Annotated in this window: 58 protein-coding genes, 1 tRNA gene, 1 other RNA gene and 1 pseudogene (1 of these 61 running past the window's edge); 4 read left to right on the top strand and 57 right to left on the bottom strand. The window is 41.7% G+C overall.

The genetic code is table 11. The features are described 5' to 3' along the window. The 14 genes from HMPREF8571_RS02325 to HMPREF8571_RS02255 form a co-directional block, all read right to left on the bottom strand. Nucleotides 1–121: the 5' end (the start) of a DUF3592 domain-containing protein gene (locus HMPREF8571_RS02325; protein WP_001031655.1), read on the bottom strand. The gene continues 422 nt to the left of window position 1, outside the view; 121 of the gene's 543 nt are visible here — the first part of the coding sequence; the start codon lies at nt 119–121; its stop codon lies beyond the left edge, outside the window. A gap of 76 nt (nt 122–197) precedes the next feature. Further along, on the bottom strand, nt 198–869 hold the full coding sequence (locus tag HMPREF8571_RS02320) for a hypothetical protein (RefSeq protein ID WP_025168419.1): 672 nt from the start codon (nt 867–869) through the stop codon (nt 198–200). A gap of 2 nt (nt 870–871) precedes the next feature. Continuing rightward, nucleotides 872–1,543 carry a hypothetical protein gene (locus HMPREF8571_RS02315; RefSeq protein WP_001226099.1) on the bottom strand — a complete coding sequence of 224 codons (672 nt, stop codon included), beginning with the start codon at nt 1,541–1,543 and terminating at the stop codon, nt 872–874. Nucleotides 1,544–1,664: 121 nt separating this feature from the next. Next, nucleotides 1,665–2,333: a hypothetical protein gene (locus HMPREF8571_RS02310; protein ID WP_001226453.1), complete on the bottom strand. Its 669-nt coding sequence runs from the start codon at nt 2,331–2,333 to the stop codon at nt 1,665–1,667. A 1-nt stretch (nt 2,334) separates the two neighbouring features. Next, nucleotides 2,335–2,907: a hypothetical protein gene (locus HMPREF8571_RS02305; RefSeq protein WP_000381576.1), complete on the bottom strand. Its 573-nt coding sequence runs from the start codon at nt 2,905–2,907 to the stop codon at nt 2,335–2,337. A 301-nt stretch (nt 2,908–3,208) separates the two neighbouring features. Beyond that, on the bottom strand, nt 3,209–4,063 hold the full coding sequence (locus HMPREF8571_RS02295; RefSeq protein WP_000220446.1) for a VOC family protein: 855 nt from the start codon (nt 4,061–4,063) through the stop codon (nt 3,209–3,211). A 110-nt stretch (nt 4,064–4,173) separates the two neighbouring features. Continuing rightward, entirely contained in the window at nt 4,174–5,211 is a 1,038-nt protein-coding gene (locus HMPREF8571_RS02290; RefSeq protein WP_000649403.1) for an aldose epimerase family protein, read from the bottom strand. 146 nt (nt 5,212–5,357) lie between these two features. Beyond that, nucleotides 5,358–6,353: a tagatose-bisphosphate aldolase gene (gene lacD, locus HMPREF8571_RS02285; protein WP_025168418.1), complete on the bottom strand. Its 996-nt coding sequence runs from the start codon at nt 6,351–6,353 to the stop codon at nt 5,358–5,360. Nucleotides 6,354–6,363: 10 nt separating this feature from the next. Continuing rightward, complete coding sequence (locus tag HMPREF8571_RS02280; RefSeq protein ID WP_000936017.1) at nt 6,364–7,530, bottom strand: SIS domain-containing protein; 1,167 nt, start codon at nt 7,528–7,530, stop codon at nt 6,364–6,366. Between the two features lie 104 nt (nt 7,531–7,634). After that, the gene (locus HMPREF8571_RS02275) at nt 7,635–8,039 is read right to left on the bottom strand and encodes a PTS sugar transporter subunit IIA (RefSeq protein ID WP_004239567.1); all 405 of its coding nucleotides are present in this window, start codon (nt 8,037–8,039) and stop codon (nt 7,635–7,637) included. 3 nt (nt 8,040–8,042) lie between these two features. Further along, nucleotides 8,043–8,864 carry a PTS system mannose/fructose/sorbose family transporter subunit IID gene (locus tag HMPREF8571_RS02270; RefSeq protein ID WP_000185283.1) on the bottom strand — a complete coding sequence of 274 codons (822 nt, stop codon included), beginning with the start codon at nt 8,862–8,864 and terminating at the stop codon, nt 8,043–8,045. After that, nucleotides 8,851–9,756 carry a PTS mannose/fructose/sorbose/N-acetylgalactosamine transporter subunit IIC gene (locus HMPREF8571_RS02265; protein ID WP_000616995.1) on the bottom strand — a complete coding sequence of 302 codons (906 nt, stop codon included), beginning with the start codon at nt 9,754–9,756 and terminating at the stop codon, nt 8,851–8,853. Before HMPREF8571_RS02265 ends, HMPREF8571_RS02270 begins: the two co-directional genes overlap by 14 nt. 26 nt (nt 9,757–9,782) lie before the next feature. Next, nucleotides 9,783–10,259, bottom strand: coding sequence for a PTS sugar transporter subunit IIB (locus tag HMPREF8571_RS02260; protein ID WP_000156956.1), 477 nt, complete (start codon nt 10,257–10,259; stop codon nt 9,783–9,785). Continuing rightward, nucleotides 10,256–12,043: a glycoside hydrolase family 35 protein gene (locus HMPREF8571_RS02255; protein WP_000196626.1), complete on the bottom strand. Its 1,788-nt coding sequence runs from the start codon at nt 12,041–12,043 to the stop codon at nt 10,256–10,258. The genes HMPREF8571_RS02260 and HMPREF8571_RS02255 overlap by 4 nt, the downstream gene beginning before the upstream one ends. A gap of 321 nt (nt 12,044–12,364) precedes the next feature. Here HMPREF8571_RS02255 and HMPREF8571_RS02250 point away from each other — a divergent pair, with 321 nt between their 5' ends. Both HMPREF8571_RS02250 and strH read left to right on the top strand, forming a co-directional pair. Then, on the top strand, nt 12,365–13,081 hold the full coding sequence (locus tag HMPREF8571_RS02250) for a GntR family transcriptional regulator (RefSeq protein WP_001007183.1): 717 nt from the start codon (nt 12,365–12,367) through the stop codon (nt 13,079–13,081). 305 nt (nt 13,082–13,386) lie between these two features. After that, a complete protein-coding gene (gene strH, locus HMPREF8571_RS02245) occupies nt 13,387–17,418 on the top strand; it encodes an LPXTG-anchored beta-N-acetylhexosaminidase StrH (RefSeq protein ID WP_000764170.1) in 4,032 nt (1,343 codons plus the stop codon). A 57-nt stretch (nt 17,419–17,475) separates the two neighbouring features. Here the strand turns inward: strH and purB are convergent, their stop codons facing one another. The 26 genes from purB to HMPREF8571_RS02115 all read right to left on the bottom strand — a co-directional run bounded on the left by purB (nt 17,476) and on the right by HMPREF8571_RS02115 (nt 44,347). Next, the gene (gene purB / locus HMPREF8571_RS02240) at nt 17,476–18,774 is read right to left on the bottom strand and encodes an adenylosuccinate lyase (protein WP_000610722.1); all 1,299 of its coding nucleotides are present in this window, start codon (nt 18,772–18,774) and stop codon (nt 17,476–17,478) included. 423 nt (nt 18,775–19,197) lie between these two features. After that, the gene (locus HMPREF8571_RS02235) at nt 19,198–20,148 is read right to left on the bottom strand and encodes a HEPN/Toprim-associated domain-containing protein (RefSeq protein WP_000536672.1); all 951 of its coding nucleotides are present in this window, start codon (nt 20,146–20,148) and stop codon (nt 19,198–19,200) included. 97 nt (nt 20,149–20,245) lie between these two features. After that, nucleotides 20,246–20,938: an aspartate/glutamate racemase family protein gene (locus HMPREF8571_RS02230; protein WP_000848593.1), complete on the bottom strand. Its 693-nt coding sequence runs from the start codon at nt 20,936–20,938 to the stop codon at nt 20,246–20,248. A 44-nt stretch (nt 20,939–20,982) separates the two neighbouring features. Beyond that, a complete protein-coding gene (gene purK, locus HMPREF8571_RS02225; RefSeq protein WP_000099068.1) occupies nt 20,983–22,074 on the bottom strand; it encodes a 5-(carboxyamino)imidazole ribonucleotide synthase in 1,092 nt (363 codons plus the stop codon). Then, nucleotides 22,061–22,549 carry a 5-(carboxyamino)imidazole ribonucleotide mutase gene (gene purE, locus HMPREF8571_RS02220; protein WP_000805607.1) on the bottom strand — a complete coding sequence of 163 codons (489 nt, stop codon included), beginning with the start codon at nt 22,547–22,549 and terminating at the stop codon, nt 22,061–22,063. The genes purK and purE overlap by 14 nt, the downstream gene beginning before the upstream one ends. Nucleotides 22,550–22,788: 239 nt before the next feature. Beyond that, a complete protein-coding gene (gene purD / locus HMPREF8571_RS02215; RefSeq protein WP_000772248.1) occupies nt 22,789–24,051 on the bottom strand; it encodes a phosphoribosylamine--glycine ligase in 1,263 nt (420 codons plus the stop codon). 266 nt (nt 24,052–24,317) lie between these two features. Then, entirely contained in the window at nt 24,318–24,800 is a 483-nt protein-coding gene (locus HMPREF8571_RS02210; RefSeq protein ID WP_000794233.1) for a Panacea domain-containing protein, read from the bottom strand. Nucleotides 24,801–24,802: 2 nt separating this feature from the next. Then, a complete protein-coding gene (locus HMPREF8571_RS02205) occupies nt 24,803–25,660 on the bottom strand; it encodes a hypothetical protein (protein ID WP_001115076.1) in 858 nt (285 codons plus the stop codon). 139 nt (nt 25,661–25,799) lie between these two features. After that, complete coding sequence (purH, locus tag HMPREF8571_RS02200) at nt 25,800–27,347, bottom strand: bifunctional phosphoribosylaminoimidazolecarboxamide formyltransferase/IMP cyclohydrolase (protein WP_000166546.1); 1,548 nt, start codon at nt 27,345–27,347, stop codon at nt 25,800–25,802. 11 nt (nt 27,348–27,358) lie between these two features. Continuing rightward, nucleotides 27,359–28,015 carry a hypothetical protein gene (locus HMPREF8571_RS02195; RefSeq protein ID WP_000608680.1) on the bottom strand — a complete coding sequence of 219 codons (657 nt, stop codon included), beginning with the start codon at nt 28,013–28,015 and terminating at the stop codon, nt 27,359–27,361. After that, complete coding sequence (gene purN / locus HMPREF8571_RS02190) at nt 28,012–28,569, bottom strand: phosphoribosylglycinamide formyltransferase (RefSeq protein ID WP_000717481.1); 558 nt, start codon at nt 28,567–28,569, stop codon at nt 28,012–28,014. The genes HMPREF8571_RS02195 and purN overlap by 4 nt, the downstream gene beginning before the upstream one ends. After that, a complete protein-coding gene (gene purM, locus HMPREF8571_RS02185) occupies nt 28,566–29,588 on the bottom strand; it encodes a phosphoribosylformylglycinamidine cyclo-ligase (RefSeq protein WP_001284581.1) in 1,023 nt (340 codons plus the stop codon). Before purM ends, purN begins: the two co-directional genes overlap by 4 nt. A 214-nt stretch (nt 29,589–29,802) precedes the next feature. Beyond that, the gene (gene purF / locus HMPREF8571_RS02180) at nt 29,803–31,245 is read right to left on the bottom strand and encodes an amidophosphoribosyltransferase (RefSeq protein WP_000220660.1); all 1,443 of its coding nucleotides are present in this window, start codon (nt 31,243–31,245) and stop codon (nt 29,803–29,805) included. Nucleotides 31,246–31,257: 12 nt separating this feature from the next. Then, nucleotides 31,258–34,983, bottom strand: coding sequence for a phosphoribosylformylglycinamidine synthase (locus tag HMPREF8571_RS02175; RefSeq protein WP_001042273.1), 3,726 nt, complete (start codon nt 34,981–34,983; stop codon nt 31,258–31,260). A 201-nt stretch (nt 34,984–35,184) separates the two neighbouring features. Continuing rightward, nucleotides 35,185–35,892: a phosphoribosylaminoimidazolesuccinocarboxamide synthase gene (purC, locus tag HMPREF8571_RS02170; protein ID WP_000038497.1), complete on the bottom strand. Its 708-nt coding sequence runs from the start codon at nt 35,890–35,892 to the stop codon at nt 35,185–35,187. A gap of 168 nt (nt 35,893–36,060) precedes the next feature. After that, nucleotides 36,061–37,410, bottom strand: coding sequence for a competence pheromone export protein ComB (gene comB / locus HMPREF8571_RS02165; RefSeq protein ID WP_000801574.1), 1,350 nt, complete (start codon nt 37,408–37,410; stop codon nt 36,061–36,063). Nucleotides 37,411–37,422: 12 nt separating this feature from the next. Continuing rightward, entirely contained in the window at nt 37,423–39,576 is a 2,154-nt protein-coding gene (comA, locus tag HMPREF8571_RS02160) for a peptide cleavage/export ABC transporter ComA (RefSeq protein ID WP_000668310.1), read from the bottom strand. Between the two features lie 164 nt (nt 39,577–39,740). Next, nucleotides 39,741–39,935 carry a hypothetical protein gene (locus HMPREF8571_RS02155; RefSeq protein ID WP_001080065.1) on the bottom strand — a complete coding sequence of 65 codons (195 nt, stop codon included), beginning with the start codon at nt 39,933–39,935 and terminating at the stop codon, nt 39,741–39,743. Then, nucleotides 39,928–40,146, bottom strand: coding sequence for a hypothetical protein (locus HMPREF8571_RS02150; RefSeq protein ID WP_000869798.1), 219 nt, complete (start codon nt 40,144–40,146; stop codon nt 39,928–39,930). Before HMPREF8571_RS02150 ends, HMPREF8571_RS02155 begins: the two co-directional genes overlap by 8 nt. A 24-nt stretch (nt 40,147–40,170) precedes the next feature. Next, on the bottom strand, nt 40,171–40,359 hold the full coding sequence (locus HMPREF8571_RS02145) for a hypothetical protein (protein ID WP_000722240.1): 189 nt from the start codon (nt 40,357–40,359) through the stop codon (nt 40,171–40,173). 9 nt (nt 40,360–40,368) lie between these two features. Then, nucleotides 40,369–40,536: a bacteriocin gene (locus tag HMPREF8571_RS02140; protein WP_000415688.1), complete on the bottom strand. Its 168-nt coding sequence runs from the start codon at nt 40,534–40,536 to the stop codon at nt 40,369–40,371. A gap of 17 nt (nt 40,537–40,553) precedes the next feature. Further along, nucleotides 40,554–40,742 carry a class IIb bacteriocin, lactobin A/cerein 7B family gene (locus HMPREF8571_RS02135; RefSeq protein ID WP_000180817.1) on the bottom strand — a complete coding sequence of 63 codons (189 nt, stop codon included), beginning with the start codon at nt 40,740–40,742 and terminating at the stop codon, nt 40,554–40,556. Between the two features lie 439 nt (nt 40,743–41,181). Continuing rightward, entirely contained in the window at nt 41,182–41,418 is a 237-nt protein-coding gene (locus tag HMPREF8571_RS02130; protein WP_000182270.1) for an acyl carrier protein, read from the bottom strand. Between the two features lie 3 nt (nt 41,419–41,421). Further along, nucleotides 41,422–42,414, bottom strand: coding sequence for a phosphate acyltransferase PlsX (gene plsX / locus HMPREF8571_RS02125; RefSeq protein WP_000717428.1), 993 nt, complete (start codon nt 42,412–42,414; stop codon nt 41,422–41,424). Beyond that, the gene (recO, locus tag HMPREF8571_RS02120; RefSeq protein ID WP_000616147.1) at nt 42,411–43,181 is read right to left on the bottom strand and encodes a DNA repair protein RecO; all 771 of its coding nucleotides are present in this window, start codon (nt 43,179–43,181) and stop codon (nt 42,411–42,413) included. Before recO ends, plsX begins: the two co-directional genes overlap by 4 nt. Then, nucleotides 43,178–44,347, bottom strand: coding sequence for a pyridoxal phosphate-dependent aminotransferase (locus tag HMPREF8571_RS02115; RefSeq protein ID WP_000366322.1), 1,170 nt, complete (start codon nt 44,345–44,347; stop codon nt 43,178–43,180). Before HMPREF8571_RS02115 ends, recO begins: the two co-directional genes overlap by 4 nt. Nucleotides 44,348–44,496: 149 nt before the next feature. Between HMPREF8571_RS02115 and HMPREF8571_RS02110 the strand changes: the two genes are divergently transcribed. Continuing rightward, on the top strand, nt 44,497–45,507 hold the full coding sequence (locus HMPREF8571_RS02110) for a YeiH family protein (RefSeq protein WP_004239544.1): 1,011 nt from the start codon (nt 44,497–44,499) through the stop codon (nt 45,505–45,507). 26 nt (nt 45,508–45,533) lie between these two features. Here the strand turns inward: HMPREF8571_RS02110 and HMPREF8571_RS02105 are convergent, their stop codons facing one another. From HMPREF8571_RS02105 to HMPREF8571_RS02055, 12 genes and pseudogenes are all read right to left on the bottom strand, one after another. Further along, the gene (locus HMPREF8571_RS02105; RefSeq protein WP_000076502.1) at nt 45,534–45,971 is read right to left on the bottom strand and encodes a CoA-binding protein; all 438 of its coding nucleotides are present in this window, start codon (nt 45,969–45,971) and stop codon (nt 45,534–45,536) included. Nucleotides 45,972–46,091: 120 nt separating this feature from the next. Continuing rightward, nucleotides 46,092–47,060, bottom strand: a complete 969-nt coding sequence (locus tag HMPREF8571_RS02100) for a ribose-phosphate diphosphokinase (protein WP_000010172.1) — start codon at nt 47,058–47,060, stop codon at nt 46,092–46,094. 214 nt (nt 47,061–47,274) lie between these two features. After that, nucleotides 47,275–47,769, bottom strand: coding sequence for a beta-class carbonic anhydrase (locus tag HMPREF8571_RS02095; RefSeq protein WP_000120004.1), 495 nt, complete (start codon nt 47,767–47,769; stop codon nt 47,275–47,277). Nucleotides 47,770–47,904: 135 nt separating this feature from the next. After that, nucleotides 47,905–48,024: pseudogene (locus tag HMPREF8571_RS11455) on the bottom strand (TIGR00266 family protein); the annotation flags it as partial. Nucleotides 48,025–48,171: 147 nt separating this feature from the next. Further along, nucleotides 48,172–48,657, bottom strand: a complete 486-nt coding sequence (locus tag HMPREF8571_RS02090) for a GNAT family N-acetyltransferase (protein ID WP_000156417.1) — start codon at nt 48,655–48,657, stop codon at nt 48,172–48,174. Between the two features lie 81 nt (nt 48,658–48,738). Continuing rightward, a complete protein-coding gene (locus HMPREF8571_RS02085; RefSeq protein WP_001282891.1) occupies nt 48,739–49,449 on the bottom strand; it encodes a TIGR00266 family protein in 711 nt (236 codons plus the stop codon). Between the two features lie 119 nt (nt 49,450–49,568). Next, nucleotides 49,569–50,930 (bottom strand): DNA repair protein RadA, encoded by a 1,362-nt coding sequence (gene radA, locus HMPREF8571_RS02080; protein ID WP_080542772.1) that lies wholly within the window; start codon nt 50,928–50,930, stop codon nt 49,569–49,571. Nucleotides 50,931–50,943: 13 nt separating this feature from the next. Further along, the gene (locus HMPREF8571_RS02075; protein ID WP_000691238.1) at nt 50,944–51,459 is read right to left on the bottom strand and encodes a histidine phosphatase family protein; all 516 of its coding nucleotides are present in this window, start codon (nt 51,457–51,459) and stop codon (nt 50,944–50,946) included. Between the two features lies 1 nt (nt 51,460). Then, a complete protein-coding gene (locus tag HMPREF8571_RS02070; RefSeq protein WP_000701988.1) occupies nt 51,461–51,904 on the bottom strand; it encodes a dUTP diphosphatase in 444 nt (147 codons plus the stop codon). 211 nt (nt 51,905–52,115) lie between these two features. Then, entirely contained in the window at nt 52,116–52,535 is a 420-nt protein-coding gene (locus tag HMPREF8571_RS02065) for a hypothetical protein (protein ID WP_001136858.1), read from the bottom strand. A 196-nt stretch (nt 52,536–52,731) separates the two neighbouring features. Continuing rightward, on the bottom strand, nt 52,732–53,142 hold the full coding sequence (locus tag HMPREF8571_RS02060; RefSeq protein ID WP_000509433.1) for a hypothetical protein: 411 nt from the start codon (nt 53,140–53,142) through the stop codon (nt 52,732–52,734). 18 nt (nt 53,143–53,160) lie between these two features. Beyond that, a complete protein-coding gene (locus HMPREF8571_RS02055) occupies nt 53,161–53,511 on the bottom strand; it encodes a hypothetical protein (protein ID WP_000817790.1) in 351 nt (116 codons plus the stop codon). Between the two features lie 581 nt (nt 53,512–54,092). On the opposite strand from HMPREF8571_RS02055, the gene HMPREF8571_RS02050 reads away from it, so the two are divergent. Next, nucleotides 54,093–54,431, top strand: a complete 339-nt coding sequence (locus HMPREF8571_RS02050; protein WP_004239528.1) for a tyrosine-type recombinase/integrase — start codon at nt 54,093–54,095, stop codon at nt 54,429–54,431. Nucleotides 54,432–54,509: 78 nt separating this feature from the next. On the opposite strand, the gene ffs is transcribed toward HMPREF8571_RS02050, so the two are convergent. From ffs to HMPREF8571_RS02030, 5 genes are all read right to left on the bottom strand, one after another. Next, nucleotides 54,510–54,609: signal recognition particle sRNA small type (gene ffs, locus HMPREF8571_RS11010), an RNA gene on the bottom strand. A 32-nt stretch (nt 54,610–54,641) separates the two neighbouring features. Beyond that, entirely contained in the window at nt 54,642–55,109 is a 468-nt protein-coding gene (gene tadA, locus HMPREF8571_RS02045) for a tRNA adenosine(34) deaminase TadA (RefSeq protein WP_001110106.1), read from the bottom strand. Nucleotides 55,110–55,309: 200 nt separating this feature from the next. Continuing rightward, the gene (locus HMPREF8571_RS02040; protein WP_025168417.1) at nt 55,310–56,596 is read right to left on the bottom strand and encodes an adenylosuccinate synthase; all 1,287 of its coding nucleotides are present in this window, start codon (nt 56,594–56,596) and stop codon (nt 55,310–55,312) included. Nucleotides 56,597–56,837: 241 nt separating this feature from the next. After that, nucleotides 56,838–57,074 (bottom strand): sigma(X)-activator ComW, encoded by a 237-nt coding sequence (gene comW, locus HMPREF8571_RS11440; RefSeq protein WP_000939511.1) that lies wholly within the window; start codon nt 57,072–57,074, stop codon nt 56,838–56,840. Nucleotides 57,075–57,593: 519 nt separating this feature from the next. Continuing rightward, nucleotides 57,594–57,667: transfer RNA gene (locus HMPREF8571_RS02030), tRNA-Asn, on the bottom strand. Nucleotides 57,668–57,671 lie beyond the last annotated feature (4 nt).

The following is a 57,671-nucleotide window of genomic DNA, read 5'->3' as shown; positions in this document are numbered from 1 at the left end:
GAGCAAGGCGGACCAACTTCTGATCTCGAAGATAGAGGTAGAGAAAGGTCCCACATACAAATACAAAAGATAGGAAGATGACGATGGTCCCAACTATCAAACCAATCACTTCTTTATTCATATGAACTCCTCCTGTTATTTTATACAGTAAAATCTTAAAACTAACTCATCCAGAAAGGACATCGATGTCCTCGAGTCTACTCTTCGGATTTTTCTTTTGACTCTTGTTCTTTCAAATCTTTCACAGATTTCGATACGATATCTCTCACCTGTTCGTCAGTAAGCCCTGGAATCTGATAATAAGAATTATTGGACTCGCTTTTTGAGGGTTTTGTTCCTGAACTTTCGGTCTTAGAACTTTGTTCAGTCGAAGACGAGGATTTCGACTCTGAGGAACTGGATTCTTTGGTCTTAGAGGAGCTAGATGACTCAGACTCCGAAGACCTAGACTTTTCAGGAGCTTTAGAATCAAGCTTAGGCAGCTTGTCTACTTGGTTCACCTTTACGTTCGGCTGTTTCACAGGTTTATAGAATAGCCCAAAAGACAACAGCAAGGCCATCAAGATCCCAATACCAGCCAAGGTTCTTTTATTGGCTTCTGCTGAAGGAACTTTTACTCCCTTTGTACTGAGTTCTTTCCATTCCGGGTGCTCTTTTTCTATAGCTTTTTTCTGTCTCCTAAGAGGACCAAGTAGAAAATGATTAAAAGGCACAATCGTTACCATAGCCACCGTTACAAGCGGGACATAATTGGAATGACTTGATACCAGTAGAACATCGAGTATAGCGAGAAGAATGAAGAGGAAACGCCCCACAAACTTACGAACTTGATGCTCTTTTTTGATCTGCAAATATCTCTCTTGTGACATTATCATCCTCTCTTTTCTATTTCTTCATTAAATATCACTTTCCCCTGTTCATATTTTCGCACAGCTAAGAACCAGCGGATAGGGTTGTTTTGGAATAAGAAAAGGTACAACAAGGCAGGAAAGAGACCTGCTAAAGGCGAGAAAAAGATTTGTATATCAAATGCCTCTTGCTTATTGAATGAGTCAATAGTGCCCGGAATTGCAGCAGCAAATATTACTATAGTAGTCATAAAAACTAGTAGCATGACAATCATAAAAGCCAACATTTTCGCAAACGTCGCTTTTTTCTCACTAAAATTTTCCCAGAACAAATTTGAATAAACTGCTTCTTTAAACTCTTTCTTTGTTGCTCCTTGGACTCGTTTCACTCCTTTATATAAGGCGACTTCCATCATCCATATAAATCCAAATAGGATAAAGGAAAGACAAAGAATAAAAATAGGAACCATCCCACTATTATAACGAAGGCCTGAGAAAATTGGTATTGCAACAAATCCTCCGAGTAAACCTAACAAAGAGAATATAGCAATTAAAGGAGCAATCCCCCTATTCGATCTCCTAGCCCCTTCTGTATTTAACAAGGCACTCTTATCTGCTACAAGAGCCTCTTTTGTTCGCGTATTATAGTAAACGGCCTTATCACCGCTCTGTCCAATAAAAATTATTTTTCTCATATAAAATCACCACAGTTTTCACTAATCACTATAATCAGAAACTTCAATTTTATCATAGGTTGTTGATAAAACATCACCATCACCAACCACTGGTAATGGTAATAGCGTTTCTCTCGTGTTTCTAGTTCTTCTCTTCCCTAAATAATACTTTCCCCTGCTTGTATTTTCGTACGGCTAAGAGCCAGCGGATAGGGTTGTTTTGGAACAAGAGCAGTACGACACTAATTGGGACGATCGTTGCTCCGATGGGCACCATGAACATGGACGGCTCAAACCATTCATGTTCATAGTAGGGAATGAAGGTCCCAGGTATGGCAAAGAACACAACAATAACAAAAACAAATAGAAGAACGAGGATAACAAATAGATACAAGATGATTTTATCGACTGTTGGTTCCTTATCCGGAGATTTTTTCCAAAATTTACTACTTTCAACTGCTTCTTTAAACTGTTCTTCACTTGCTGGGATAAGCGACTTAGCCCCACTGTAGAACAGTTTTTCAAATCCATAAACACTTCCGATAAAAACGAAAAGGATAGCGGCTAGATGGATCGGAATCATCCACTCACTCAATTTAAAAGGCGCTATCAAGGAACGAATCCAAATACTGATGATAGCAACTAGCAAGAAAGCAAAGAAGAGAAGCCAAGGCCACTTGGATTTCTTTGAACTGATGGCACCGTCGGTTTCTGACGAGGTACTAGATTCTGTCGCTAAAGCCTCTCTCGTCCTTGTATTATAGTAGACGGATTGCTGGTTTCCTTGGCCTATATAAATGATTTTTCTCATCTCACATTTCTCCCTCTTTTCCTCGGCTATCGTCCTGTAATATCTCCATCAGCTCTTTGAACAGTCGTTTGCGCGTTTTCATCCGAAAATCATAAACTATATATGTAAGAATACCAATCCCTAACATGTACATAATTAAAAATTGAAAATCAGAAACAGCCAGATAACGATAGGCTGAAAAAATCGTTATTAAAACAAAAATGTAGCCAACTACTGTCAACGCCCTAGATTTTCTCCTAAGTGTTTTGATATTGGCTTTTGTCAACCGAACTTTTCTAAATCTATCTGTCTTCATGTTGCGTCGGGTAGATTTGGCAAGGAGAATGGTCCCGAAAACCAAAAACAGAGACATCAGGATAAAGAAGATTAGATTAAGAGGGGATGAGACATCTCCAAAGGTTTGGTTGAGCAACTTTGACAGCCGTTGGAAGGAATAGATTGCAATAGGGGCTGCAATAGCTGAATAATTCATGCCTTGTTTTACGCTGTAGAATACTTGATTCTTCAGATCATAATAGATAAAAGAATCCTCCAGAGGCCCCATACTGATTAAATTTTTTACACTTGTGTCCATCTTATTTCCCGTCTCCTAAACTCAATACGGATGTTCAAACAGAGTCCTACTTTCTCTTAAAAGCATCGTGACAACGATTGCCAGCATTCTAGCTTTTTCGGCATTTGCCTTCCTAGAGAAAGAAAAGTTTATTAGTATTATAGCATGAACCCCCAGAAAAGGGAAAATATCCCCGGCAGATACCATTGCTAGATCCAAGAAAGGTTTCGTCATTTCATAAAAAAGCGAACAAGTTCGCATTCTAAAAACAGAATGCGAGCTTGTCCGCCTTTTTCTATGTATATGATGTGTTTTTCACATCTCATCGTGCCAAGCGAATGCGAGTCACAATCCCATCTGGGTCTACAAGATTCAACTCACTCGAATTTACCCACTTAATCGGAGCTTCTTCCTCTTGTGCTTGCTGAACGATGGCTAAGAGTTCTTCCTTGCTTTCGACCTCAAGGACGTAGTAGGCCAAGCCAGGCATGCCTGCCTTACGTGGAGCCAGATTTTTTCCTCCCCATTCATTGACTGCTAAGTGATGGTGGTAGTCCCCAGCTGCAATCCAACTAGCACTAGGGATGCTAAATTTATCCTCTAACCCTAACACCTTTTGATAAAACTGACTCGCCGCGCGGCTATCCTTAACCGATAGATGGATATGCCCCATTCTCGTCCCTTCAGCTAGGATAAAGGGATCTACCTTTTCCCCTAACTCATAAATGTCCTGTGCCGCAAGAGCCTCAGTCACACCGATAATGCGACCATCTTCTCGAATATCCCATGAAGAAACTGGTTTATCACGGTAGAGTTCAATGCCATTTCCTTCCAAATCTTCCAGATAAAGGGCCTCACTGTATCCATGATCCGCTCCTCCGACCAGAGGAATGCGCAAATCACTTAAGTGTTTCAGGACATCTGCCAAGGCTTTTCTTGTTGGCAACAAAATCGCCAGATGGTAGAGCCCATAATGCTCCCTTACTTCCCCAGCTTTTTCTGCCTGAATCAAGTGGACCAAGGCTTTTCTGCCAAGTCCCAAAATCGCTTCAGTCTCTGTTTGAGATAAAATCTCCAAGCCAATAATCTGGTGATAAAAAGCCGTTTGACTCGTCAAATCCTTGACATTTAAAACCGCCTCTGCTAGGTAAATGTGGCTTTGGTATGCATAAGTCATAGGGTGTCTCCTTTTGTTTGTTGTAACTTTGTTAATTACATCAATTATACACTATTGAGATAAAATGTCAACGAAGACAACTCAAAAGAGCTGGAAACCAGCTCTTCTTTTTATTTTACAACAAGCTCGTAGCGAGTTTTGCTAGTGAAAGTTTCCCCTGCTTTGAGAATGACTTGGTCTTTGAGGTCGCTATGAATGGCATCTGGTAAAGCTTGCGCTTCAAGGGCAATCCCATTGTGCTGTAACATTGGTTGGCCTCCGATGAGCACACTCTCATCCACAAAGTTTGCTGTGTAGACCACAAAGCAAGGGGCCTCTGTCTTGAACAGCAGGAAGCGACCTGAGTTTTGGTCATAAAGGAAACCAGCATTGTCATGACCGGCAGGAAGAGCAAATGGGTGATCCAAACCAGATACCAACTGGATTTGCTCATCTTCCTCTGCAAAGATGTCCTTCAACAAAGCTCCATTATAGATGTGTTTGACTACATCACGATTAGCATCTGGAGTCTTAGCTGGAACACCGTCAGGAGCGATTGGGTAAATGCCCTCCGTATTTAGTTGGAAGACATGGCGGTCAACGGTCTGCGTGAAATCACCAGACAAGTTGAAGTAGCTGTGATTAGTTGGATTAACCAGCGTATCCTGATCTGTCGTCACCTTATAGCTGACTTCGTAAGCACCACTTTCTTCCAAGTGATAGCTGATCCAGATCTTGAGATTGCCAGGGAATCCTCCTGTCCCGTCTGTACGCTCTGTGTAGAGGGTCAAACCATGGTCGCTCACCTCAGTTAATTCAAACAAGCTTGAATCCCAACCTGTTGAGCCACTGTGGTTACAGTTGCTAGCATTATTGACTTCAAGATTGTAGGTCTTACCATTGAGCTCAAATGTCGCACCTGCAATACGGCCCGCTACAGGACCTACACTTGTTCCATGCTTGGGACTATTGCCTACATAGTTAGCAAAATCATCAAAACCCAAAATTACATTGGCAAAATTCCCAGCCTTGTCAGGGGTGACATAGCGCAAGATGGTCGCACCATAGGTCATAATTTCTAGTTGGTAGCCACTATCAGTCTCAAAGCGATAGGCCAAGACATCCTTGCCCTCATGATTTCCAAATACACGCTCTGTGTATGCTTTCATTTTCATCTCCTTTTTTCTATTTCTATTAAGTAAACAAACCATAGAAAGTGTATGCACCATCTATGGTTGTAGTTTCTATTTTCAGAATCCTTTGTCAGAAAAACTTGAGTATTTTCTTAACAAAAAGGGATTCTTCTATACTTGTTTTATGCTTCCACACGTTCTTTCCATGAAGTCGCTGTTGTTTGAAGAACCTTGTTGAGTTCGTCAATGTTCTCAAATCCTGTTGTACGCAACCACTCACGAGCTGCCGCTTCACCGTCTTTGATGTAGGCTTCAACTGATCCAGCCCATGTAGCACGGCCGCAAAGAACTCCGTTGAAGTTTGCGCCTGATTCGTGAGCAAAGACAAGTGTTTCTTGGAAGAGTTTGGCTGATACACCCGCACTCAAGTAGATGTATGGAAGATTTGTTGCTTCATCTTGTGCTTTGAAGAAGGCTGCTGCTTCTTCGCGTGTATGCACGATTTCACCATCGCCAAAGCCTTCAACGTAATTAACATTGACTGGAACTTCCACTTTCAAGACATCGATGTTGAAGCTTGGGTCTGAGAAGACCTTCATGGCACCTATAACCTTGTGTGGTTTCACTTTTGCGTATTCTGCAGAACCTGCATCCGCAATCTTTTCATCGTAAGCAAGAATTTCAAGGAAGAATGGAATGTCTTCCGCCACACACTCAGAACCAATACGTTCGATGTAGGCTTGTTTTTCTTGGTTGAGTTCGTCAGAGCTGTCTACGTCATAGTAAAGCAAGAACTTAACAGCATCTGCACCTTGTTCCTTGATGCGTTTTGCAGACCAAACATCCAAGCAGTCAGGCAAGCGTTTGGTGCTTGTTGTGTCGTAGCCAGTTTTCTCATAAGCAAGGAGAAGTCCAGCATTGGCATCAAGCGCTTTTGTAGCTGGAAGACCATACTCAGGGTCAAGGAGCATAGAGGATGCGTATTTTGTCAATTCATCTGCAACCAATACTTTAAGTTCTTCCATTTGAGCAACTGTTGGCTCTTCTGTTTGGTATTGAGCCATGAGGCGTTTCAAAGCACCACGTTGGTCAAAGGCAAGAGCTGAGATAATGCCGTTCTCGTCAGAGAGTTTTTGCAAGCAAGCTACTTTATTAGGACTTAATTGTAATTTACTCATAGACACTTCCTTATTTTTGATAGTCATGAATGATAACACCTTGTACCACACGGTTTACTGTACCTGTAGGAGACGGTGTATCTGGTTTGTTTTCGACCTTAAGCGAAGTCAAAAGGGCAAAGAGTTGGGCATAAATGATGTAAGGGAAGACACGGTAAATATCGTTCAAGACTCCACCACAGCCAAGAGCCACTTCTTTGACATTTTCAAGACCAAAGGCTTGATCACTCAAAAGCACAACACGACGAGCAATCTTATCACCAGCCACTTCACGAACCAAGTCCAAGTCGTACTTGCGAGTGTAGTCTGTCGTTGTACCAAAGACCAAAACAACTGTATCTTCGTTGATCAGTGATTTTGGACCGTGACGGAAGCCAACTGGACTTTCATACATAGTCGCTACTTGACCAGCTGTTAATTCCAAAATCTTGAGCTGAGCTTCATGAGCAAGTCCAAAGAAAGGACCAGCACCTAGGTAGATAACACGGTTAAAGTCGAGGTCAACCAGCTCTTTGACATCTGCTGCATTGTCTAGAACTTTACGGGTAAGACTAGAAATAACTCCAAAACGTTCAGCTTTAACAGCAAATTCTGTAGGATCAAAAACCAAGAGAGCTGTTAGCATCATGGACGTAAAGCTAGAAGTCATAGCAAATCCAGCGTCATTAGAGGCAGCTGGTTGCAAGAGCAAGAGATTGCGGTCATCGCCATGGGCTTGAAGAGCCAATTCCCCATCTGCAGCACATGTAATGGTCACTTGATAGAGGTCATCCACCAAGGCTTTGGCCAAATCAACTGTTGCCACACTTTCAGGTGAATTCCCGCTACGAGCAAAGGATACAAGGACAGTTGCCACATCTTTTTTCAGATAGATTTCTGGATTGGCAACAATATCAGTTGTCGCAATGGCATTGAAATTCCATTTGCGTTCATCATAGACTTCCTTAAAGTAAGGCACCAAGGTATCTCCCACATAAGCAGAAGTACCAGCACCCGTCAAGATGACCTTGATATAGTCATGTCTATCAGCGATACCTTGCAGAAAGGCTGCAATTTCTTCACGTTTCGCTTGATAGGCTTCAAAAGCTTCTTTCCATACATCAGGCTGTTGATAGATCTCACGAGTCGTGATTTCTGCACCCAGTTCAAGTAATTCTTCTTTTGTGTAATTTAGCATAGAGTTCCTCTAATCTATTGTTGTTTCATTCCTATTGAAAATATGGGAATGGGAGTGACTCCCATTCCCATGTATATTCTATATAAGATGCTCTAAGTCACATCTTATTCATCTTCGTCATCATCGAAGCCCGCTAACAAATCATTGACTTTTACAATGCTTTCTGCACCACGGCTCTTATAGTCCGCATCTGCACCTGTAAGGCTAGCATTGATAAATTCAATCACCATTGGAAGATTCATTCCTGCGTAAAGTTCCACGTTGCGACCTTCCATAATCAAGCGGCTTACCACGTTACATGGTGTACCACCGAGAAGATCTGCAAAGACTAGGAAATCATCCAATCCTTCGATAGCAGCTTCAAATTTTGCAGTAAATTCTTCTGGACCATCTTCTGGAAGAAGAGCCACTGCATGAATATTGTCTTGTGGGCCCATGATCATTTCCGTGCTACCTTTAAGTTCTTCACAGAAACGACCATGACTCACCAAAATTAACGATTTCACCATAAATTATGCGCCCATTCCAAGCAAGAATTTACCGATGAATGAAAGACCTACTGCAAGAACGATAATGATACCGATCGCTTTAGTAGAGTTCATACCTTTCTTACCAAGCAACCAGAAGATAAAGGCAGTAAAGATTGCTGGAAGCAAGCGTGGGAAGATTGAGTTCAAGATGTCTTGGAAGTCAATCAATTTTTCACCGATTGGCAATTTGTAAGAAATGTCAAAGTTGATCATTGTTGCTACAAGAGCCCCCATCATGAAGACACCAAGTACAGATGCAGCGTCAATCAAAGCTGTCAAAGTACTTTGCATGTTGTTGATAAGGTTAACCCCTTCTTTGTAAGCAAATTCCAATTGTTTCCAACGGAAGATGTCATAAGCAACTGCAACTGCGATCCAAAGGAAGATACCCCATGGTTGGCCAGCGATAGCCATAGTTGCTGCGATAGATCCCATGATAGCAGGTACAAGTGAACCAAAGATTGTATCTCCAAGAGGAGCAAATGGTCCCATCAAACCTGTCTTGATACCGTTAACGGCATCTTTTGAACCTACACCATCTTTTTCTTCCATGGCAAGGTCAAAACCAGCGATAATGGTATGGAAGAATGGAGAAGTATTGAAGAATTGAGTATGAACTTTCATCATTTCTTTCAATTCAGGAGTTCCATCCCCATACATTTTACGCAATTGAGGCAAGATCATGTAAAGGTAACCAGAAGCTTGCATACGCTCATAGTTCCAACCTAATTGGAAAGTAAACAAGCTACGTTTGTTGATTTGATTAAAATCTTCTTTTGTAAGTTTGTAATTAGAATTCGTCATCTTCGATTTCCCCACTTTCTGATGGTGTAGAAGGTGCTGCTACAGCTACTTTTTGGCTGTTCTTAAAGTGAACAACTGCAAGGAAGATACCTACGATAGAGATACCGATCATAGACAAACCTTTGAAGTTGTTAGCAAAGCCAATCTTTTCAGCAACATCAGCAGGAAGAGTACCAAGGATACCCGCAACAGCTCCACCAAGACCTGTTACATATGAGTAAAGAACAGTCAACATAGCTGTCAAACCGAATCCCATTGCAAGGTAGTGAAGGTTACGTTTAACTGGAAGGTAACGAAGCAAGATTGCAAATCCGAGACCTGGAAGCATACGTCCTGCAAGTGTCAAACCGTCTGCAACCCATTGGTATTCCTTAACAAGGTTTACAACACCTTGTACGAATTCTCCACCAAAAGCAAGGGCGAAGAATACTGGAAGGGCACGTGAAAGAGCCCAAGGCACTGCACCAAGTAGGTAGTTGCGCTCGATTCCTTTATAGTCAAAGCGTTCGATTGCAGCGTCAATACGGTGTGCAAAGAAAGTAGTAGTCATACGTCCAAGAACGTCGAAGTATGTCAAAAGTGCTGCTACTGGTACAGCGATTGTTGTGATCGCAAGATCTGTATCAATACCTTGAGAGATAGAGAATGCTGTTGCAAGAACCGCACCAGAAGTTGCGTCGATACGAGAAGCACCACCGAAGGTACCAACCCCAAGAACGAACAACTGCAAGCTACCACCGATAAACAAACCAGTTGTCACATCTCCCATGATCAAACCGGTAATAAAACCAGCGAATACAGGGGAACCTGCAGATGAAACGATTGTCAACTCATCACAGATTTGATAAGCTGAGTACAAAGTGAGAAGTAAAATTTGCCACCATTGTATCATAACAATGACCTCCTAAAAATTTTTTCCTATTTTAATAAGCTCAAAAAGTCTGAAACTGGATCATTTGGAACCATTTGAGCAGTGAGTTTCACACCTTTTTCTGCCAGTTTGTGGAAGTCTTCCACATCCTTATCTACCACGTTGATAGAACGTGTGATAGGGCGAGTTTCTGGTGTTTGAGACATATTGCCGACATTGAGTGTTTCAAGCGGAACACCTGCTTCAACCAAACCAAGGAAACGATCTGGTTTACGTGCAACGATAAAGAGACGTTGGCTATCGTATTTACCAGCAAGGATATTCGCTGCCGCTTTCTCAATTGGCAAGATACTAAGTTTTACACCTGGTGGTGTAGCAAGTTTCAAGCCGCTCTTTTCAATATCGTTGTTAACGACTTCATCGTCTACAACCATAATGCGCGAAACGTTTAGTTTCCCTGCCCAAAGATTGGCTACTTGACCGTGGATCAAACGTCCATCGATACGGCATCCTACAATTGTCATAAGTTTTCCCCCTTTATGTGTTTTAGTGTAGGTTTACGAGTTAAATGAATCTCTTCTTTATATTCACCTTCAGTTTCAAAGATAATGATGCGGTTATCACCTTGCTTGAGATAGCTATGAGGGATATAAAGCGAGAGGGTCGGGCCGACATTCCAGAAACGTCCTAGGTGACGCCCGTTGACAAAGGCAACTCCCTTACCAAACTCAGATAAATCTAAGTAGGTATCCTTAGGCTCTTCAACGGTAAAGTCGAAAGCGTAAAAGGCCGGTTGTCCTTCTGTCCATTCTTTTGAAAAATCAATTTTCTCAGGATTATCCAATGGAAGTGGATATTGTTTCCAATTTAACATGAAGTGTAGATCCTTGCAGACACCTGTACGAATTCCTTTACGTTGCGTATCTGCCAAGAACTTATGTCCGTAGTTAACACGCCCCATATTTTCGACCAAGATGTCAATCTCTGAAAAACCTTCTCGATTTCCCTGACAGTAGATATCTTCACCAATTTCTGTCTGGTATTGAGTGGCAATCCATTGACCATCTACATAGAGTTGAGCTCGGTCACGTCCATCGATGATACGGAGACGTTCCTCTTCTGCATCCCAACTTGCTTCAGTACGATAAAGAAGGTAGCCATAACTTTGACCAAGTTCTTCCATCGCTTTTGGATAGAGGCTTTCAGTTGGACTTGCCAGGCTATCCAGGGTTTCAAACAAGGAAACTTTTTCGACTAGTGGAATGGATTCCATTTCCATGCTTTCCTTGTAAAGTGGTTCTAACTGTGGATACTCTGGGAAGTGCGTTGCCATCATCTTCTTGACTGCTAGGTATTTAGCAGTTGGATTTCCTTCTTCATCGAGAAGGGCATCATAATCGTAAGATGTAACTTGTGGCAAATCTAGAGTTCCTCGAGCCGAGCAACCATTCATGAAACCAAAGTTTGTGCCTCCATGGAACATGTAGAGGTTGATAGAGCCTTGTTCCAATACCTCTCGAACAGCTTCTGCCAACTCTTTTGGATCACGCGTGATGATTGGTTCTTTCCAACGGTTGAACCAGCCATCCCAGAATTCCATACACATGAGGGGCCATTTTTTGCCATACTCATCAAAGAATTCTTGCATTTGTGAAAAGTTGTAAGGAGCCTTAGAGCCGAAGTTTCCTGTCACAAAGAGGTCATCTTCAATCAAGGTTCCAGCTTTCAGAGTGGCCCTCCAAGGACCGTCTGAAGTAAAGAGTGGACAATCAATTCCACGATCTTCCATCAATTTTCGAATCGCTCTCAGATAAGACTTATCTTCTCCATAAGACCCATATTCATTTTCGACTTGCATCATGAGAATGTTTCCACCATTTTCCAACAAGCGAGGCACAAGCCTTGGTAATAATTGGTCATAATAGCGAGCAACTGCCTCAACATAAGCCGGATCGGATGAACGGATTCGCATGTTCTTAGTTAAGAGCCAAGCTGGTAAACCGCCGAACTCCCACTCAGCACAGATAAATGGAGACGGACGCACAATGGCGTATAGACCCAAATCCTGTGCGATTTGGAGGAATCTCTCCAAATCCATAGCACCTTCAAAATTAAACTCCCCTTCAACAGGTTCATGTAAATTCCATGCTACATAAGTCTCGACTGTATTAAAGCCAAGCGCTTTTAAGTTGTAGAGCGAATGATACCAATCCTCCGCTGGAATTCTAAAATAATGAATGGCGCCGGACAAAATCTTGAACGGTTTCCCATCTAAATAGAAATCGTCCTCAATTTTAAATCTTGTCATGTTACTACCTCTGACTAATTAAGTTTGCGCTTTCATTTATTATAATATTAAATATAATCAAATCTTTTGCATTTGTCAATAGGTTTTAGAAAATTCTTTAAAATTTTTCTATTTTTTTACTTACCGTTTACCGAAACTATCAAAAAATCGCATGAAAGTCGTTTTTTTATGTATGATAATTCACAAGGCTAGAAAATGAAATTTTTTACATGTAACATAACATCTTTAGTCGATTATTTTAATTTTTTTTACCTAAATACTACTATTTTCTCAGTATTTGTGGTAAAATCAAGGTTGGAGAAAGAGAATCGAGGTGAAATTATGGCTATTCCAAAATACCAATATATTAAAGATGAATTAAAAAACAAAATCATCTCAGGTCAATTTGCGAGTGGAGATAAATTTTATACAGAAGCAGAATTGATTGCGATGTACGATGTTAGTTCGATCACCGTTGTTCGTGCTTTGAATGACCTTGCAAAAGACGGCTATATTGTCCGTCAACAAGGTAAAGGAACTTTCGTTTCACGTGCACGTAAGCACAAACTCGTTGAGTTTTCAGATGTTGAAATCTTTGAAACAAAAGACGATAAAGTTACTGTCCTTTCTATCGAGCGCGGAAACAAGCTTGAATATTTAGAGAAACTCGGCCTACGTGGAGATCAATTCTACTATAAGATTGAACGTATTCGTCAAACAAATGACGTTACATACATCTACCACACATCTTATGTTCCTGAACAATATATCAATGCCAACTATCCAAATCTTGATTATTATAGTTCTATCTATAAACGTTTCAAATTGGATTACCGCATTCACATGAGTGATGAGCATTTTGAGGAAATCAATGAGATTGCCTTTCCAACACCAGAGCACGCTGCTTCTGTACTTGGAATCGATACACAATTCCCAACTGTCTTCCAAACCAAGACTACAAAACTTGAGGCCACTGGCCAAGTCCTTGCCTATAGTGAAACTTATAAGCGAGCAGACTACTACAAAATCAAATTCATCTCATGTAACCGAGGTCATTAAGAAAAAGCCTGAGCCCAGCTCAGGCTTTCTCTGTATTTAATTATAGCACGAGAAAGAAGCTATGAAAATGACATGAAAGGTTCTTATTTAATTAGTAGCGTTTTTACTAAAAACAAGTTAAATACTTGCTTCGTTTTTCCTTCTATCTTTATCTTTTATTGGCAATTTTCTCCTAAATCTTATGTTTTCCTCCATTTATTATAGTTCTTATATAAACCCACTTGACATTTTACCCCTTAGATAATAAAATAAAATTGGTTTTATGTAAACGCTATCATATATGATAATAACAAGGAGGTTTTGTCATGAAACTAGAAAAGAAACAGCGCTTCTCCATTCGTAAATACGCGGTTGGAGCAGCTTCTGTACTTATAGGATTTGCTTTTAGCGCACAAGTCGTAGCTGCCGACGGGATTACTCCGGCTCCAACAGCTGAGGAAACGGTTCAAACTGTCCAGGAGAGTCCTCAAACACCCGATGAGACTGGGGAGTCCAAGGTCCCAGAAAAACTGGAAGAAAAGGCTGACAAACCTGTAAAAGAGGAGGTCAAAGAAGACCAGGAGGCTCCTCGAACAGTTGCTCCAAAAACGGAAGAAACAACTGCACCAGCTGTGACAGAAAATGCTACTCCAACTCCTACTGCCGAGAAAGAAAGCCCTGCTCCAACTGAAGTTTCTGCAGAAAACACTTCTTCAGAAAAGAAAAATGAAGCAACCACACCTGCAGTAACCACTCCTAACACTGAACGAGCAGCTCAGGTAAATGAAAAACTGGCTAAAAGAAAAATGATCTCAATTGATGCCGGACGCAAGTACTTCTCGCCTGAGCAACTCAAAGAAATCATCGACAAAGCCAAACACTATGGTTATACTGATCTTCATTTACTAGTTGGAAACGATGGCATGCGTTTCATGCTGGACGACATGACCATCAAAGCCAATGGCAAAACCTATGCAAGCGATGATGTCAAACGTGCACTCGAAAACGGAACCGATGCCTACTACAAGGATCCAAACGGCAACCATTTGACAGAGAGTCAAATGACGGACTTGATCAACTATGCTAAAAACAAAGGCATTGGTCTCATCCCAACTGTAAACAGCCCTGGTCACATGGATGCCATTTTGCATGCCATGAAAGAACTAGGCATCCAAAAACCGAACTTCAACTACTTTGGTAAGGAATCTGCTCGTACCGTTGACCTGGATAACAAAGAAGCTGTTGAGTTTACTAAAGCTCTGATCGACAAGTATGCTGCTTACTTCGCTGGCAAATCTGACATCTTCAACATCGGGCTAGACGAGTATGCTAACGATGCTACAGACGCTAAAGGCTGGAGCGTTCTTCAAGCCTATAAATGGTATCCAGAAGATGGATTCCCTGACAAGGGTTATGACAAATTTATCGCCTACGCAAACGACCTTGCTCGAATCGTCAAATCTCACGGTCTCAAACCAATGGCCTTCAACGACGGCATCTACTACAATAGCGATACAAGCTTTGGTACTTTTGACAAAGATATCATCGTTTCTATGTGGACTGGTGGGTGGGGCGGATACGACGTCGCTTCTTCTAAACTTCTAGTTGAGAAAGGTCACCAAATCTTGAATACCAACGATGCTTGGTACTATGTTCTCGGACGAAATGCCGACGGACAAGGCTGGTACAACCTGGACCAAGGACTCAATGGAATCAAGAACACTCCAATCACTTCTGTACCAAAATCTGAAGGAGCAGATATTCCGTTCATCGGCGGTATGGTAGCTGCTTGGACAGATACTCCATCAGCACGTTATTCTCCATCACGCCTCTTCAAACTCATGCGTAGCTTCGCAAATGCCAATGCTGAATACTTTGCTGCCGACTATGAGTCTGCTGAGCAAGCCCTGAAAGAAGTTCCAACAGACCTTAACCGCTATACTGCAGAAAGTGTCGCAGCTGTCAAAGAAGCTGAAAAAGCCATTCGCTCACTCGATAGCAACCTCAGCCGTGCCCAACAAGACACCATTGACCAAGCAATTGCAAAACTCCAAGAAGCTGTCAGCAACCTAACCTTCACACCAGAAGCTCAAAAAGAGGAGGACGAGAAACGCGAAGTTGAAAAACTTGCCAAGAACAAGGTGATCTCAATCGACGCTGGACGTAAGTACTTCTCAGCTGAACAACTCAAACGTATCATTGATAAAGCTAGTGAACTTGGATATTCTGATGTGCATCTCCTCCTAGGAAATGATGGACTTCGCTTCCTACTTGATGACATGACTATCACTGCTAACGGAAAAACTTATGCAAGTGACGATGTCAAAAATGCCATCATTGAAGGGACAAAAGCTTACTACGATGATCCAAACGGAACCACTCTTAGTCAGGCTGAAATCACTGAATTGATCGAGTACGCAAAATCAAAAGGGATTGGACTCATCCCAGCGATCAACAGCCCAGGTCACATGGATGCCATGCTTGTCGCTATGGAAAAATTAGGTATCCAAAATCCTCAAGCCAACTTTGACAAGGTCTCTAAAACAACCATGGACCTTGAAAACGAAGAAGCGATGAACTTTACAAAAGCCCTTATCGGCAAGTACATGGACTTCTTTGCAGGCAAGACTAAGATATTTAACTACGGTACAGACGAATATGCCAATGATGCTACCAACGCTCAAGGCTGGTATTATCTGAAATACTACAATCTCTATGGCAAGTTTGCTGAATATGCCAACACTCTTGCTGCTATGGCTAAAGAAAGAGGCCTTCAACCAATGGCCTTCAACGATGGTTTCTACTACGAGGACAAGGATGATGTTGAGTTTGACAAGGATGTCATCATCTCTTACTGGTCTAAAGGGTGGTGGGGCTATAACCTTGCAACTCCTCAGTATCTGGCAAGCAAAGGCTACAAATTCCTTAATACCAACGGAGACTGGTACTACATTCTCGGTCAAAAACCAGAAGATGGCGGTGGCTTCCTCAAAAAAGCTCTCGAAAATACCGAGAAAACTCCATTTAATCAACTAGCATCAACTAAATACCCTGAAGTTGACCTTCCTACTATTGGTAGTATGCTTGCTATCTGGGCAGATAGACCAAGTGCTGAGTACAAGGAAGAAGAAATCTTTGAACTCATGACTGCCTTCGCAGATCACAACAAAGACTACTTCCGCGCTGACTACAATGCTCTCCGTGAGGAGCTTGCTCAAATCCCTACTAACTTGGAAGGATACAGCAAAGAAAGTCTCGATGCTCTAAATGCAGCTAAAGAGGCTCTCAACTACAACCTCAACCGCAGCAAACAAGCCGAGTTAGACGCTCTCGTAGCCAAACTCAAGACAGCCCGCCTAGACCTCAAACCAGCGGCAACTCACTCAGGAAGCCTCGATGAAAACGAACTAGCTGCCAATGTTGAAACCAAACCGGAACTCATCACAAGAGCAGAAAAGATTCCATTTGAAGTTATCAAGAAGGAAAATCCAAACCTCCCAGCTAAGCAAGAAAAGATTGTCACACCAGGTGTAGAGGGTGAACGCACTCATTACATCTCTGTCCTTACTGAAAATGGTAAACAAACAGAAACCGTTCTAGATAGCCAAGTAACCAAAGAACCTGTGACCCAAGTGGTTGAAATCGGTGCCCCTATTACCCACAAAGGGGATGAAAGTGGCCTTGCTCCAGCTGCCGAAGCGAAACCAAGACTGGATATCCAAGAAGAAGAGATTCCGTTCACTACTGTGACACGTGAAAATCCACTCTTGCTCAAAGGGAAGACTCAAGTCGTTACTAAAGGCGCTAACGGCCGTCGCAGTCATTACTACTCTGTGAGCACTAGTGCTGACGGTAAGGAAGTGAAAACTCTTGTAGATAGCCTTGTGACTCAAGAAGCAGTGACCCAAGTTATTGAAGTCGGAACCCTTGTAACCCATGTAGGAGACGAACACGGTCTTGCTCCAGCCGCAGAAACAAAACCAAGACTGGATATCCAAGAGGAAGAAATTCCATTCACTACTGTGACACGTGAAAATCCTCAATCACCAAAAGGACAAACACAAGTTGTTACTAAAGGAGCTAACGGCCACCGTACTGCCTTCTACTCTGTAAGTACTACTGCTGATGGAAAAGAAGAAAGAACGCTTGTCAATAGCGTGGTAACACAGGAAGCCGTCACTCAAGTTGTTGAAGTCGGCACTGCCGTTGAGAAAGCTGAGCAAACTGCACCAACTACTGCCAAAGCAGATGAAAAACAACTCCCTGCAACAGGAAGCCAAGACTCTGCAGGTTTGGTCGCAGCAGGCCTCATGGCGACTCTAGCAGCCTACGGACTGACTAAGAGAAAAGAAGACTAAGATTCTTCTAAGAGAATACGAAAAAGCGAGATTGAATCTCGCTTTTTTATTTTATGATTAATCACCAAGTCCGATACGTTCAAAGATATCATCCACTCGTTTGGTGTAATAAACTGGGTTGAAGATTTCATCGATTTCTTCTTGAGTGAGGCGAGAAGTTACCTCTGCATCTGCTTCGAGAAGCGGTTTGAAGTCTACTTGATTGTCCCAAGAGTAGGCTGTTTTCGGTTGAACAAGGTCGTAGGCTTGCTCACGGGTCATGCCTTTCTCAATCAAGGTCAACATAGCCCGCTGGCTAAAGATAAGACCAAAAGTTGAGTTCATGTTGCGGATCATGTTTTCTGGGAAGACCGTCAAGTTCTTAACGATATTTCCAAAACGGTTGAGCATGTAGTCGATCAAAATAGTCGTATCTGGTGTGATGATGCGCTCAGCTGATGAGTGAGAGATATCACGTTCGTGCCAAAGGGCTACGTTTTCATAGGCCGTCACCATGTGACCACGGATAACACGCGCCAGACCTGTCATGTTTTCAGAACCGATAGGGTTACGTTTGTGTGGCATGGCTGAAGACCCTTTTTGACCTTTGGCAAAGAACTCTTCTACTTCGCGTTGCTCAGATTTTTGAAGACCACGAATTTCAGTCGCCATACGCTCGATAGAAGTTGCGATGCTGGCAAGAACTGCGAAGTACTCAGCGTGAAGGTCACGAGGAAGCACCTGTGTAGAGATTTCTTGAGCACGGATACCGAGTTTGTCGCAGACGTATTTTTCAACGAATGGTGGGATGTTGGCAAAGTTACCAACCGCACCAGAAATCTTACCAGCTTCCACACCAGCAGCTGCATGCTCGAAACGCTCGATGTTACGCTTCATTTCACTGTACCAAGTCGCTAATTTCAGACCAAAAGTTGTTGGCTCAGCGTGCACACCGTGGGTACGACCCATCATGATGGTGAACTTGTGCTCCTTGGCCTTGTCAGCGATGATGTTGGTGAAGTTTTCAAGGTCACGACGGATAATGTCGTTGGCCTGCTTGTAGAGGTAACCGTAGGCCGTATCTACCACGTCAGTAGAAGTCAATCCATAGTGAACCCACTTGCGCTCTTCACCAAGAGTCTCAGAAACCGCGCGCGTGAAAGCTACCACATCGTGGCGTGTCTCCTGCTCAATTTCTAAAATACGGTCGATGTCGAAGTCCGCCTTCTCGCGAATCAAAGCCACATCTTCCTTAGGGATTTCCCCCAACTCAGCCCATGCCTCATCAGCCAAGATTTCCACCTCAAGCCAAGCACGGTATTTATTTTCTTCACTCCAAATGTTCGCCATTTCAGGGCGAGAGTAACGGTTGATCATGTTTTCTTTTCCTTTCTTTGTTTACAATTAGGAAGTCCGTAGCCCGTATTCAGTTTAGAGGATACAGCGCCCTTGTTCCTCTCTATTTTTACAGATACAAAGTATCCCAGATTCAATTTTATTAATACAGCTATCTTTGCTCTTTTCTAAATTTCTCTTTGTCCTGACAAGCGATTTTTATTTTTATGATACTTTTAGGTAATTACTAACGACGTTCATTCGTTTATGCTTTGAAGCAATAGCTCAAAAGTCTGCTAAGACTGATCCCATCAAGACTCGAAAACAATTTTGAACTAGCTCATCTTTATGGAATTCAATATTCCGCTCAATTTATGAAATCGTTCAATCAGACACATGCTTCACTTTCAATCATTCCAGTTGTTAGATTAAAATGAGAAGAATAGTCAATCATTGTATTTTCCTTCAAATTAAATTTATACCATTTTGCTTAATTAAATCAAGCATAGAATTAATTGATTCTTTTAAATCACCATCATTAAAAGTATTATTAGTATTCTCAGGATGATGAATTATATTCCGTATAAAAGTCGGAGTTGTATATCTTGTTGATGTTAAAGTACCTGTACTTAAATTTTCTCTCTGATAATTTCTATTTTGCAGGAGCCCTTTACTACTTAACCAACTATCAAATTGTGATACGCTATCGTTAATATTATCTTGTTGAATGGCGTATCTATTTATTTTCCCATACAATTTATTGTGTTCAATGACAAAATATTTATTATCAAAGTATTGTATATCTTCCACTGAAGCCCAACCCGACTCTATAATATCATAACAGAACCATTTCAATTCTTTATCCAAATTAAATTGGTTTTCACATAACAAACGTAAGAAAATATATCTATCTAATTTTTCAAAAAAAAATCCTTCTATACCATCAAAATAATACTCAGAATTTTCTAGCTTAGCTATCAACTTATTTTTTTCTGCAATATAAATAGAATCGGCTTCTATCTTTTTTGCAAGCCAATGATACACATCAGCTTCACCAAAGCACTCAGATTCTTCTTGAATAGTTAAATCTGTAATATCATCAAGATTAATTGAACTAATGTAATTCATTATTAGTTGAGTTATTTCGGGAAAATCATGTACTCTACGCCAAATATTAATTTGATCTTCAAGTCGTTTTTTAGTTTCGTCTAATGAATAACCTAAATTATTTAACCTGAATTTTACATTCTCTAAATTATCGAAAATAGCTAACGCCCCATTATAAAAATTATAGTTAGTAGACTTCTTCTCAAATCTATCATCCTCTGAAAATAGCCAAGAATGAGCTTTATAATTATTATTTTTTCCCCAGTCCAACGTTAAATTATCAGCACATAATTCTATAATAGTTCCCACTAAAATTCTACTCCTTTCCCAAACTCATCCACACTATCCGGTTCATCACTAAACAAAGTCACATGTCCCATCTTGCAGTTGTGCTTGTCTTCTATGGTCACTTATTTACCGCCCACTCCGCTGCTTTCTCTGCATGAATCACTGTTGTGTCATAGAGTGGCAGGTCAGTGTCGGATTGCTTGACGAGGAGACCAATCTCGGTACAACCCAAGATAACAGCTTCAGCACCTGCTTTTTTCAATTCATCTATAATGGCAAGATAAGTCTGCTTTGAGCTTTCTTTGATGTTCCCTAGGCAAAGTTCGTCATAAATGATTCGATTGACCTCTGTAATTCCAGCTTGGTCTGGAATCAGCACTTCTAACCCAGACTCTATTAATTTCTCCTTGTAAAAATCTTGAGTCATGGTGTACTTGGTCCCTAAGAGGCCGACTTTTTGAATACCGTCAGCCAACAAGGCCTGCGCAGTTGCCTGCGCAATATGCAAGATTGGAATCGTAATCTTTTCTTGTATCTGCGGAGCAACCTTGTGCATGGTGTTGGTACAAATAACGATGAAATCCGCACCTGCTTGCTCCAGGCGCTGAACAACATCTGCCAAAAGTTGACCGCTTTTCTCCCAGTCTCCAACTGCTTGATAATGCTCAATCTCTGCAAAATCAACACTATAAAGTAGAATCTTAGCAGAATGCAGGCCACCCAGCTCTTTTTTGATGATTTCGTTGATGATTTGGTAGTAAGATGTGGTACTTTCCCAACTCATACCACCAATCAGACCGATTGTTTTCATAGACTAATCAAACTCCTCCTTGCTTATCGCCACCGTCTGTCATTTCAAAAATCAATCCCTTTCCCAAACTCCTCCACCTCATCCGGCACATCACTAAACAACGTCACATGTCCCATTTTGCGGTTGTGCTTCGCTTCTATTTTACCATATAGGTGGAGGTGGGCGCTTGGATTTTCTGTGACATATTTTTCAGCGGCTTCGACATGCTGGCCGAGGACATTGAGCATAACGGCTGGCGCATGTAATTTAATTGCTGGCAATGGTGCTCCTAGAACGCCCAGAATATGGGTATCAAACTGAGAGAAGTCGCAGGCTTCGATAGAGTAGTGACCAGAGTTATGTGGGCGTGGGGCGATTTCATTGACGATGATGTCATCCGCTGTCGCAAACATTTCCACGCAGAGGGTTCCAGACAAATTGAGTTGCTCAGCGATTCTCACTGCCATAGCTTTGGCTTTTTCAGCTAGACTTTCTGAAATGCGAGCAGGCACAATAGTTTTTGAAAGGATGTTATTGCAATGGATATTTTCCTGAACCGGAAAAACTGTCACATCCTTGCCATTGCCTGACACGATGACAGAAATTTCAAGGTCAAAGTTGACGAATTCTTCCAAGACACAGTCTGCTGAGTCGGCTAGTGCACGGGCTTCTTCCAAGTCTGCTTCTGAACGAATAACCTTTTGTCCATGCCCATCATAGCCACCTGTCGCAGTCTTTAGGACATAGTTTTTAGAAAGGTCAATATCTGCCAAATCTTGATTTGAAGTCACAACCTTGTAGGGTGCCACAGTGACTTGAGCCTTATTTGAAAGAAAGTCCTTCTCAAAGATACGGTTTTGTGAAATGCGGAGCAGGTCTGTTCCTTGAGGGAGTTGTCCATCCTTGATGACAGCATCCAAGCCGTCAGCATCGACATTTTCAAACTCATAGGTGAGGACATCGCAACGCTCAGCCAACTGACGGAGGGCATCCACATCGTTATAAGGAGCCACTATGATCTCCGCCACGCGAGAGGCTGGGCAATCCGCCACAGGATCCAGCGCGATGACCTTGTGCCCCATGTAGATAGCAGAAATGGCCATCATCTGCCCCAGCTGACCGCCACCGATAATTCCGATTGTTTTAGACGAGCTCATTTGTAGACTCCTCTGCAATTTTTCCTTGTTCTTCTGCGAAATCTGCTAATGCTGTAGCAATAGCCTGGTCCTCTACTGAAAGGAGACGGAGGGCAAAGAGGGCCGCATTTGTCGCTCCTGCTTCACCGATAGCCATCGTCGCAACAGGCACACCACCTGGCATCTGTACGATAGAGTAGAGTGAGTCCACGCCACTAAGAGCACGCGATTTGACAGGTACACCGATGACAGGAAGGGTTGTTTTGGCTGCGACCATTCCTGGCAAATGGGCTGCGCCACCTGCACCTGCGATAATGACCTTGATACCGCGACTACGAGCTTCCTCCGCATGTCTGAACATGAGGTCTGGAGTACGGTGGGCAGAGACAACTTTCTTTTCGTAAGCTACACCGAAGCGGTCTAGAACTTCTGCTGTTTTTTGCATGGTTGCCCAGTCGGATTTTGAGCCCATGATGATGGAAATTACTGGTTTCATTTTTTCTCCTTTTTCTTCCTTTCAACAATCACCTTAGGTTGTGAGGGACGGCAGCGGCCACCAAAGGTGTCTCATGCCTAAATCGGAAGCCCAAGGTCTTCCGATTTCCCTAAACGATTAGCTTATAATCCAATTGTTCTTTCACAACGGCGGTGATTGTTATTTTATTGCTCGCTAATGCTCGCAAGTTATGCAACCATTATCGTATTTGGCAAATTCGTCGCGTTATTCTTATATCGTTACTTAATTGCCTTGCTTCCGATATCTGTTCGGTAAAAGAGTCCTTCTGTTTTTTGTTGCGATAGTACTTGGTAGATGGTTTCTCGGGCTTCTTTGACGGTTTCTGCTGTGGTGACGAGCATATAGACACGTCCACCGTTTGATAGCAGTGCTCTGCTATTTTCCGCAAACTTAGCCCCTGCATAGTAAGTGATGATATCCCCCTCGGTTTTTACTGGCAATTCAACACCTTTTTCATAGTCTAGCGGGTAGCCGTTTGATGCGACAACCACACCCAGAGTCACACCCTTGTCCGTCCAAGTGATGTTTGGCTCCTTACCATCAAGGATATCTGTAATATTTTGTGCAAAGTCAGATGTCAGACGAGGTAGGATAATCTGAGTTTCAGGATCTCCGAAGCGAGCGTTAAACTCGATAACCTTAGGTCCATCAGCTGTCAAGATAAGCCCTGCGTAAAGAACTCCCAGATAAGGACGACCTTCCTGAATCATGCCCTCAAGGACTGGCTTGACAATAGTCTTAACCGCTGTATCAACTACACTCTGTGGCAAGTGTGGAACTGGTGCATAGGCACCCATACCACCCGTGTTAGGCCCCTTGTCGCCATCATAGGCACGTTTGTGGTCCTGAGCCGTTGGCATAATGTAGAACTTGTCCCCATTGACAAAGGCAAAGAGTGAAAATTCCTCTCCTTCAAGGAATTCCTCAATAACCACACGCGCACCTGAGTCACCAAATTTATTGTCCAAAAGCATCTCATGAGCGGCTTCGACTGCTTGCTCAACAGTCTCTGCAACAACGACACCTTTTCCGAGCGCCAATCCATCCGCCTTGACTACGATAGGTGCCCCATGCTTTTCGATATAAGCCTTAGCTTCCTCAAAATCTGAAAAAGTCCCATAGGCTGCTGTCGGAACGCCGTATTTGACCATGATTTCCTTGGCAAAATCCTTGGACCACTCCAGCTCCGCCGCCAATCTTGTCGGTCCAAAGGCTTGGAGACCAGCTGTATTAAAATCATCCACAATCCCAGCCGCAAGGGCATCATCTGGTCCGATAAAGGACCAAGCGATATCATTGACCTTTGCAAACTCAATCAATTTAGAATGTTCGGAAATAGAGATGTTTACCAATTCCAAACCATCCAGAGTCATCCCGTCATTCCCAGGAGCTACAAAGACCTTTTCAACCTCTTTTGACTCAAGCAACTTCTTAGCAATGACATGTTCACGACCACCCGAACCGACAACAAGCAGTTTCATTTCTCAACCTCTTTTGCGAATTATTTACTAATATTATATCATAAACGTTCGTTATAATCTAATTATATTTGCGAGTAAAAATACAACATCGAATAAACTTACAGAAGCTAGTTCATTTTTTAAATCTTTAAACACTTAATGAGGCTGGGACAAAAAAATTTTGACTTTAGGAATTCTATAAGATAAATTCTTAGACTTGGTAAATGAAATAAAAAAAAGCGAACAAGAAAAATCCTCGGTTCATAACGAACCGGGGATTTTTAAAATTATTGAATGTGTAATCTGGATTCTTCCTCTGCTAATTGAACTAAATTTAAATGATTATACTTTTGAACATGTTTTATTGGATATGTATCATAGACATACTCAATAAATCCGTTCCAATAAAGATTCCTTGTTTTATCAATTACATCATCAATTATCGCTTGTGTTTCTCTATCTAAATCAGGATATTCTAGCCGTTCCCTATCATTTTTAGATTGAACTATGTACTTTGTTGTACCAAATGCTGATTGCTTTTTCACAATACTCAATTCCTTATCTTCATCAGCTGCATCATAAACATCTGAAACAAAAGGCCCAAAATGATCAAATTTCCATTCAATATCAGTTAACTGCCTGTGTTTTCTCTTAGCCATTTCCCAATCAACCAAGTACACTAACTTCGTTGTTCTTGTTTTAGTTAATTCTTCAGGAATGGGATAGTTTTTTACTATATAGCGTAATACTTGATCTACCATATTTTTCATTATTAATTTCCTCTTAATTTATTGTCCATAAGTTGATATAGATACTCCATCATATCAGAATCTAATTTACTTTTCAATTGTTTCTCATTTAAATTCGCGATTTTAGAATTTATAGATTCGATAACAATAACGCCTATAGACTTATCCCTATTCTTGTCCTTCACATTTTTTATATAAAATGCGCGACTTTTCATTTTTAAATGTCTTAGTGTTTCAGGAGCCATATTCATTTCACTAGCAAAATAATCAATGTTTTCAGTATAGCTTGCTTCAGGAATAGCCTCCACATAAAAATCATCATCCTTTGTTTCCCAACATTTAGAAATATAGCCCTGATCATGTGGATACGAAGGGCGACTATGCTCTTTAAAACGATTTGATGTACTATATCGAGCTACAATTTCAAAGTCTTTATCAATACTATTTCTATAATATAATGATATTCTATCTGATTCCGTTAACCCTAATTTTCTATAAAGCATGATTAAAAAATATTTTTGATTATCTTCAATTGTTAAGGCATAAAATTCATTTTCATTTTCAAGACGCTCTTTTTCTTGTCTAGCTCTTTCAACTTCTTCTTCTAATTGTTGAATTTTTTGAACATGTTTTATATCATTTTTATATTCAAAAAAAGTTTGAGCTGCAATTAAAATTAAAATTATAATTATTAGAATCAGAACTCCCCACCAATGCTTCATCAAAACTTGTAAAGGAAATATTGGCAAAGACAATAATATTGGAATTACAATTATAAAATATTGAGGAAATAATTGTTTTACATAATTTTTTATCCCTACCTCCTCTTTTACATAATTCCACCATTTAAACCAATTACTATCATTTTGTTGCTCAGGCATAACTTGTCCAATCTATATAATTACATCTTGTTCAAAATAATTATAACAGAATCTATTCAAAATTTCATAGTTAGACGATAAATTTACAAAATAAAACAACCAACTTTTAGCTGATTGCTTTTCGCTATTTATTAACTTCTTAATGCCTAAAATGTCTCACGCCTGTGAAGACCATAGTCAAGCCATATTTGTCCGCTGCTTCGATGGACTCTTGGTCACGGACAGAGCCTCCTGGCTGGATGATAGCCTTAATACCTGCTTTAGCGATTTCTTCCACATTATCCGCAAATGGGAAGAAGGCATCCGAAGCAAGAACAGCACCGTCCAGACGATCTTTAGCTTGGTCAATAGCAATACGGACCGAAGCTACACGGTTGGTTTGGCCAGGACCAACACCAAGTGTCATGTGGTCGTTGGTCACGATGATACCGTTTGATTTGACATATTTGATAGCTTTCCAAGCAAACTCGAGGGCGGTTGCTTCTGTCTCAGTTGGCTGGCGTTTTGTTACCACTTGCCAGTCAGCTGGGCTTTCCTTGACCACGTCTTGGTTTTGCACGAGAAGTCCACCGACAACGCCTGTGTATTCTGCTTCTATTTCGCTAGCATCTTGAGCATCAAATGGCAAAGCAAGGATACGCAAGTTTTTCTTTTTGTTGGTCAAAATAGCTAGCGCTTCATCCGTATAGCTTGGTGCAATGATGATTTCAAGGAAGACATCGTGCATCTTCTCAGCTGTCGCAGCGTCCACCTCACGGTTGAGAACAACAATTCCACCAAAGATAGACACTGGGTCAGACTCATAAGCATAATCCCAAGCAGTCTCGATGTCATCTGCCTGACCGATTCCACATGGGTTCATGTGTTTGAGAGCCACAACGGTTGGACGTTCTTTAAAATCACGAATAATACGAATAGCAGCATCCGCATCGCGGATATTGTTAAAGGACAATTCCTTCCCGTTAAGCTGTTTCGCTGAAGCGATGGAGTAATCTGTCGGCAAGGCTTTTTGGTAGAAATCTGCGTCTTGTTGAGGATTTTCACCGTAACGCATAGCTTGTTTAAGGTCATAAGTCAGAGTGAGTTTTTCAGGTTTGCTTTCACCCACTTGAGCTGTGAAATACTCTGCAATCAAGGCATCGTAAGCTGCTGTGTGACGGAAAACCTTAGCCGCCAAACGTTGGCGAGTTTCATAAGAGGTTTCGCCGTTTGCTGCCAATTCGTCAAGAACAACAGCATAGTCAGCAGGGTCTACAACAACGGTCACGCTAGCGTGGTTTTTAGCTGCTGAACGAAGCATAGATGGCCCACCGATATCGATGTTCTCAACCGCATCAGCGTACGTCACGTCTGGTTTAAGAATGGTTTCCTTGAATGGGTAAAGGTTGACCACCACAAGGTCGATGAGTTCGATTTGATTGTCCTTAGCAGCCTCTAGATGGCTATCGAGATCACGACGAGCGAGGAGCCCACCATGGATATTTGGGTGAAGGGTCTTGACACGGCCATCCATCATTTCTGGGAAGCCCGTCACATCATCAATTGCAATGGTCTCCACCCCAGCATTGTCAAGGGCAACCTTTGTCCCACCTGTCGAGATAATCTCCCAACCAAGTTTTTTAAGTTCTTGGGCAAATTCAACAATGCCTGCTTTATCTGAGACGCTGATTAAGGCGCGTTTAGTCATGTTTTTTCCTTTCATTTACTTATTTTTACTTTATTTTTTTCAGTTCTATTTTGATCAAATATCGCATATTGAGATTGTTCAAACTTACCATTTTCGTTTTTGAATTTATTATAATAATAATTTTTTCCAAAAATGTCAGTATATATAATTATTATTTCTTTAATATTTGAAATTTCTATACCTTCATCAAGAGGAATTTTTACAGAATATTCTTCGTCTTTGTCTTTTTCAACAATTGGAAATTGATTAATGTCACCTTTTGTTCCATGTAATTGTTGAGTATTTTCACTCTGATCTTCAAATTCATTCAATTTCCAATACTTTAGAATTGCATGATTTAATCCAATATTCTTTGCTGATATCTGAAGTTTATTATCTATTAATTCTACTCCCATTATTAATATTGGTAAATTATTATAACGTTGTTCTATCTCTCTAATATCGCTATCCTTCTTGAGAGAAGCGGTATAAATATAAGAAGTCATCAACAATCCTGATATAGAGCCTATGTATGCTAACCAACTATTCATATGATTCGGTTTCATACCAAGGAATCCAAATATTTTTGTTATCAAATCAAAAGAATCAACAACAAACAACAAAATTGAAAATGCCGAAAAAAATACAATTGTTTTCAAAAAAGGGGACGATTTAATTTTATTTATCATTCATACCTTCTCTCCACTCCCAAGCTATCCAACACCTCTGGATACAACTTGTACTCTGCCTCATGAATGCGAGCTTCAAAGCTTTCGATGGTATCATCAGCTAGTCGTGGTACGCGTACTTGTTTGATGACCTTGCCTGTATCCACACCCGAATCCACCCAGTGAATGGTCACTCCAGACAGGTCTACGCCAGCATTCCAAGCGTCCTCAATCCCATGAGCTCCTGGAAATTCTGGTAGGTAGGCTGGATGAATGTTAATGATCCGACCCTCGTAAGCAGCGAGCAAAGTTGGCCCAACGATTTTCATGTAGCCTGCTAGACAAACCAAGTCAATCTGGTGTTCTTCCAAGAGCTCGACAAGAGCTGCTTCGTAGTCCGCCTTGTTCTCAAACTCCTTGAGTTCAAAAGCATAGGACAGAACGCCGAGCTTGTCTGCACGCTCGAGCACATAGGCGTCACGATGGTCTGAAAAGACAAACTCAACCGGAAATTCTTCAGCAATCACCTGAAAATTTGAGCCATTACCAGAGGCAAAAACCGCTATTTTTTTCATTTGATGATGACACTTTCGTTTTCTTTCTTGACGATGCGACCAATTTCATAGACTGGTTCATCCAACAATTCCTTGACGCGACCTACATTTTCAGGGCTAACTGCCAGCATGAGTCCCACACCCATATTGAAGATTTCAAACAATTCTTCATGCTTGATTTCACCGTATTTTTCAAGAGCTTTGAAAATAGGAAGGACTGGAACCTTGTCTTCTTCAATTTCCGCAGCTAGGTCAGCCGCAAACATACGAGGAACATTCTCGATAAAGCCGCCACCTGTGATGTGGGCAATGCCGTTGACTAACTCTTCCTTGATGAGTGGCAAGACAGCCTTGACATAGATACGAGTCGGCTCAAGAAGGACTTCCTTGAGTTTCTTGCCTTCCAATTCCGGCAAGACTTCCTCACCTGTGTAGTCCGCAAAAACACGACGAACGAGGGAGTAACCATTTGAGTGAATCCCACTTGAGGCAAGTCCGAGAAGAACATCGCCTTCAGACACCTTTGAGCCGTCTATAATTTGAGATTTTTCAGCCACACCGACTGCAAAGCCAGCCAGATCGTAGTCATCTGCGCCATACATACCAGGCATTTCAGCCGTTTCCCCACCGATGAGAGCAGCGCCTGCCTGCACACAACCTTCTGCCACACCAGCAACGACTTGTTCTAGTTTAGCTGGTTCATTCTTCCCTGTCGCGACGTAGTCAAGGAAGTAAAGAGGCTCCGCACCTGCAGCGATGATATCATTGACACACATGGCCACACAGTCCTGCCCGATGGTATCGTGCTTGTCGTACTTGATAGCCAGCATGAGCTTGGTTCCGACACCGTCAGTCCCTGAAATCAAGACCGGTTCTTTGACACCTGTTTTTGAGAGGTCAAACATGCCACCGAAACCACCAAGAGCTCCCATGACACCCGCACGCTCCGTGCGAGCCACGTGCTTTTTGATCCGCTCAACAACTTCATAACCCGCTTCAACATCCACACCCGACTGGGCGTACGCATTTTTATTTGCCATTTTATTTTTCCTTTTCTTTGAGAAGATTGCGACGTATTTTTAGATAAACAATTATTTTATCTAAAAATACTAGTCAGGGCTCTAGCTTTGGTCCCATAAGGCAAAGCGTCTACTGACAAATGCTTTAGCTTTTAGTCAGTAGCGAGACGTGGAGCATAAGCATTTTTATTTGTCATCTTCTCTTCCTTTCCTTTCATGGAGAGTCTTTATCCGTCTATTTGTAAAAACTGGTCTTATCCCCCAAGCTTCTACGATATTCTTCCTCATAGTCGTAGAGAGGAGTTGGGTAGTCGCCGTCAAAGTAAGCTACACAGAGGCCACCGTTTGGCGCATCTGTTTCGATGCCGATAGAATCAATCAAGCCATCAATAGAAAGATAGGTCAGACTATCCGCACCAATGATTTGGCGAGTTTCTTCGACCGTATGATTGGCCGCAATCAGCTCCTGACGCGTCTGGATATCAATCCCGTAAAAACATGGATAAGCTAGCGCTGGACTACCAATGGCAACATGAACCTCAGACGCACCTGCTTCTTTCAAAAGCTGAACGATACGGCGAGAGGTTGTCCCACGAACAATGGAATCATCCACCATCACCACACGTTTGCCTTTGACAACGCCCGAAACAGCAGACAGTTTCATCCGCACCCCTTGCTCCCGCAATTCTTGAGTCGGTTGGATAAAGGTGCGTTGGGTATATTGGTTTTTGATGAGACCCATTTCATTTGGCAGACCAGATTCTTCTGCAAATCCCATAGCTGCGCTGAGTGAGGAATTTGGCACACCGACCACAATATCTGCTTCGTGCTTGAACTCACGCGCCAATTGGGCCCCCATACGTTTGCGAGCTGTATGGACATTAACACCATGAATGTTAGAGTCAGGGCGGGCAAAGTAGATATACTCCATAGAGCAAATCGCCAACTGGGTATCATTCGTATAGCTATCGTACTGAATCCCATTGTCATCTACGATTACAATTTCCCCTGGTTTTACATCACGAATCCACTCAGCACCGATGACTTCAAAAGCACAGGTTTCTGACGAAACCACCACCGCTCCGTTTGCCATTTTCCCAATAGAAAGTGGACGGAAGCCATTAGGATCAAGCGCAGCAATCAACTTGTCCTCAAACAGCAGGATATAAGCAAATCCACCTTTGACAAGGCTGAGCGCCTCTTTGATTTTACCCATCAAGTTCGGATTGTGACTCCGACGAATGAGGTGGGCCAAGATTTCCGAGTCCGAAGTTGAACTGAAAATAGCTCCTCTTTGTTCCAATTCTTTCTTGAGCGATTCAGCATTGGTCAGGTTTCCGTTATGAGCAAGTCCAAACTGCATATCATGAAAGCGAAAAAGGAAGGGCTGGATGTTATCCACAGAAGCTTCACCAGCAGTCGCATAACGAACATGCCCAATCGCGCTCGTTCCAGTCAGTTTATCCAAATTAGCTGGGTTTCTGAACACTTCTGATAGAAGCCCCATATCACGATGACGCTTCAATTGCCCCTGATCATTGGAGAGGATTCCCGCCCCCTCCTGACCACGGTGCTGAAGACTGTGGAGACCAAAATAGGTTAATTTAGCAGCATCTGGATGTCCCCAGATACCGAAAACACCACATTCTTCATTAAGAGATTTTACTTCGTATGTCATTTTTTATACCTTTTATTTCCCTGTGAAATAACACACAGCCGACGCGAACAGGTGCTGGTCTTTATTTCCTGGAATGTTTTGGAAGAGACCGTCTTCATAACGTTCTGAGTGTCCCATTTTACCGATGATTTGACCATTCTTGCTGGTAATTCCTTCGATGGCATTTACCGAACCATTCGGATTGTACTTAGAATCCATGCTTGGTCTGCCTTCAAAGTCAACGTATTGGCTAAAGATTTGACCATTGTCACGGAGCTCTGCAAATTCCTCAGCCGTCACGACAAATTTCCCTTCACCGTGCGATACCGGGATGGCATGGATATCGCCCACTTGTACTCCAGCCAACCATGGTGAGTTGGTATTGGCAATCCGAGTTTCCACCATCTTGGCCACGTGCTGGTTGGCATCATTGTAAAAGAGGGTTGGGCTGGTACTGTTAGCATCTTCAAAGTTTCCATATGGAAGAAGACCTGATTTGACCAAGGCCTGGAATCCATTACAGATACCGATAATCAAACCACCACGAGCAATAAAGCTATCAATGGCCGCACGCACTTTTTCATTAAGCAAGATGTTGACAATAAACTTAGCTGATCCATCTGGTTCGTCCGCAGCTGAGAAGCCACCTGCAAAGAATAGGATATTAGCCTTGCCGATATTGTCAACCATGGTTTCAACTGACTTGGCAATGGCTTCTTCGTTGAGTGTCACGAATGGCACCAAGTTGACCTCTGCACCTTCTTTTTCGAATGCCTTGGCTGAATCGTATTCTGAGTTGGTTCCTGGGAATACTGGGATGTAAACCACAGGTTTTTCAACAACTTCTTTAGATTTCACAACTACTTCAGAAGCGACAGCTGGAACTTCTGCCAGTTCTTTAGCTTGGGCAAATTCAGTAGGGTAAACTTCTGCCAGTTTCCCTTGAAAGGCACTGTCAAGTTTCTGTCCATCTAGCTTCACACCGTTGACAACGAGTGTAAAGTCTGCTTTCGTTTGTCCAATCTTCTCTACTCCAGCAATTTCTTCAGAAGATGTGAAGACAAATCCACCCAATTGAGCTGTCAAAGCTGTTTCAAGTTCAGGCAAGGTCACCTCTGCACCGATATGGTTCCCAAAGGTAGCAAGAGCCAAGCTTTCAAGGACACCACCATATTTAACAGCTGATGCAGATGTTACTTTGTGGCCAGCTTGGATGGCTTCAAACTGAGCAAAGTTTTTCTTAATCAAGTCAAAATCAATCTCTGCGGAGAGGGCTTGACCTGGGATGTAGTAGATGTTTTCACCAGCAGTCTTGAACTCAGGAGAAAGCACCTTACGGCTATCTGCTGTTGTCACCCCAAAGGCAACCAAGGTTGGCGGTACCGTCAATTCTTCAAAAGTACCAGACATGGAGTCCTTACCACCGATAGATGGCAAACCAAGTTGGATTTGTGCTTCGATAGAGCCTAGAAGAGCTGCTACTGGCTGACCAAAACGCTCAGCTTGTTTGTCCATCCTCTCGAAATACTCTTGGTAAGAGAATCGAGCCTTAGACCAGTTGGCACCAGTAGCCACCAAACGAGCAGTCGCTTCAATTACTGCATAGGCAGCACCGTGGTATGGAGACCATTCTGCTAGATAAGGGTTGAATCCTTGCGCCATAACAGACGCAGTATGAGTCACTCCATGTTGAACTGGCAATTTCTGCACAGATGCCTCAGTTGGTGTGAGTTGGTAACGACCACCAAGTGGGTGATTGACCGTTGAACGACCGACCGAACAGTCAAAGATGGTCTGCAAGCCTTTTTGACTTGCATGGTTAAGATCAGATAGAACCGCAAGAGTATCAGCTTCAAGGGCTTCAGTACTTGTCTTGCGCTCTTCTGGGAGTTTGACATCCTTGTCCACAACCTTGGCATCGACAACGACACGCACACCGTTTGTATCAAGGAAACGACGTTCCAAGTCAACAATCGTTTCACCATTCCAGTGCATGACTAGATTTGGTTTTTCAGTCACTGTCGCAACCACAACAGCGTCAATATTTTCTTTGTTACATTCTGCAACGAAGGCATCTACATCCTCAGGTCGAACCACCACAGCCATCCGTTCTTGTGATTCAGAGATAGCAATTTCTGTACCGTTCAAACCTTGATATTTAAGAGGAACTGTATTAAGGTCGATTTCAAGACCGTCTGCCAATTCACCGATGGCCACACAGACACCACCCGCTCCAAAGTCGTTGGATTTCTTGATGAGGCGGGTAACCTCACCATTACGGAAGAGGCGCTGAATCTTGCGTTCCTCAATGGCATTCCCTTTTTGAACCTCAGCTCCAGCAGTCTCTACAGACTCAACTGTTTGAACCTTAGAAGAACCTGTCGCACCACCGACACCATCACGTCCAGTCTTGCCACCAAGGAGAATAATCACATCACCAGCTTCCGGTTTTTCACGGACGACATTGCCCTTTGGAGCCGCACCGACAACGGCACCAAGCTCCATGCGTTTAGCTACAAAGCCTGGGTGGAAGTACTCACGAACATAGGTCGTCGCAAGCCCAATCTGATTCCCGTATGAAGAATAACCATGAGCTGCTGTTTTAGAAATGACTTGTTGTGGCAATTTCCCAGCACGAGTTTCAGAAATCGGTGCTGTAATATCACCAGCACCTGAGATACGCATAGCTTGGTAGACATAAGAACGCCCTGACAATGGGTCACGAATAGCTCCACCGATACAAGTAGCCGCTCCACCAAATGGTTCGATTTCCGTTGGGTGGTTGTGGGTTTCGTTTTTAAACATGAGGAGCCAAGGTTCCTTGACACCATCAATGTCCACTTCGATTTCAACCGAGCATGCATTGATTTCGTCAGACACTTCCATATCGTCTAAACGACCATTAGCACGCTCATAACGACCAAAAATAGTCGCCATATCCATCAAGGTTTGTGGCTTTTCAGACCGACCTAGTTCATCACGCATGGCAATATACTTGTCATAAGTCGCTTGCAATTGCTTTTGGAATTTAGAAGCTGAGAAATCAATCTGTTTCAACTCCGTCTCAAAAGTCGTGTGACGGCAGTGGTCAGACCAGTAAGTGTCCAAAACCTTGAGCTCCGTCTCAGTCGGCACGCGCCCGATTGACTTGAAGTAGTCTTGGATAAAGAGCAAATCATCCACTTCCATGGCCATCCCTTGCGCGGCCTTGTAGCGGGCAAAGTCTTCTGCCGTATAACTTTCAAAGAAAGTCAATTTAGGAATAGTCTTGTCTGACTCTGAAAATTCCTGCTTGGCAATTCCTGTCGTGATGTCCTTGAAACGAGAATCCACTGGATTGAGCAGGTAGTTCTTGACCGCTTCCAACTCAGTCGCATCAATATCTTTATTAACCAAGTACAATTGTGCTGTGTTGACCGTCACGTCACTCGAACTTCCCAGCAAAAGCAAGGCTTCCTGTGAAGAAGCTGCACGCTGGTCAAACTGTCCTGGCAAACTTTCAATGGCAAAGAAAGCATAGTTAGCAAGATCAGCCTGCACAGCCGATTCGTCAAATACATGGTCTGTCACCTGCTCAGAGAAGATATGTTTTTCTGCAGGCGCAAACAAGTTCTCTGCCAAATCAAAGACATCATAAACCTGTATGATACGAATAGTTTTCAAGGTTGAAAGTCCTAAATTATGCTGGAGTTCTCTCACCAAACTCTCTGACTTGACCTGAAAATCAGCCTTCTTTTCAACAAAAATACGTTTATTCATCAATTCTTATTCCTTTATTTCAGCTTTTGCAATGTTCCACAATGACCTTGAAGGTGTTATTTTAAACCTTGCAACTTTTCCCAGACAATCTCGTAAACATCTGTTAGTTCTCCCAAGCAACGACAGAGTGTAAAGGTCCGAGGGACCTTTTCAGCCTGAGTCCTTACATCTGAGAGACGAAGGTTTTCTGTTTCTAACAGCTTATTTCAAAGCCTGCAATTTCTCCCAGACAATTTCGTAGACGTCAGTTAATTCACCTAGACCTCTACGGAAAACATCCTTATCCATGTGGTTACCGTCAGCATCCCACAGTCGGCAGTTATCTGGCGAAAATTCGTCTGCCAAGATAATCTTGCCATCCTTATCAAAACCAAATTCCAGTTTAAAATCGATTAACTTAAGACCAATCTCAGCAAACCAAGCTTTCAAGAGTTCATTGATACGACGGGTTTCTTCTTTCAAGTAAGCAACCTGCTGGTCATCCGCAATTTTAAGGAATTTCACATGCTCGTCATTGATAAAGGGGTCATCCAAATCATCATTTTTATAGTAAAATTCTACAATTGGAGTCTCAAATGCGATACCTTCTTCCACCCCAAAACGTTTTGAAAAGGAACCAGCCGTGTAGTTGCGAAGCACAACTTCCAAAGGAATAATCTCCACCTTTTTATTGAGTTGCTCTGTATCTGAAAGCTTATCCACAAAGTGAGTCGCTACACCAGCCGCATTTAATTTCTCAAAAATAAAAGATGAAATCTGATTATTCAAGACTCCTTTGCCCGCAATCTGCTCCTTCTTGACACCGTTGAAGGCAGTTGCCTGGTCCTTGTAAGTTGAAATAATGAGATTTTCATCCTCAGTTGTATAGATATCCTTGGCTTTTCCCGAATAGATCAGTTTTTTTGACATTTTAAAGTTCGCCTTTCGTATTACTTGAGCACATTCTACCACAAAACAAACAAAAATTCAAGATTTTTACGAACTATTAACAAAATAGTACTTGTTGCGTAAAGAAAAAACTGCAAAACACCTTTGTCTTACAGTTTTTCAATCAGTTATCTCGAAAAAAGACGAACATTATTCTCTGTTCAAAAATTGATCCCAATAATAGCGCAAATAGCTTTTCTTCCCTGTGATTAGCGTCAAACGTCCTTCTGAACCGTAGCGAAGACTTTCTGCCTGTTCAGGAGTCAGACTGGTCTCCGCCTCTATTTTAAAGAAATTGCCCTTTTCAGTCTTGGTAGCTGTCGCGTCAATATTCGTAATCGCAGAAACAAGAACGAGCTCTTTATTACCATCCTTGCTTGTAGTGAAACGGACAGAATCACCGACCTTGAGCCTTGCAACATCTTTTGAAGTAAGATAAGCCGTGAGTTTAGTTTTGCCTTCTTTTTCCAAGGATGGATAGAGTTGGGCTAGCAATGTCCCCTCTGCAACCATTGTAGAATCACTGGTTTCAGGATTAAGGTGAAGCACCCCATCCTCACTTGCTGTAATTTTCCCCTTGTCCAGCAGGCCTCCTTGGACTTTCTTACCCGACTCTGCCTCCAAAATTTTCTGATCCAAAAGGGTTAATTCCTGACCGACTTTGACTAGGTGCTGAGACTTGAGGGATTCAAGTTGACTATCCAGTCCCGTTGCGTAGGCTTGTTGAACTCCAGATCCCGCATACTGCACACGATAAGTAGCTAAACTAGACTCTAGCTGGGTGATTTGTGCATCCACCTGTGCAATAACTTGCGATTTAGCTTGCGGATCTTCTTCACCTTGGTTTTTATAGGTCTGATAAAATGAGTAGGCTGCATTTTGACTATCTAGTTGAGCTCCTGTTTCAATCGCCGACTTAGCTGTTTTGTAATCTCGAATTTTATCCTGTGTTTGACTGATAAGGTTGCCAATCTCAGCCTGACTCTGACTTGCGGCTACATTTTGAGAAGAGATGCTGGCATTTTGTTGAGAAACATTGCTCTTAAGACTACTAGCTTGGCTGAGATAGTCTCGAAACATCTCCTGGTATCCAAACTTATCTGCCTCTGGAAATTGGTCACTCCCCTCTTTCAAACTGGATTGCAAATAACCCAACTGCTTTTTTTGATCCTTTAACATCTCCAACTGATTGGCGTATGCTTCAGCTTGAACAGCTTCCGCCCCTTGCTGGTACTCAACGAGTAGTTCCCCCTGCTTGACCAACTTGTTCTCTTCCAGATAATTTGCCACAATCCGTTGATTGCTAGTCGACTGGATGTTAGCAATGATCCGACTAGGTTCGACAGTGGCCCTAGTAGACAAACTAATCTCCTTCTCTGCAAAAACTGCAAATCCAAACAGAAACACGAGCAGAAGCGACATGGGTAAAATCACGCGACTGGAAAAATTATGGTAACGACGATGGTAAAACTCCGCACTTTCTAAAAATTCTGGTTTCATCTTCTCCTCTTTCTAGCTATTGACCAAATGGGCGTAAAAGCCATCCTGTGCAAGCAAGTCTGCATGGGTGCCTTCTTCGACAATCTTGCCCTGATCCAAGACAACAACATTTTCTGTCCGCTCAGCAATGGTCAAGCGGTGGGCGATGAAAATCAAGGTCTTGTCTAAAGCCATGAGATTATCAACAATCCGCTTCTCCGTCAAAATATCTAGACTACTAGTCGCCTCGTCCAATATCAGAACAGGCGCATCCGTTAAAAGAGCACGCGCCAAAGCGATTCGTTGTCGTTGCCCCCCAGAAATACCTGCCCCATCCGAAGTCAATTCTGTCTGATAATTCAGTGGCATTCGCTCGATATCCTCCCGAATCTCAGCCAATTCAACTGCTCGTAAGATATCTTCCTGCGTCGTCCCTTCCTTGGCTCCAAGGAGCAGATTCTCCAAAATCGTTCCGTTAAAGACATAGGGCTGTTGAGGCAGATAGTTGATGTACTGGCGCAAGGCTTTTTTATCAATCTGATTGAGATTGACACCACCCAGACTAATCTCTCCCTGACTTGGATCGTAGAAATTAACCATCATCTTGGCCAAGGTGGTCTTACCTGATCCTGAAATCCCCACAAAAGCTACCTTAGAGCCTTGAGGAATGGTCAAATTGATGTCCGACAAGACGTCACGACCATAGCCATACTTATAGTGAACCTGCTTAAAGGTCATATCTCCCTTCATCATGCTCAAATCTTCGATTGTTTTCTTCTCCTCAAACTCCGAAGCTACCAGATAGACCTCGTTCAGACGGTTATTGGCAACTTGCGCTGTCTGAAGTTTGGTTTGCAGGTTGATGATATTCTCCAAAGGATTGGTAAAGTAAACAAGCAAAGTATTATAGGTAATCAGCTGGCCCAAACTCATTTTCCCATTCATGACCAGAACAGCTCCCATCCAGAGAACACCAACATTAAGCACGAGCTGAGCAACTTTTTTCAGAGCCTTTTGTTGACTTTCTGCCCGACTGTAAGTAAAGGATTTTTTCAGATAAGCTACAAATTCCTTATCAATCTTTTGATAGCGTGAACTTTCACTAGTCAAAGATTTAATGGTCTCAATACCGTTGATGTCCTCGATGATAGAAGAAGACAGAACCGCATTGGTTTCCATGGTATCACGATTCATCCTTTCAAAAGGCTTCATAAAGGCAAAGATAATCACTGTATAGATGGGAAGCGCAAGCAGACTAATGAAAAAGAGCGTCATATTTTGTGAAAACAGGACAAGCGAGATAATCAAAATCGTCGACACATCTAGGAAAATCGAAAGAATGGTCGACGCCAACGCGTCGATGATACTGTTAGCGTCTGTAAAACGAGATACAATCTCTCCTGTCCTGCGTGTCGCAAAAAAGGACATTGGCAGGTGAAAAACATGCTTGATGTAGGACAAAATCACATCGATAGACAAGCGTTGCCCCAGAACAAGTAAGAGGTATTCTTGCGCATAAGACAAAATCTGCTGGAGGATATAGACGATGACTAGTCCTATTGAGATAATGCCCAAGGTCGAACGCATCTGGTCTGGTACGTAACTGTCAATGATAGACTGCAGATAATAAGAGCCCACGATATTAATCAGGGTTACCAAGAGTGTCGCTAGGACGATATTGGTAATTAAGCCACGTTGTTTGAGTAAGATGGGCAAGAAGGATAGGAGCCCCTGTTTTTTCTCCTTATGGGGTTTATAGTCTGGAGACGGAGCCATAAAGAGACTGACTCCTGTCCATTCTTGCGCAAATCGCTCACGGGAAATCTTGGTCAGCTTAACACTGGGATCTGGATCAGCGATATGGATCGTCTTCTTATCCTGCCCAGTCACCACATAGTAGTGGAGTAATTTTCCTTCCTTAAGCACATGAGCAACAAAAGGAAAAGTCAAATCTGGCAAGTCAAAGATCGTCATATCCGCCTTAATTGCTCGCGTCTCAAAACCAATCTCCTCTGCCACCTTGACCAAGCCCAAAGCCGTTGTCCCATCCATGGTTGTCTTGGCCAATTCTCGCAAGTGAGCCAAAGAATAATAGCTACCATAGTAGCCAAAAACCATGGCTAATGAAGCTACACCGCAGTCCATCTGATCCACTTGCGGACGATAATGACGTTTCCCAAATTTCATATTCATCTCCTTTTTCCTAATAATCTCTTAAAAACTTTGTAAGATTATTTTAACCAAACAAGAAAGAAAGAAGGGAATTATTTCTGAAAAAACAATATTCTCACCTGAACAGCACTTTTGCCAAAGAAAATAGGCAGAACAAGAGTCCTGCCTAGAATATTCAATTACACAGATTTCTTACCTTCCCCACTTCTTTTGTGAATAGCGTATAAAACGATAAACGCAAACACAGGTGGCACCATATAACTACTTTCACTCATTGTTAGCTGAAAGCCAAGAGTTGCTAGAATCGTAAAGTTGAAAATATTCATTAAAAATAGGAAAGTGAATAGTAGAACATATTTTACAATTCTATTCATTCTTTTCTCCTTTTCTTTCTCCTTGGCCCCGATACAATAAAATAAATACCACTAAAAACAAGGAAATCGTAGGTATATCAAAAGATTCAAACCATGTAGGTAGATTTATTTTGTTTACATCAGCCACGATTCTAATAATTAGATAAGCCATCGAGCTAAATAATACAGTGGTCTCTGGCCAAGTTTTTCCTAGTAATTGAACAACTTTCATCCCAAACTCCAATCTGATGGTCCATCAATTCCCAATCGTACTTTCTTTTGTTTTGTACTTGTATCCTACATAAAACAGACCAAGCAGAATTGGATAGGTTTCTGGATAAAACAGGGTATTAATCGGATTTTTCATAATCATATACGTTGCGATATAAAGAATGATCGATATGACAAAATACCCCTCAACAAATCCTAATAAGATTTTTTTCATAGCAGACTCCTATTTACCTGAAAAGAGTGCTCGAGTTGTTAAAATAGCTCCACCTGTATATACAAATCCTTTTACAAAACCGACTGCCACAGGGATAAGAAGGGGAAAGGCTCCCCCTTGAATTTCCTGCAAGTCCGTATCAGTCATTGTTTCAAATTCTAAAATAGATTTTTCCATATCATCTCCTCCTTCTATTACCATCTACCCGTCACATAATTATAACCTGCAATTCCTACTGCAGTAATTCCACCAGCAATTTTAGCTGCTGTCACAGGATTAGCAATCACCCAAGCTACAATCGGCCATGCTCCCCCATCCACATCCATCAACTCTTCTTCAGTAAGAGCTACAAAGTTTTGTTCCATTTTGTCAAAATTTGTCATCTTTTTTCTCCTTTATTTTTTTAGTTTATGGTCTCTAGGCTTTAAACCATTTTAAAAACCATATTGGTAAATTACTGAAATCTTTTTCCTCCCTGTTCTTCTCACTTATCTATTCGAGAAGTGATTTAAAATGAACAGGTAAATTTCATTTATTTCAAATACCATTTGATAAACCATGGTAATAAGATTGGTAAATACATCGCGTAGTCTCCTTTCTTTTCTTCTTACCTATCTATTCGAAAAACAATTCGAAAATGAACAACTTATTCATTTTTATTTTAAAAACCACTTAATGAGCCAGGGATAAAAACCGGTCACGTACATAGATAATCCTCCTTTTTTCTTTCTCGTCTCTTTATTCGCAATTTCTACTAAAAATTTTAACGTTTTTCTTTTTTCTGCAAATGAAAAAACAACATGACTTGCATGTTGCTTTCGGCTATATTTTACCTTTAATGGTTTCGATTACATCTGTTACACTTTGAAGATGGTCAATTTCCTCATCGCTGATTTCGATTCCAAATTCATCTTCTAGCGTCAAGACGAACTCCATCAAGTCCACTGAGTCTGCATCGAGGTCGTCCTTCAGACTCAAGGCTTCTGTTACGACAAAGTTTTCTCCCTGTCTTTCTTGGATAATAGTCACGATACGGTCAAAAATTTCTTTGTTTGTCATCTGTTATTCTCCTGAAAATTCACGCGCAGTCTGAGCAACTACGTCTGTTTCTAGCATGGTACGAATCTGGCGAATCGTACTGTACACAGTCTTGGCATCGCTTGAGCCATGAGTCTTAACAACAGGTGCTTTGACGGCAAACAAGACTGCCCCTCCAACATCTGAATAGTTGAGCTGTTTTTTCAAACCTTTCAAACTATCTTTAAGGAGAAGAGCACCAAGTTTTGCTCGAAGCCCACCACCTGTAATAGCTGTCTTAAGCAAGCCCATGATTCCCATGGCTGTCCCTTCGATAGATTTGAGCACTGCGTTTCCCGTGAAACCATCTGTCACGACAACATCCACAACGCCATTCATTAGATCACGCGCTTCCACGTTTCCGATAAAGTTCAAACTTTCATCAGCTACTAGCAATTCGTATGTTTCCTTACGAAGCGGGTCTCCCTTGCTGCTTTCTGTTCCGTTGTTAAGCAAACCAATACGTGGTTTTGCAATCCCACGAACATTCTTGGCATAGAAGGAACCTAGGACAGCGTATTGGTGGAGGTGCAGGGCTGTGTTTTCTGCATTGGCACCGAGGTCAAGCATATCAAAGCCTTTTCCATCTATAGTTGGCAATGTTGACATAAGTCCAGGTCGGTCGATATTCTTGATACGACCCACGATGAAGAATCCTGCAGCCAACAAGGCACCTGTATTTCCTGCGGAAAGAACAGCATCTGCCTCTCCCTCTTTGACTGCCTTGGCCGCCAATATCATGCTGGCATTTTTCTTCTTACGGATAGCTTTTGTCGGCTCATCGTCTGAGTTAATTTTCTCATCCGTATGGATAATGCTGACACGCTCTGTCGCTGTTAGATATTGCTTAATCTTACTTTCATCTCCATAGAGTTGAATCTCAATATCTGAAAAGTCAGCTAGGGCTTGATTGACACCCTCAACGATGGCCTGAGGTGCGTAATCGCCCCCCATAGCATCTACTGCGATTTTTTTCATTTGTCTTCCTCTTTTAGTAATTGTCCCCAGTCGGCTAGGGAATCAATGAATTTTTTTGATTTTAGATGAATCCCGACGTACTCTTCATAGATTTGATCCATAAACTTGCGCAAGTCTTGCTTGATTTCAGGCTTGAGTGAAATGGTCTCCAAGGTCTCAAAATCAATAGCCTGAAATTGATTGAGCAGATAAGGGATGTTGGGATTCAGATGGCAACGTTTCTCGTCCTCATGGTAATGGTCTGGACAGAGGCAGGCTCCATATTTGAAAGAAAAATCAAAGGCCTGACCTACCCGATGGCAAAAGACACACTCATTAAAATTGAGCCCAATTCCAAATCGGTTCAAGATTTGAATTTCAAAAATATTGGTCAAAACTTGATAATCTAAACCCTCTTCCATCAACTCTAGAGTCTTTCTCAAGAAGGCAAACAAGGGAGCATCCTGCTGATTATCCTGCAAACTAGCATCTGCAAGAGCCGCAACATAAGTCGCATAAGCCATGACAAAGAGATCGCTATTGATTTTGGGAAAGGTCATCACCTCATGATAGTCCTCAATGTAACTGAGTCCATCATCATTGATTCGCAAGAGAAATCGTGCCAGTACCAAGGGCTGAATAACAGGAGCTAATTTAGACTGACCAGCGTGTTTGACGAAAAACATGCGCTTCCCAGCCTGCTCGGTGAAGATCTTGACTAGCTTATCATCCTCCCGAAAGTTACGATTGTAGAGCACGAGACCTTGACTCGTTATAGACTGGATCATGTTTCTCTCATGTACTCCTCAAGTCGTTTCATGGCCTCCCTGATTGTTTCCATGCTGGCTGCATAAGAAATGCGGATATAGCCTTCTCCGTAGCGACCAAAGGCAGCACCCGGGATAAAAGCAACAGCCTTCTTCTGGGCAAAATCCTTGAGAAAAGCAAAGGAGTCTTGATTGTAACCTGCTGGAATCTTAGCAAAGATATAGAAGGCACCGTCTGGTTTGATAATCTCAAAACCAAGAGCAGTCATCTTTTCGATGATATAATCTCGACGCTGGATGTATTCCTTCTTCATAGGCTCTGCATCGTTTTTACCAGCGGTCAAGGCTTCTACTGCAGCATGTTGGGCCATGGTATTTGCGGCAGTTACCAAGTACTGGTGACTCTTGATTAACTGAGCTGTGAAAGCTGCAGGAGCAAAGATAAAGCCTAAACGCCAACCAGTCATGGCATGGGACTTAGATAAGCCATTGATAATAATAGCTTGATCTCTCAGCATAGTTCCCAGAGATACATGGGCTTCGCCTGTATAGGTTAATTCTGAGTAAACCTCATCACAGACAACAAAAATCTCATACTTGCCTAAAACGGCTGCCAAGGCTGCCAACTGCTCCCGGCTATAGGTAATTCCTGTCGGATTGGCTGGATAATTAAGAATAACTGCTTTGAGCTTATCACCTTGCTCCAAAATGGCCTTCTCCAACATTTCTGGTGTTAAAATAAAGCCGTTTTCTGTGGTATCAATCTCGACAATCTCTGCCCCAACTAGGTTGACAATAGGCTCATAGCCTGGATAAGCAGGAGCTGGCAAGAGAACCTTGTCTCCTTCTTCCAAGATAGCTGTCAAAGTAGCAGATAAAGCCTCTGTCGCTCCGATAGTAACCAAGATTTCATTTTCAGGATTGTAGTCCAACTGGTATTTTTCTTTTACAAAATCACTAGCTGCCTGACGCAAGGTCAGTAAACCGCTCATCCCTGTATAGTAGGACTGGTTCTGGTCAATCGCTCGCTTGGCTGCCTCCTTGACATGATCTGGCGTTGTAAAGTCAGGCTCTCCCAAGGTCAAACGCAGAACTCCAGGGATCTCTGAAATGGCCTGATCAAACTGACGAATCAAGGACACTTGAATCTTATCTAATTGTTTATTAAAGTGCTTGGTTAAGTCCATAGATACCCCCTTACTTACAGAACATAGTACTATTATACTACAAAAGCTCCCTGACCGCAAAATCCATCTGAAATCAAGAATTTTCACTTTCTATTTTACTTTTCTTCTCGACAGGACTATAATAATAAGTGCTTATTTCGGAGGTTTATATGTCATTTTTATCAAAAAATGGAGCAGGAATCTTGGCCTGCCTTCTCATTTCTATCGTATCTTGGTTCCTGGGAGGATTTTTCCCCGTCGTGGGTGCACCTGTCTTTGCGATTTTTGCGGGGATGCTCCTCCATCCTTTTCTCTCTTCCTACAAGCAACTGGATGCTGGCTTGACCTTTAGTTCCAAGAAATTACTTCAATATGCCGTTATTTTGCTCGGTTTTGGTCTCAATATCTCGCAAGTATTCGCAGTCGGGCAATCTTCGCTCCCTGTTATCCTTTCCACCATTTCGATTTCCTTGATTGTTGCCTACCTCTTCCAGCGCTTTTTTGCTTTGGATACTAAACTGGCTACCTTGATTGGAGTGGGGTCTTCGATCTGTGGTGGTTCTGCCATTGCTGCGACAGCACCCGTTATCCATGCCAAGGAAAAAGAAGTCGCCCAAGCCATTTCCGTTATCTTTTTCTTCAATGTCTTAGCGGCACTCATCTTTCCAACTCTAGGAACCTGGCTTCACCTATCAAATGAAGGCTTCGCCCTCTTTGCAGGAACTGCGGTCAATGATACTTCTTCTGTAACGGCCACAGCCAGCGCATGGGACAGTCTTTATCAGACCAATACCCTTGAGTCTGCAACCATTGTTAAACTCACACGCACCCTTGCCATTATTCCTATCACGCTCTTTCTCTCCTACTGGCAAAGTCGCCAACAAAAAAATAGCCAGGGTTTCCAACTAAAAAAAGTCTTCCCACTTTTTATCCTTTACTTTATCTTGGCTTCTCTCTTAACGACTCTCCTTACCTCTCTCGGTGTGTCCGGTAGTATCTTTACCCCTCTTAAGCAACTCTCCAAATTCCTTATCGTCATGGCCATGAGCGCCATCGGTCTCAAAACCAATCTCATTGGATTGATCAAATCCAGCGGCAAGTCCATTCTTCTTGGAGGCCTTTGCTGGATTGCCATCATCCTTACCAGTCTTGGCATGCAAGTTTTGATTGGTATTTTTTAACACAAAAGGTAGCCCATGGCTACCTTTTATTGTTCAAGAATTAAGCGTGTGTGTTCTCTCTTGATACAGCGATTCATCACGATGTCGTCGCATCCTCCAGCACGCAAGATTTCTTCCGCTTCTAGGCTTTCAAGTCCCAGTTGTGCCCAAAAAACCTTGGCATCAGCCTTGAGAAAATCACGCGCCACATCTGGTAAAAACTCGCTACGTCGGTAAACATTGACAATATCGACAGGAAAAGGAATCTCAGCTAGGTTTGCATAAGCCTTCTCTCCCAAGATTTCGCCACCTGCAGCCTTGGGATTGACTGGAATGATTTTATAGCCCCGAGCCTGCATTTCCTTAGTCACTCGATTGCTAGTTGTTTCTTCACGATCGGACAAGCCTACTACCGCTAACGTTTTACTGGTTGCAAGATACTGACGTACCACACCATCACTTGGATTGATAAATTCTTGGCTCATAGAAATCCTCCTTTTCCATCAGTATAGCATATTTTGAAAAGGCTTGCAGATTTTGACTACAAAAAATCTCCTAGCAAGAAAAGAAACCTGCTAGGAGAACGATTTATTTCAAGTGAAAGTTTAGATTTTTTTCTCGATACTAAATAATGGAGAAAGAGGACGTTTTTCGTGGATACGTACAATGGCATCTCCTAAGAGATGAGCAATCGAAATTTGTTCAATCTTATCAATCAAACGTTCTTCTGGCATGTAGATGGTATCCAAAACAACTAATTTTTCAATAGCTGATTTTTGAATATTATCCATAGCTGGCCCCGAAAGAACTGGGTGTGTACAGCTTGCATAGACCGCAACTGCGCCTGCTTCAGCAAGTGCATCCGCTGCATGGCAGATTGTTCCAGCTGTATCAATCATATCGTCAATCAAGATACAAGTCTTGCCTTCGACCTTACCGATGATGTTCATCACCTCGCTGGTATTCATCTTGTCTACACTACGGCGTTTGTCAATAATCGCAATCGGAGTTTTCAAAAACTCTGCTAGTTTACGAGCACGAGTCACCCCACCATGATCTGGACTGACAACAACATAGTCTTGCCCAACCATTCCACGACGTTCGAAGTAGTCCGCAATCAATGGAGCGCCCATCAAGTGATCCACAGGAATATCAAAGAATCCCTGAATTTGCGCAGCGTGCAAATCAATCGTCAACAAACGATCTACCCCAGCAACTTCTAGCATGTTTGCAACGAGTTTTGCTGTGATTGGCTCACGCGCGCGCGCTTTTCTATCCTGACGTGCATAGCCATAGTAAGGCATAACAACATTGACAGATTCTGCACTAGCACGCTTCAATGCGTCCACCATAATCAAAATTTCGAGCAGATTGTCATTTACAGGTGAGCTCGTTGATTGTAGGATAAAGACGTGTTTTCCACGGATTGATTCTTCGATGTTGACTTGAATCTCTCCATCTGAAAATTGGCGAACAGTCGATTTCCCCAACTCTATCCCAATCTCTTGCGCCACACGCTCTGCCAATTCTCTATTAGAAGAAAGGGCAAACAGCTTTAAATCAGAAAAAGACATGATTTCCTCCGGTATTTATGTATCACTTGTTTTTTACACAACATTTTCCATCTACCATTGTAGCGCTTTTTCCTTTATTTTTCAATCAAAAATAAAACAAGAGCAAACATTTATACCCTTGTTTTTTACTATTTTATATTAGCTATATTAAAATCAAGACCGCTACATTTGAAGTAGCGATCTTATGCTAGGATTAGAATTCTGCGAGATGAAGTTAGTATACTTCTCTCATACTCCCTGTATCCACATCGTAAACCGCACCTGAAATAGCCACATCATCAGGAATCAGTGGAGATTCTCGAAGCAACTGCATATCCTCTCTCACACTCTCTTCAACATCCTGGAATGGTAAAAAATCTTGACCAGAAACATCAATTCCGAGCTCGTGCTTCAAATGCTCTTGAAAAGACTCGTTTTGAAAGGTTTGAGCTCCACAGTCTGTATGGTGAAGCACCACAATTTCTCTTGTGCCCATTTGTTGCTGGGAGATCACCAGCGAACGAATCATGTCCTCCGTTACTCTACCGCCAGCATTCCGCAGGATATGGGCATCCCCAAGTGCTAAACCTAAAGCTTGCGCGACGTGTAGCCGTGAGTCCATGCAGGTCACAATAGCAACCTTTGTTTTGGGCTTTATTGGTAAATGAGCTGTTCCATGCAAGTCGACATATGCTCTGTTGGCCTTCATAAAATTTTTAAAGTAAGACATATTCACCTCTGCTTCATCTATGAAAAATTTATTTGATTATCAAATAAGTTAATCTTATCTTACCAGCTTTTTCAAGATTTGTCAGAGATAAAGCTTCTTACTCATGAAAAATTTGTATGCTCAGGATGATCAACCCTACTCTTTTGTAGGAATATATCCACCCAAAATTTTAGCAAAAGTTTCAACATTTAAACTTTGGACATAGATTTCTCCTGTACCTCGGAAGGTATTAACAACACCCTCACTGATGCCAAGCTGGAAGCAACTAATGGTTCTATGAAGGACGTCAAACGACCAAGTTTTGAACTTAGAACTTCCCCAATTTCAAAAAAGAGAGAACCTATATAAACGGCTCTATATGCTAGCTTTTATCACCCACTATAGTTGATAAAGAGCTATTAGTTATAACTTTTTAAAGTAGCGAGCAACAGGCCATTGTTCAAAACCAAAGTTCTCATAGGTTTTACGGGCTGGTGCATGACCTGGATCACCACCCGTCTCAACCATGACCATTTCCATCCCTTTTTGTTTAATCTGATTACAAGCATAGGTCATGAGCGCTTTTCCGACACCTTGGCGCTGATAGCTTGGAGAAACAGCTAGTATATAAATCTCTCCCATTTTATCCTCAGGGTGCAAGCGAATGTGAATCCAGCCGACCAACTCTTCCTCCAGAAAAGCTAGCCAGGCAAACTGACCCTCTTCATCTAAGACCGCTGTTAAATCATTAATTTGTCTTGTTTCCCACCCTTGAGGATAAAAATTGTCATAAACAAACTTAGGAACTCCTTTTTCCATTTTTGGAAAAACCGGAGACCAAGCCTGTATTGACAATTCTAAAACAGCCTTTTTATCCGATTTCCGATAAGGTTTTATAGTAATTGTCACTTTTTTCTCCTAACGTCTCTTTAATTCGCAAAAAATGCCACGAACGAGTTCGCATCCGATGGTGCCCAGGAATAGTCAAGCCTACTCTTTTGTAGGAATATATCCACCCAAAATTTTAGCGAAAGTTTCAACATTTAGACTTTGAACATAGATTTCTCCTGTACCTCGGAAAGTATTAACAACACCTTCTTCTGTACCGACAGATTGTAAAAAACCACTTTCCAAGTGAATGTCATAGTGCAAGTCTTTGCTCCAGGCAACAACATGAGCATTATCAATCGTCATTTCTTGGTCTTTCAGTTCAATTTTCTTGATAGCTCCAAAGGCATTGACTAAGAGTGTTCCTTCTCCTTGAGTGGTCATGACAAAGAAACCTCCTTGACCGCCAAACAAGGCACGGCCAATAGACTGGCGTTCCATAGTATAAAAAGCTGAACCATCCAAAGCAAGGAAAGCTCCATCGTTCAATCGATATTGATGTTCCCCTAAATACAAGGGCATTACCTGACCCGGAACATTAGGAGCTAGAGCTAAGAGGCCACCATCTGCATCAGATAAAGCTTCCGTAATAAAGGTGCTTTCACCAGATACCATCGAACGCCCAACTGCTTTAACTAATTTACCAAGACCAGATCCTTTTGCATTCAGTTTGGTTCTTAATTTGACACTAGAAGAATGGTAGACCATGCTTCCGCGCTGAATATAAGCTTTTTCTCCTTTATCTAGTACAATTTCTACAAAAGGAAATTGGCTATTGTTTTCAATAGTAAAATTCATGCGATTATCTGACATCAGATTTCTCCTTTTATGTCTTTTTGAGGAGGCTAGTTTATTGTCTCTCTTGGCCACTTAGCCTATCTATCACGATTATAGCACTGGTAAGTTTTTTCTTCAAATCTAAAGCAAATCTCTTATGAAAACACCCTCTTTAAGACTTCCCCAATCGTTGTCACACCAATGATTTGAATATTATCTGGAACTTTGAGGCCGTTCAGAGAATTTTTAGGAGCGTAGACTTTGGTAAATCCAAGCTTCGCAGCTTCATTGATGCGCTGCTCGATACGATTGACCCGTCGAATCTCTCCAGTCAAGCCTAACTCTCCTACAAAGCATTCTTGAGGATTGGTTGGCTTGTCCTTGTAACTAGAGGCAATAGCCACTGCAACAGCTAAGTCAATAGCAGGCTCGTCTAGTTTGACACCACCAGCAGATTTGAGATAGGCATCTTGATTTTGCAAGAGAAGCCCTGCACGTTTTTCCAAAACAGCCATAATCAAGCTAGCGCGATTGAAATCAAGCCCTGTCGTCGTACGCTTGGCATTTCCAAACATGGTCGGTGTCACCAAGGCTTGAACCTCCGCCAAAATCGGACGCGTCCCTTCCATAGTTACCACGATGGATGAACCAGTAGCCCCATCCAAACGCTCTTCTAGGAAAACTTGACTCGGATTGAGCACCTCAACCAATCCACCTGACTGCATCTCAAAGATGCCAATCTCATTAGTGGACCCAAAACGATTTTTGACTGCTCTCAAGATACGGAAGGTATGGTGGCGTTCCCCTTCAAAGTAAAGTACTGTATCTACCATATGCTCCAACATACGCGGACCAGCCAGAGTACCTTCCTTGGTCACATGCCCTACGATAAAGATGGCAATGTTATTAGTCTTGGCCAGCTGCATGAGCTCAGCTGTCACCTCTCGCACCTGAGACACAGACCCTTGCACACCTGAAATCTCAGGAGACATAATAGTTTGTATAGAGTCAATGATGAGAAAATCTGGTTGGATGCGCTCTACCTCAGCTCGAACACTCTGCATATTGGTCTCGGCGTAGAGATAAAACTCACTATCAATATCCCCCAATCGCTCTGCTCGTAGCTTGATTTGCTGGGCAGACTCCTCACCACTGACGTAGAGAACCGTACCCACTTGAGACAACTGGGTTGAAACTTGTAAAAGAAGCGTTGATTTCCCGATTCCAGGATCCCCACCGATAAGGACGAGACTCCCTGGTACCACTCCGCCTCCAAGTACACGGTTAAATTCCTCCATCTCGGTCTTGGTTCTATTGACATTGATAGACGTTACTTCAGCCAGTTTCATAGGCTTGGTTTTTTCACCTGTCAAAGACACACGCGCATTTTTGACCTCTGCAACCTCAACTTCTTCAACAAAAGAAGACCAAGATCCACAGTTTGGACAGCGTCCTAGATACTTAGGTGAATTATATTCACAATTTTGACATACAAATGTCGCTTTTTTCCTTGCGATGATAAACCTCTTTCTAAATTTCTACCTCACACTCAATTATTTGGCAAAAATCAATCTTCTCGTCTGGTACAAATTGGCGCATGAGCATTCGATGAGCGACAACTAGCACTGTCTGGTAGTCTCGGTACTTTATCATAGTTTGCAAAAAACGCGCCTTCATCTCTTCAGCTGTCTCATACTGAATAGGACTATTAGGAAGCAACTCCCCCTTGTTTTCTAAAAACAGAGTACGTGCTTTTTCAAAATTCTCTATACCACTTTCGTAAACCTGCCACTCATGCAATAAAGGTTCTACTCTTAAAGGAAGATCCGTAGCACAAGTAAGATAAGAAGCCGTTTCTAATGCTCGCGTCACTGCAGAAGACACCAGTATATCAGCTGAGCCAAGCAAAGGATTTTGGCAAAGTTCCTGAGCTTGTCGCCTTCCTTTCCCAGACAAAGGTGCTAAATCCATCCCAAAACCTATATAAGAACGTTCCTCTAACTCACGGTAGTCTGGCTCTCCATGACGTACAAATATAATTTTCATCTTAGTGCCCAGTCGAACCAAATCCACCTGTCCGAACACCGTCTGCCTCGTCTCCATCCGCAATTAAGAAAGGCGCAAAGACAGCCTGAACCACACGTTCCCCAACTTCAAGAACCACTTCCTGGTCCGTAATATTTTTCATCTGAGCAAAGATATGTCCCTCATTCCCAGGATTGCCATAATAATCCCCATCAATAACGCCAACAGAGTTAATCAAGACTAGACCCTTCTTACGAGGGTTTGAAGAGCGATCATAAAGGTAGAGGACCTCAGTTGGTTGCATATAAGCCTTAACCCCTGTCGGAACTAAGACAATCTCTCCTGGCGCAATCACCGTACGCACGGCAACCTTTAAGTCATAGCCAGCTGCATGCGCTGTCTCACGCTTGGGCAACAAATTTTCATCTGTAAAACTCGAAACCAATTCAAAACCACGAATTTTCATATTTTTCTCTTTTCTATTATCATTCATTCTAGGCTATTTTATCTTATTTATTCGAAAAAAGCACGAAAAAAGAGCACACAACAACTCAAAAGAGTTGAGCCCACCCTTGAGCACGTTGTATGGCAAACTAGATACCCATACCGATTTAAAATGAGGGTTGATATTCTTCTGAACATTAAAGGGCATCTGTTCCCCCCTTTACTTCATCTATTCACTCATCGACAATATGGATTGTTTCACTAAATCCTTTCTCAGTTTCAGCACGCTCTCTATTTTCATGCTTGAGTACTTTGATTCTCTCTTTCTGCTCTTGTATATCGTACCTATCCTTAGTATTTGTCAGCTTGACTATGTTCTGAGTCGCTTTTTGATTTCCTTTTATCGCTTGTTGATTGGTTGCAAAGGCTAGCAAAGCCTCGTTGTTGCCAGCCATACCCATCTCCTCAAGTTGTTTCTTGATTTTACTATCCGTCACATCCAAAGATAAGAGAGTTTCAAATGCTTTTTTTAGATCAGCTTTTTTTCTTCTTGCTATGCCAGATGCTTTACCTCCTTTTCTTTGGAGTTCTTTCTGTTCCTCCAAACTTCGTTTGTTCATAGGAGTTAAATTTTTAGTTCCATCTCTAGGCAATTTCCACCCTCCTTTCAAACAAAAAAATCACAAGCATTTTATACTTATGATTTCATTGTATATGGTAAAAAGAGGGTATTTTTACGCTGTTTTAAATATTAGATAACAAAAAAAGCCCCAATTAAGGGGCTAAGATGTAACGTAGTAGCCCGGATTCGAACCGGAATCTCCTCCATCAAGGCGTAATCCCTATATACTACTCCCTACGTTTCTTAATGTGATTATACCACTCTTTTTTGACTTTTTCAACAAGTTTACGCTCTTTTGGTGTCAAATTGGTTGCTCCCTTTTTGCTTTTCTCATGTTCTGCATGATTATAGCCGTGATGAGCATGTGGTTTCATACCTTTATGCACATGATCTAAGTCAATTTGCTTATTACGCTTATTTTTTGCATCAAAATAAACAATACTCTTGGGTGCATTTTTGTTCTTGTCGATGAGCACATAAACTCTACCTTTTGTCATCGTTTCCATCGGGGACTTTTGTGACCCTTGCTCATTTTGAGTAACAAATTTTATATTGCCTACTTTATGTACTGTTTCATACTCTGTGCCATATTTCTTCTTTTTATCGCTCATTCCGGAGCTTGCTCCTCTACCACCCATTGTTTAAACTTCTTTCTATCAATACTTGTACCAATCCCATTCATTAGAATTAACTACTCTTGATAACTTCACATTATATCCTTTAGCATATTCACCTATAATTTTACCAATATCACTTTTTGATTTTTTATCTAGGTTCTTATACCCCTTTTGGTTCGCCCATTTTGCTATAACATATTCCTCTCCATGAGCTAATATACCGTTAGTTAAACTTCCATTTTTTTGAAACATTGTAGCAAACGACTTAGCACCTCTAGGAGTGTTTTCTTTTCTATAAGCATGACTGCTAAAGTTTTTAATTTCTTTTGCTCTATCAAAAGAGTTTTTTCTCTCGTTTTTGGGGGTTGATTTTGTTTCCTCACGTTTCAAATAACCAGCCTCAATGAGTTTTTTTCGCTCAACCCTTGTGATTCCGCTTGAGCTATTATGAATCTTCTTTTTATGGTTTTCATACTTTGCTATGATTGATTTAACACTTGCTCCACGTCAAACAATAATTTACCCCTTTTCTTTTATTCATATGAGTAAGCATAACCGTATTTCTTAGCGCTTTTCTTGAGCCACAAGTCAGCTCCCTTATTGTAATCTTTTGTAGTAAACCGTGTCTTACTGACTACTTTATCAAAAACCTTATCATCAAAGGGTAACACCTTTTGTAGTTAGATAAGTTTTTTAGCTGTTAGTCACAACTAACATATTCATATTATTTTCCGATGCAAAAGTGTGCAAGTCTGTACTTGAAAAATTACCTCCGCTTAGATGGTTATGGATTGAGGTAAAGCCTCCAAAAAATAGGCAAAATAATGTAGGTCTTGCTGCCTTGAGTTACAAAGAAGATATAGACTTTTCAAAAATACAATCCACATAAGGCATACATACGATTTTAGACTTAAAAAGAGAACTGCACCAAAGACGGCTAAATCAGATAGAATTATAACTGCCCCTCAAAAGTGTTAGATATTATCAAAGAGCAAATTATAGAGAGTACAAAAAACAGATTTGATACTGATTCTATTTTTATCAACACTATGGGAAAGCAAATAACAAGTGCTAGGGTTATTATACCTTTAAAAAATCATGGTAAAAAGCTAGGTATTGACAAAAATATCACTACTCACATGTTTAGGCATTCTCATATCTCTTTACTTGCTGAACTAGGCATCCCGCTAACTGCTATTATGGATAGGGTAGGCCATTCTGATTCAAAGACAACACTTGAAATTTATTCTCACGTTACCCCAAAAATGGTATCAGACATATCTAATAAATTAGAAAAGATAAAACTATAAACTTTGCCCCTTTACTGCCCCTTTTCTTCTCGATAAGATAAACAAAATCCCTTTAAACCATTGATGTTAAAGGGTTTGTTTTATGCACGAAAAAAGAGCACACAATTCACACTCGCTTAGGGCTGCTGGATTCCTCCCCTGACCCGCTTCACGCAGAACTGTTGCTCCACTGTTTATTATACCACATTCTCCTCTATTTTTAAAGAGAAATTATTTTTTACGTCTATTACGGAAAAAATCCTGCATAATCCCTGCGCACTCATCCTCTAAAATCCCCGTTTCAACCTCTACACGGTGATTGAGACGTTCATCCGTCAAGATATCGTACAGACTTCCAGCTGCACCAAATTTCTGATTTTTAGCCCCGTAGACTACCTTTGGAATGCGGGCAAGTCCAATCGCTCCACTACACATAACACAAGGTTCAATGGTCACAAAAAGCGTACAATCAAGCAGGCGCCAACTTTCTTCACTCAGGTTCGCATTCTCTATAGCCATGATTTCTGCATGCATAACCGCCCGTTGCAACTCCTCGCGCGCATTATGCCCCCTACTAATGATTTCTCCATCCTTGACAATCACACAACCAATTGGAATTTCATCGTGTTCTAAGGCAATCTCAGCCTCTCTCAAAGCCTCTCTCATAAAGCTTTCTTTTTCTTCAACTGTATAATTCATCGTTTTTCTCTTTTCCTACTTGTCGATTTTATTATTATATCATGATTCTCAAGACAAAAAAAGCCACCGAATGCGGTGACTTAATAGGGAGATTATTATGAAAAAGAAAAGTTTAGGATATTTGTTACAACAAGTTAGGAGGTCTTCTTGTAACTGTCTATAGTATACCCAACCTGTCTTAAACTAATCTTAAAAATCTCCTATGACCAAACACTTTCTAAAATATTGGTTTGTTCACGACCAGGACCTACTGAGAAAGTTGAGATACGAACACCAACTAACTCGCTTACACGACGAACATAGTTACGCGCATTCTCAGGAAGATCTTCCAAATTACGAACCCCAGTGATGTCTTCTGACCAACCTGGCAATTCCTCGTAGATTGGTTTGCAGCGTTTCAACTGCTCAAGACTAGCAGGATAGTAATCAATACGTTGACCATCAAGATCATAGGCCACACAGATTTTCACAGTATCCAAACCACTCAAAACATCGATAGAGTTCAATGAAAGATTGGTAATTCCAGATACACGGCGGCTGTGACGCATCACAACTGAGTCAAACCAACCCACACGACGTGGACGGCCAGTTGTTGTACCGTATTCATGACCTACTTCACGAATGCGATCTCCCACTTCATCAAACAATTCCGTTGGGAAAGGTCCGTCCCCCACACGACTCGTATAGGCTTTACACACACCTACAACCTTGTCAATCTTACTTGGACCAACACCAGACCCGATTGTCACACCACCAGCGACAGGGTTTGACGAAGTAACAAATGGATAAGTACCTTGGTCAATGTCCAACATAACACCTTGCGCACCTTCAAAAAGCACACGTTTGCCATTATCAAGCGCATCGTTCAAGATAACAGATGTATCTGTCACGTATTGCTTGATTTGTTGGCCATACTCATAGTACTCGTCAAAAATATCATCAACTGAAATAGGGGTGCTATCATATAATTTTTCAAACAGACGATTCTTTTCTGCGAGATTGCGCTCTAAACGCTCACGAAATATGTCTTTATCCAAAAGATCTGCAATACGAATTCCCACACGAGCAGCCTTGTCCATATATGCTGGACCAATTCCCTTTATTGTAGTACCTATCTTATTTTCACCCTTGGCTTCCTCTTGCAAACGATCCAACTCGATATGGTAAGGCAAAATGACATGGGCTCGATCAGAAATACGCAAGTTATCAGTTGTCACACCTTCCTCATGAAGATATCTCAACTCTTTCACAAGAGATTTAGGGTTTACAACCATCCCATTCCCGATGACAGAAATCTTTGCAGGGAAGAAAATACCTGACGGAATCAAGTGCAACTTAAATTTCTTACCATCAATCACAATCGTGTGACCAGCATTATCACCACCTTGATAACGAGCAATTACCTCTGCATTAGCAGAAAGAAAATCTGTAATTTTCCCTTTACCTTCATCACCCCACTGGGTACCTACAACAACAACTGAAGTCATAATAAAATTCGTCTGAGCTACTAGGAGCTCGTCCTTTCTCATATACATGGCAGGAATTTCACCCGCAATTATATCTTACAATTTATTATAAGAAAAAAACACTATTTTATCAAGAAGAAACAGTAGAAAAGATTTGGAAATTCTTTCATTTCTAAATACAGAAGCCTTTGATCATAAGCTAATTCTATATTTTTTAAAAACTAGCTACAACTATTGTTCGTAATTATGATATAGATGTTTCCTATTGGATAAGAGTTGTTTCACCTTGCAGTAATTTATCTAGATATAGACGATAAGCTGTTCTAAAGTGATATAGAGAAAAGTCCCTATCACTTTTAATTTTAAATCGGATTAAGTAATATAGTAAAAAACGAAGATGAAGTGATTCCCACTCTGAACAACTCTGGCCTAAAGAGGCATATTCTTGTTCAACTAGTTTCAAAAAAACAAATGCTCGGTCATAAAATTTCTGAAGCATATAAAAATTCCCTTTCTTATTAGTAACACTAGTCTAACAAAAAAAGGAACTAAAAAATCTTCAAATCCTATAAAAGTAGAATTTGAAGCTAAACGAACTAAAAATAAAATATAAAGACATTTATAGATGCAAAAATTAAGTTTTGAATTTTGAGAAGTTTACTTCATTTATAAAATCATAACCCCTCGTCTAAGGAGAGGTTTGCGCTAGGGAATATAAGCTCAAATTATCAGCCAGTACCTACAGATGATAACTTTTCGTCAGTACTTAGGATTAAACACAATGTGATACTTACAGGCCACTTTGTTTTTGATAACTATGAGCCTTTTGTACCATGGTTTCTCCTTTTACTCTACAATTAGCTTGAAGACCTTTATTGTATAGCATTTGGATTTTTATTGGCATAACAAACAACACACTCTCTCATAGCAGGTAGTTTATTTATCTTAGTTCGTTAGGTGAGACGAACTAATAGTAACATAAGAAAAAAGAACACAACCAGGTGTTCTTTTTATCTGACTCCGCCAGTAGGACTCGAACCTACGACATCATGATTAACAGTCATGCGCTACTACCAACTGAGCTATGGCGGATAAA

It is taken from the genome of Streptococcus mitis ATCC 6249 (genome assembly GCF_000146585.1).
In the GTDB taxonomy this organism is placed as follows: Bacteria; Bacillota; Bacilli; order Lactobacillales; family Streptococcaceae; genus Streptococcus; species Streptococcus mitis_AZ.
This window is presented reverse-complemented; position numbering and strand designations above follow the sequence as displayed.

Excerpts from the sequence above, each read along its gene's own strand:
- purK (WP_000099068.1), bottom strand. The coding sequence starts at position 22,074 with ATGAGCTCGTCTAAAACAATCGGAATTATCGGTGGCGGTCAGCTGGGG.
- HMPREF8571_RS02130 (WP_000182270.1), bottom strand. The coding sequence starts at position 41,418 with ATGACAAACAAAGAAATTTTTGACCGTATCGTGACTATTATCCAAGAA.
- HMPREF8571_RS02310 (WP_001226453.1), bottom strand. The coding sequence starts at position 2,333 with ATGAGAAAAATCATTTATATAGGCCAAGGAAACCAGCAATCCGTCTAC.
- plsX (WP_000717428.1), bottom strand. The coding sequence starts at position 42,414 with ATGAAAAAAATCGCAGTAGATGCTATGGGGGGCGATTACGCACCTCAG.
- HMPREF8571_RS02145 (WP_000722240.1), bottom strand. The coding sequence starts at position 40,359 with ATGAAAAAAATCTTATTAGGATTTGTTGAGGGGTATTTTGTCATATCG.
- HMPREF8571_RS02290 (WP_000649403.1), bottom strand. The coding sequence starts at position 5,211 with ATGAAAGCATACACAGAGCGTGTATTTGGAAATCATGAGGGCAAGGAT.
- HMPREF8571_RS02230 (WP_000848593.1), bottom strand. The coding sequence starts at position 20,938 with ATGAAAACAATCGGTCTGATTGGTGGTATGAGTTGGGAAAGTACCACA.
- tadA (WP_001110106.1), bottom strand. The coding sequence starts at position 55,109 with ATGAATTATACAGTTGAAGAAAAAGAAAGCTTTATGAGAGAGGCTTTG.
- purM (WP_001284581.1), bottom strand. The coding sequence starts at position 29,588 with ATGGCAAATAAAAATGCGTACGCCCAGTCGGGTGTGGATGTTGAAGCG.
- HMPREF8571_RS02305 (WP_000381576.1), bottom strand. The coding sequence starts at position 2,907 with ATGGACACAAGTGTAAAAAATTTAATCAGTATGGGGCCTCTGGAGGAT.
- purD (WP_000772248.1), bottom strand. The coding sequence starts at position 24,051 with ATGAAACTGCTTGTTGTCGGTTCGGGTGGTCGTGAACATGTCATTGCT.
- purC (WP_000038497.1), bottom strand. The coding sequence starts at position 35,892 with ATGTCAAAAAAACTGATCTATTCGGGAAAAGCCAAGGATATCTATACA.
- HMPREF8571_RS02275 (WP_004239567.1), bottom strand. The coding sequence starts at position 8,039 with ATGGTGAAATCGTTAATTTTGGTGAGTCATGGTCGTTTCTGTGAAGAA.
- purF (WP_000220660.1), bottom strand. The coding sequence starts at position 31,245 with ATGACATACGAAGTAAAATCTCTTAATGAAGAATGTGGTGTTTTCGGT.
- purB (WP_000610722.1), bottom strand. The coding sequence starts at position 18,774 with ATGATCAACCGTTACTCTCGCCCTGAAATGGCGAACATTTGGAGTGAA.
- HMPREF8571_RS02270 (WP_000185283.1), bottom strand. The coding sequence starts at position 8,864 with ATGACGAATTCTAATTACAAACTTACAAAAGAAGATTTTAATCAAATC.
- purE (WP_000805607.1), bottom strand. The coding sequence starts at position 22,549 with ATGAAACCAGTAATTTCCATCATCATGGGCTCAAAATCCGACTGGGCA.
- HMPREF8571_RS02260 (WP_000156956.1), bottom strand. The coding sequence starts at position 10,259 with ATGACAATTGTAGGATGCCGTATCGATGGACGTTTGATCCACGGTCAA.
- comW (WP_000939511.1), bottom strand. The coding sequence starts at position 57,074 with ATGCTTCAGAAATTTTATGACCGAGCATTTGTTTTTTTGAAACTAGTT.
- HMPREF8571_RS02135 (WP_000180817.1), bottom strand. The coding sequence starts at position 40,742 with ATGACAAATTTTGACAAAATGGAACAAAACTTTGTAGCTCTTACTGAA.
- purN (WP_000717481.1), bottom strand. The coding sequence starts at position 28,569 with ATGAAAAAAATAGCGGTTTTTGCCTCTGGTAATGGCTCAAATTTTCAG.
- HMPREF8571_RS02320 (WP_025168419.1), bottom strand. The coding sequence starts at position 869 with ATGTCACAAGAGAGATATTTGCAGATCAAAAAAGAGCATCAAGTTCGT.
- HMPREF8571_RS02265 (WP_000616995.1), bottom strand. The coding sequence starts at position 9,756 with ATGATACAATGGTGGCAAATTTTACTTCTCACTTTGTACTCAGCTTAT.
- HMPREF8571_RS02155 (WP_001080065.1), bottom strand. The coding sequence starts at position 39,935 with ATGAATAGAATTGTAAAATATGTTCTACTATTCACTTTCCTATTTTTA.
- HMPREF8571_RS02075 (WP_000691238.1), bottom strand. The coding sequence starts at position 51,459 with ATGAAAATTATATTTGTACGTCATGGAGAGCCAGACTACCGTGAGTTA.
- HMPREF8571_RS02105 (WP_000076502.1), bottom strand. The coding sequence starts at position 45,971 with ATGAGCCAAGAATTTATCAATCCAAGTGATGGTGTGGTACGTCAGTAT.
- lacD (WP_025168418.1), bottom strand. The coding sequence starts at position 6,353 with ATGAGTAAATTACAATTAAGTCCTAATAAAGTAGCTTGCTTGCAAAAA.
- HMPREF8571_RS02040 (WP_025168417.1), bottom strand. The coding sequence starts at position 56,596 with ATGACTTCAGTTGTTGTTGTAGGTACCCAGTGGGGTGATGAAGGTAAA.
- HMPREF8571_RS02115 (WP_000366322.1), bottom strand. The coding sequence starts at position 44,347 with ATGGACTTAACCAAGCACTTTAATAAACAATTAGATAAGATTCAAGTG.
- HMPREF8571_RS02195 (WP_000608680.1), bottom strand. The coding sequence starts at position 28,015 with ATGATAAATAAAATTAAATCGTCCCCTTTTTTGAAAACAATTGTATTT.
- HMPREF8571_RS02175 (WP_001042273.1), bottom strand. The coding sequence starts at position 34,983 with ATGAATAAACGTATTTTTGTTGAAAAGAAGGCTGATTTTCAGGTCAAG.
- strH (WP_000764170.1), top strand. The coding sequence starts at position 13,387 with ATGAAACTAGAAAAGAAACAGCGCTTCTCCATTCGTAAATACGCGGTT.
- HMPREF8571_RS02295 (WP_000220446.1), bottom strand. The coding sequence starts at position 4,063 with ATGACTTATGCATACCAAAGCCACATTTACCTAGCAGAGGCGGTTTTA.
- HMPREF8571_RS02100 (WP_000010172.1), bottom strand. The coding sequence starts at position 47,060 with ATGTCTTTTTCTGATTTAAAGCTGTTTGCCCTTTCTTCTAATAGAGAA.
- HMPREF8571_RS02205 (WP_001115076.1), bottom strand. The coding sequence starts at position 25,660 with ATGCCTGAGCAACAAAATGATAGTAATTGGTTTAAATGGTGGAATTAT.
- HMPREF8571_RS02060 (WP_000509433.1), bottom strand. The coding sequence starts at position 53,142 with ATGGGTGGTAGAGGAGCAAGCTCCGGAATGAGCGATAAAAAGAAGAAA.
- HMPREF8571_RS02110 (WP_004239544.1), top strand. The coding sequence starts at position 44,497 with ATGTCATTTTTATCAAAAAATGGAGCAGGAATCTTGGCCTGCCTTCTC.
- purH (WP_000166546.1), bottom strand. The coding sequence starts at position 27,347 with ATGACTAAACGCGCCTTAATCAGCGTCTCAGATAAAGCAGGCATTGTT.
- recO (WP_000616147.1), bottom strand. The coding sequence starts at position 43,181 with ATGATCCAGTCTATAACGAGTCAAGGTCTCGTGCTCTACAATCGTAAC.
- HMPREF8571_RS02250 (WP_001007183.1), top strand. The coding sequence starts at position 12,365 with ATGGCTATTCCAAAATACCAATATATTAAAGATGAATTAAAAAACAAA.
- HMPREF8571_RS02255 (WP_000196626.1), bottom strand. The coding sequence starts at position 12,043 with ATGACAAGATTTAAAATTGAGGACGATTTCTATTTAGATGGGAAACCG.
- comA (WP_000668310.1), bottom strand. The coding sequence starts at position 39,576 with ATGAAATTTGGGAAACGTCATTATCGTCCGCAAGTGGATCAGATGGAC.
- HMPREF8571_RS02070 (WP_000701988.1), bottom strand. The coding sequence starts at position 51,904 with ATGAAAATTCGTGGTTTTGAATTGGTTTCGAGTTTTACAGATGAAAAT.
- HMPREF8571_RS02140 (WP_000415688.1), bottom strand. The coding sequence starts at position 40,536 with ATGGAAAAATCTATTTTAGAATTTGAAACAATGACTGATACGGACTTG.
- HMPREF8571_RS02210 (WP_000794233.1), bottom strand. The coding sequence starts at position 24,800 with ATGAAAAATATGGTAGATCAAGTATTACGCTATATAGTAAAAAACTAT.
- HMPREF8571_RS02095 (WP_000120004.1), bottom strand. The coding sequence starts at position 47,769 with ATGTCTTACTTTAAAAATTTTATGAAGGCCAACAGAGCATATGTCGAC.
- comB (WP_000801574.1), bottom strand. The coding sequence starts at position 37,410 with ATGAAACCAGAATTTTTAGAAAGTGCGGAGTTTTACCATCGTCGTTAC.
- HMPREF8571_RS02280 (WP_000936017.1), bottom strand. The coding sequence starts at position 7,530 with ATGCTAAATTACACAAAAGAAGAATTACTTGAACTGGGTGCAGAAATC.
- HMPREF8571_RS02315 (WP_001226099.1), bottom strand. The coding sequence starts at position 1,543 with ATGAGAAAAATAATTTTTATTGGACAGAGCGGTGATAAGGCCGTTTAC.
- HMPREF8571_RS02150 (WP_000869798.1), bottom strand. The coding sequence starts at position 40,146 with ATGAAAGTTGTTCAATTACTAGGAAAAACTTGGCCAGAGACCACTGTA.
- HMPREF8571_RS02085 (WP_001282891.1), bottom strand. The coding sequence starts at position 49,449 with ATGTCAGATAATCGCATGAATTTTACTATTGAAAACAATAGCCAATTT.